The sequence below is a fragment of the uncultured Amaricoccus sp. genome, assembly GCF_937891315.1.
GTDB lineage: Bacteria > Pseudomonadota > Alphaproteobacteria > Rhodobacterales > Rhodobacteraceae > Amaricoccus.
In genome coordinates, this window is record NZ_CALAGI010000142.1 from 1 (window position 1) to 55,323 (window position 55,323).

Sequence of the window (55,323 nt, forward strand, 5' to 3'; positions counted from 1 at the left end):
CTGCGCGATTTCGAGGTTACGCGAAATCGTGACGGGCGTGCCCTGCCGGGGCTCGACCGTTTTCAACGGTCAAGCCGGGCACACCCGCCACGATTCAACCCTCCCGGAGAAATCCCCACCCCTCGCGCCCTCCGCAGGCTTGCTGCGGGCGCGCGGACCGCGGGCGCGCCACTGGCGCCCCCCAAGGGCGGCCCGCGGAAACATCTCGATCCGAAGCGGTCAAGCGGATCTGGTATGACGCCCGACAGGAGGGGCGCGGGAGGCCGCGTCTAGGCCAGTGCCGCGCGGGGAGGTGCGAGACTCGCGCGAACGGGCGTGTCCTCGGAGGCGAGCGCCCCGCTCAGCGCGCGGAGCGCACCGGGGCGATAGGCGGGATCCCGATGCCAGCGGCGCACGGTCGCCTCGGCCAGATCCGCGACGTTCGCCGGGCCACCCCGCTCCGACGGAGCCAGCGCCAGCGCCCGATCGACGAGGCCGGCGTCGCGCCGGGTGGCGCGCAGCGGACCCATGCAGTCGCGGCCGCGCCGCCAGCCCTCCATCGCCGCGGCGTCGAGCCCGAGCCCGACCGCCGCCGCGCCCTCGGCGATCCAGAGCAAGGCGTCGTGCGACAGCGCCGTCACCTCGCCGCCGCCGCCGACCGAGCTATGGTCACCGGGAAACCAGCGTTGCAGATAGCGCGAATCGCCCGTTTCGGCGTTCAGCGCGTCGAGATTGTCCCACAGCGTCGGCGGAAAGCTCCGGCGCCGCTCGTCGATCGCCACGGCGTGCCGCGCCGCGCCCACCCCCTTGGACAGCCGCGTATCGTGAAAGCGCAGCGAGCGGTTGAGGAGCGGCGCGAGCCGGAAGTCCCGCGGCACGCCGAGCGCGCCGACGGTATCCCAGATCCCCAGATAGCGCAGGTCGAGCCGCGCGCCCGGCGTTCCATGCAGCCGCGTGCGCCACATCGCGTCGGCGGGGCTGGTCCAGACCGGCTGGCCGTGGCGCGCGCGAAAGGCGCAGGCCTCGACGCTGTCGGGATGCGCCTTCTCGGTCCGAGTCTGATAGAGCGTCAGCGCCTTCGGGATCAGCGCCGCGTTGCCCCGCGCGAGAATGCCGCAATTGCGGATGAGCCCGGCGAGGCTGCGTGCCATGTAGGCGCCGCGCGAGAAGCCGAAGAGATAGATCTCGTCGCCGGGCGCGTGGTTGAAGACCAGAAACCGGTAGGCTTCCTCGACCGTCGCCATCAGCCCCTGGCCGAACATGCCGCCGAGCGCGCGGTCGATGCCCCGCGCCAGCCGCCCGGTGCCGCGGCCCGAGCCGACGCCGTCGAGGTGATAGACCACCTGCGCCACCCCGTCCCGCCCGACCGGCGTCACCGCCTGGGCGATCCGTACCACATTGGTCGGATACCGCTCGTCGAGCCGTTTCCAGGTTCCGTCACAGCAGATGACGATCCGCTTCATGCGCCTGCCTCCGGACCGCCCCCTCGGGACGCCCTGGCGGGCGATCATCGTTGAATGTCTCGGGGAGTCGCGGCCCATGGGCGCGCGGGGGCCAAGGTAGCGGTGAATCCTTTACAAACAGCGACCGCATTCCACGCGCGGGCGCCTTTGCCTTCGCCGCCGCTTCGGCTAGCGTCGGCCGCGACCCGCCCCCAACAAGGATACCCCCCCCCATGTCCGCGCTTTTCGCCCGTCTCGTCGCCATGATCGGCGCCGCCGCGATCCTGATGCGCCGCTGGGGTCGCGATACCGAAACGCCGGCGGTCGGGACGACGCCGTCGATCCCGGTCGCGCGAGCCCAGCGCATCCCGACGCTCAAGATGCCGACCGCGCGCGGCTGGGCGCCCGGCACCGCGCCCACGCCGGCACCGGGCCTCACGGTCGGCGCCTTCGCCGCCGGGTTGAAGCATCCGCGCTGGCTCCACGTCCTGCCGAACGGCGACGTTCTCGCCGCCGAGGCGCTGCTGGAGCCGGGACCGGTCCGCGGCGCCTTCGACTATGCGATGACCAGCACCATGCGCCGCGCCGCCGCGGTCGGCAAAAGCCCGAACCGGATCACGCTGCTGCGCGACGCCGATGGCGACGGCGTGGCCGAGACGCGCGAGACCTTTCTCGCCGATCAGCGCCAGCCCTTCGGCATGGCCCTGATCGGCGAGACCTTCTATGTCGGCAATACCGACGGCGTCGTCGCCTTCGCCTACCAGCCGGGCGCGACGCGCCTCACCGGCGCGGGGCGCAAGATTTGCGACTTCAAGCCAGGTGGCCACTGGACGCGCAGCCTGCTGCCGAGCCCGGACGGCGCGAAGCTCTATGCCGGCGTCGGCTCGCTCAGCAACATCGCCGAGAAGGGATTCGAGGCCGAGGAAGGCCGCGCCGCGATCTACGAGATCGACCTCGCCGCCGGGGGTGCGCGCATTTTCGCGGCTGGCCTGCGCAATCCGGTCGGCCTTGCCTGGGAGCCGACGACCGGCGCGCTCTGGACCGTGGTCAACGAACGCGACGGTCTCGGCGACGAGACCCCGCCCGACTATCTCACCTCGGTCAGGGACGGTGGGTTCTATGGCTGGCCCTATTGCTACTGGGGCCGCACCGTGGATGACCGCGTAGCCCAGGATCCGGCCCTGGTGGCGACGGCGCTGACCCCGGACTACGCGCTCGGAGGCCATACCGCCTCGCTCGGCCTCTGCTGGTCGCCGGCGGGCACTCTGCCGGGCTATCCCGACGGCATGGTGATCGGCCAGCACGGATCCTGGAACCGCGCCAATCTCTCCGGCTATCGCGTGACTTTCGTGCCCTTCGAAAACGGCCGCCCCGCCGGCCCGCCACGCGACATCCTGACCGGTTTTCTCTCGCCGGACGAAAAGGCGTCCTACGGGCGGCCGGTGGGCGTGACCCTCGCGCCGGGTGGCGGCCTGCTCGTGGCCGACGACGTCGGTGACGTGGTCTGGCGCGTCACGGGCGCCTGAGCGGCGCCGATCGTCAGGCCGTGTCGCGCCGCCACCGCGCCAGGGCGGCTTCGTCGGCGTCGCGGGCATCGACCCAGGCACCGCCGGCCGCGGTCGTCTCCTTCTTCCAGAAGGGCGCGCGCGACTTCAGATAGTCCATCAGGAATTCCGCCGCCGCGAAGGCCTCGGCCCGATGGGCGGCGGCGGTCGCCACCATCATGATCTGCTCGCCCGGCGCCAGCGGTCCGTGCCGGTGCAGGATCAGACTCGCGCGAAGCGGCCAGCGCGCCAGCGCCTCGGCCTCGATCCCGACCAGTGCCTTCTCGGTCATCGCCGGATAATGTTCGAGTTCCATCCCGCGCAGCGCCGCGCCTTCGCCGAGGTCGCGCACGAGGCCGGTGAAGCTGACCAGCGCGCCGATGTCGTGGCGGCCGGCGCGCAAGGCCACCAACTCGGCCCCGAGGTCGAAATCGGCGCGCTGCACCCGGACGGCCATGTCAGCCGCCGGTCATCGGCGGAAAGAACGCCACCTCGCCGACCCCGGCCAGCGGCGCGGCGAGGTCGGCCAGTTCCTGGTCCAAAGCCACCCGCACCGCCGCCATGTCGGAGAAGGCGAGGGCGTAGCGTTCCTCCCGCCCACGCAGTTCCTCCACCAGGTCGGCGACCGTCGCCGCTCCGGTCTCCAGCGTCTCGGACGGTTCGCCGATCCGCTCGCGCAGCCAGGCGAAATAGAGCACGCGCAGGGTCACCGATTGCGGTCCCGCAGGAACGGCAGCGCCTTCATCAGATAGTCGAGCCCGGTCAGCACGGTCAGCAGCCCGGCGACCCAGATCAACACCAGCCCGCCATTCTCGAGGAGCCAGCCGAGCCAGTCGTGAAACCAGGAACTCACCCAGAAGTGACCGTTGCGCCGGTCGTATTCGAAGACACCCGCCAGCAGTAGCGTCGGGATCGCCACCATCTGCGCCGTCGTCTTCCATTTGGCGAGATTGGTCACCTTGAGCTTGCCCGCCTTGGCGCCGAGGAACTCGCGCAGGCCGGAGACGAAAACTTCGCGCAGCAGGATGAAGGCGACCGGAATCAGGATCAGCGATTTGATGCCCGACAGGCCGACGATAACCGACAGCGCGATCACCACCATCGCCTTGTCGGCGATCGGGTCCAGCATGCGGCCGAAGTTCGATTCCTGCCCCCAGGCGCGGGCGAGATTGCCGTCGATATAGTCGGTCAGGGCGGCGAGGATGAAGAGCGAGATGGCGACCCAGTCGGCGACCGGCCGGTCAAAGATGACATAGGCGAGTGCCACGCCCGGCGCTGCGAGCAGGCGGGTCACCGTCAGGATATTCGGTATGTTCCAGCGCATCGCTCGCATCCAAGCCCGGGTCCGGCGGTCTCTCGGACATATGTAGTCCTTTAGCTCTCGCCATGGAAGAAGCCATAGATCTGCTCGGCCAGCGCATCCGAGATGCCGGGCGCCGCGCGCAGGTCCGACAAACCCGCCCGCGCCACCGCCTTGGCCGATCCGAAATGCGCGAGAAGCGCGCGCTTGCGGGCCGCGCCCACGCCCGGCACCTCGTCGAGCGGTGTCGCACGGGTCTGCGCGGCGCGCCTGGCCCGATGGGCGCCGATGGCGAAGCGATGCGCCTCGTCGCGCAGTCTTTGCACGAAATAGAGCACCGGATCGCGATGGCCGAGCGCGCGCGGGGGCTGGCCGGGACGGTGGAACTCCTCCTTGCCGGCGTCGCGGTCGACGCCCTTGGCGACGCCGATGATCTCGACATTCTCGATGCCGAGTTCCTCGAGCGCCACGGCGGCCGCCGACACCTGCCCGGAGCCGCCATCGATCAGCACGAGATCCGGCCAGGCGTCGCTCTCGCGGTCGGGATCCTCCTTGACCAGTCGGGCGAAGCGCCGGGTCAGCACCTCGCGCATCATGCCGAAATCGTCGCCCGGGGTGAGGTCGGTCGCGCGGATGTTGAACTTGCGATACTGCGACTTCAGGAAACCCTCCGGCCCCGCGACGATCATGCCGCCGACCGCGTTGGTGCCCATGATATGACTGTTGTCATAGACCTCGATCCGCGCTGGCGCGCCGTCGAGCCCGAAGGCTTCGGCCAGACCTTCGAGCAGCGCGGTCTGGCTCGCGCTCTCGGCCATCCGTCTCGCCAGCGCCTCGCGCGCGTTGCGCGCGGCCTGCCCGACCAGCCGCGCCTTCTCGCCGCGCGCCGGCAGCGCGAGTTCGACCTTGCGACCGAGCCGCGCGGTCAGCGCCTGCGTCATCAGGTCGGCATTGTCCGGCGGATCGCTGAGCAGGATCAGCCGCGCCGGCGTCTTGTTGTCGTAGAACTGGCCGAGGAAGGCTTCGAGGATCTCGCCCGGCTCGGCGCCCGCGCCGGTGCGCGGGAAATAGGCCCGGTTGCCCCAGTTCTGATGCGCCCGGATGAAGAAGACCTGCACGCAGGCATGGCCCCCTTCCCGATGCAGGGCCACGACGTCCGCCTCCTCCACCCCTTCGGGATTGATGCCCTGGTTCGCCTGCACCGCCGTCAGCGCCCGGATGCGATCGCGCAGGGCGGCGGCGCGCTCGAATTCCATCGCCGCGCTCGCCTCGCCCATCGTGGCGGCCAATTGCTCCTGTACCCGGGTAGACTTGCCCGAGAGGAACAGCACCGCGTCCTCGACCAGCGCGCGATAGCCCGCCGCGTCGATCAGGCCGACGCAGGGCGCGCTGCAGCGCTTGATCTGATAGAGCAGGCAAGGTCGGGTGCGGCTCTCGAACATCGAGTCCGAGCAGTTGCGCAGGAGGAACGCCTTCTGCAGCTGGTTCAGTGTCCGGTTGACGCTGCCGGCCGAGGCGAAGGGCCCGAAATAGCGCCCCGGCTCCTTGCGCAGCCCGCGGTGCTTCTTGATCTGCGGGAAGGGATGGTCGTCGGCGACGAGAATGTTCGGAAAGCTCTTGTCGTCGCGCAGCAGCACGTTATAGCGCGGCTTCAGTTGCTTGATGAGATTCTGCTCGAGCAGCAGCGCCTCGACCTCGGTCTCGGTGGTCAGGAACATCATCGAGCAGGTAAGGGCGATCATTCGCCCTATGCGCGAGTTTGGGCTGATGGGCTTGGTGTAGGCCGCGACGCGCTTCCGCAGGTTTCCCGCCTTGCCGACATACAGCACCTCGCCCTTGGCATCGAGCATGCGATAGACGCCCGGCCGGTCGTCGAGCCGCTGCCAGTAGTCGCGGATTACCGCGTGGCCGGCGCGGAGGGCCGCCGCGGGTTGACCGTCCTCGTCGAAGGCATGCGTCCGGTCCTCGGTCTCGTCGCTCATCACGCCCACTCAATCAGAAGATGATTCCCGGTGCCGCTGCCTGTTCCCGGGCGGATTTTCAAGCGCAAAGCTGCCCACAGATTCTGTGCATAACTCTGTTGGCAAGTTTGATGGCTCACGGATTTCCTCAGTGAATTAAGCCTGTTTTCAGGTTTGCTCATTTTCTACGCAGATTTATAAGTCGCTGTTTTTGCACCACCTTTAAGGGTCTTGGCCATAAATTTCTGGAATCGTTGACAGAATCGACACGGATTTGTGACGCCGCCCGCGGCGTGGAAAAGTCAAGCCAAGCCGGCCCGTTTCCGGCGCGATTGCCGGGCCGGTCTACTCGACGCCCAGCACATCGGGCGTCGCCCAGCCGAGATGCTGGCCGCCATCGACGCAGAGGAGCTGACCGGTCACCCCCGGCGCGTCGAGGAGGAAGCGCAGCGCCGCGCAGATCTCCGCCTCGCTCGCCCCGCGGCCCAGCACCGTCCGCGCCCGCTGGCTGGCGAAATGTCCGGGTGACTGGCGCCCTCCGATCAGAGTTGGCCCGGGCCCGATTCCATTTACGCGAACATGCGGCGCGAGCCCCTGCGCCGCCGTTCGCGTGAACACCCAGAGCGCGGCCTTGGCGATCGTATAGGTTGCAAATTCCGGCGTGAGCTTGCGCACGCGCTGGTCGATCATGTTGACGACGCAGGCGCGGGCGACCGGCTCGCCCGCCGCGTCGCGCGCCGCCCGCGGCGCTTGCGCGGCGAAGGCCTGCGTGAGTTCGAACGGCGCGCGCAGGTTCGAGCCGATGTGCCGGTCCCAGCTTTCCCAGGTCGCGCTGGCGATCGTGTCATGCTCGAAGATCGAGGCGTTGTTGACGAGCACGGTCAGCGGCCGGCCGAGCGCCGCCGTCGTCCCCGGCACCAGGGCCGCCGTCTCCGCCCGGTCGAGCAGATCGGCCTCGACCACCACGGCCCGGACCCCGAACCTCCGCGCTTCCTCGGCGACTGCCTCGGCGTCCGAGCGCCCGGAATGGCAATGGATCGCGACGTCGAGCCCGCGCGCGGCGAGGTCGAGCGCCATGGCCCGGCCGAGCCGCCGCGCCGCGCCGGTGACCAGCGCCGCCCCTCCCTCACTCATGCCGCGGCCATCTCCTCCGAACCAAGCCTAGCCTATAGATGCGCCGGTCGCCGACGCGCAAGCCGTCACCCGCCGCAGCCGGGCGTCGCACAGGGCTGGCCGGCGATCTGATAGGCGCCGCAGCGCGGGCATTTCGCGGCCGTCTCGATCGCCCGGCTCTCCGGCTTGCGCGGTAACGCGCCGCGCAGCCAGCGGCTTGCCATCATCGCCAGCAGCCCGACCAGGATCAGCAGCAACAGCGCCTTGGTCATCTCACGGCGCTCCCAGTCCGAACCGCGCCCAGAGCGCGCGTTCCTCGACCGCGCCGATCACCTCGCGCACCCCGGGCAGGCCCAGCCGGCGGATCAGCGGTCGGCGCGGGCTCACCAGGCGGAACCGGACGTCCTCGCCATGGAGGCCGCGCATCACCGGCACGAGATGGCCAACGCCATCGGCCAGCCCGACATCGACGCCCGCCTGTCCGACCCAGATGTCGCCGGAGAAGAGCTTTTCGCCGGTCAGCCGGGCGCCGCGGCGAGCGGTCACCTGTTCGATGAAATTGCGGTGAATCAGTGCCTGCAATTCCTTCAGCCGGACCACGTCCTCGGGCCGCTCGGGCCGGAAGGGATCGAGCATGCTCTTGTCCTCGCCGGCGGTATGCACCCGCCGCTCGATCCCCTGACGGCTCAGCAGCTCCTGAAAGCCGAAGGAGGCCGAGATCACGCCGATCGAGCCGACGATGCTGTTCGGATCGACATGAATATGGTCGGCGGCGGTGGCGAGCCAGTAGCCGCCCGAGGCCGCCACATCCTCGACGAAGGCATGGACCGGCACTTTCTTCTCGTCGGCCAGCCGCCGGATCCGCGCGGCGATCAGGCTCGACTGCGCCGGGCTGCCGCCGGGCGAATTGATGACGAGCGCGACGGCCTTCGGCTTGCCCTTGCCGAAGGCGCTCTCGATCAGCGGCGCCAGTCCGGCATCCGTCAGGCTCCCGCCGCCGAGGCGTGAGCCGCCGCCGATCACGCCCTCGAGACGGAGCACGGAGACAGTGTCGCGGTGAAGGAAGCGGCGCAGCGGATTTTTCATGCGCAGGCATGTAGGCGCGCGGAAGAAGCGAGGCAAGGGCGCCTCCGGCCGCCGTGATCTACCCCGAGACGGTCCAACCGCGATCACCCGACCGGAACCGCGCCACCGCCGCGCGGGCGAAGCCATTGTTTTCGCCCGCGACATAGCGCTCGACGCGCGACGCGCCGCCGCCTCGATCCGGTGGCCGGCCGTTTCGAGGCAGAAGTCGAACCGCCCCGTTCAACGGTCGAACATGGCCTTGAGTTCCGCCGTGCCGACCGAAGTCGAATGCCCCGCGGCGTATCTGGTTCCCAACGCGGCGCATGTCCGTCAGCGGTCGCTCTCGCGCCAGCGCGGATTGATCCAGGGGCGTTCGTTCATCGGCGCCAGCGGCGCGCGGCCAAGAATATGGTCCGCCGCCTTCTCGCCGACCATGATCGACGGCGCGTTGAGGTTCCCGTTCGTGACCCGCGGGAAGATCGAGCTGTCGGCGAGCCGCAGCCGCTCGACGCCGATCACCCGGCATTCGGGATCGACCACCGCCATCGGATCGTTCGGGCGCCCCATGCGCGCGGTGCCGCAGGGGTGATAGGCGCTCTCCGCGTGCTGGCGGATGAACTCGTCAAGCTCGTCGTCGGTCCGCGCCCCCGCGCCCGGCTGAATCTCGTCGCCGGAATAGGGGGCGAAGGCGGGTTGGGCAAAGAGCTGGCGGGCCAGGCGGACGCAATGTCGAAAGTCGATCCAGTCCTGCTCGTGCGACATGTAGTTGAAGAGGATGCGCGGCGCCTCCATCGGGCGGGCCGAGGCGAGCCGCACCGTCCCGCGCGAAGGCGAGCGCATCGGCCCGACATGCGCCTGGAACCCGTGCCCCCGGACGGCGGACTTGCCGTCGTAGCGCACGGCGAGCGGCAGGAAATGGAACTGGATGTCGGGATAGTCCACTCCCGGCGCCGAGCGCACGAAGGCGGCGGATTCGAACTGGTTCGAGGTGCCGAGGCCCGCCTTGGCGAGCAGCCATTGCAGCCCGATCCGCGCCATCGCCGGATAATTGTAGACGCTGTAGAGGGTGACCGGCTTCAGGCTCTTCATCTGGACATAGAGCTCCAGATGGTCCTGCAGGTTCGAGCCGACCCCCGGCCGGTCCGCCAGCACCGGGATCCCGTGCTCGGCGAGATGCGCCGCCGGACCGATGCCGGACAGCATCAGGATCTTCGGCGAATTGATCGAGGAGGCGGCGATGATCACCTCGCGCCGCGCCCGGACCACGTCGCGCGTCTCGCCCCGCGTGATCTCCACGCCGACCGCGCGGCCATCCTCGATCACCACCCGCTCGGCATGACAGCGCAGGACCCGCACATTGCCCCGCCGCATCGCCGGCCGCAGATAGGCGTTGGAGGCGGACCAGCGGCGCCCGCGCCAGACGGTCTGCTCCATCGGGCCGAAGCCTTCCTGCTTCGCGCCATTATAGTCGTAGGTCAGCTCGAACCCCGCCTGCGCCCCGGCCTCGACGAAGGAATGATAGAGCGGATTGATCCGCGGGCCGCGGGTCACATGCAGCGGGCCGGAGGCGCCGCGCCAGTCGGAATGCCCGCCGTGCCAGTTCTCCATCCGCTTGAAATAGGGCAGCACATCGGCGCCGGACCAGCCGGTCGCGCCCATTTCCGCCCAATGATCGAAATCCCGCGGATGGCCGCGTACATAGACCATGCCGTTGATCGAGGACGAGCCGCCGAGCACCTTGCCGCGCGGCGTGGCCAGCACCCGCCCGCCGAGACCCGGCTCCGGCTCGGTATGAAAGCCCCAGTCGTAGCGGGTCATGTTCATCGGATAGCTGAGCGCCGCCGGCATCTGGATGAAGGGTCCATAGTCGGTGCCGCCATATTCCAGCACCAGCACGGAATGGTTGCCGTCCTCGCCGAGGCGATAGGCCATCGCGGATCCGGCGGAGCCGGAGCCGATGATCACGAAGTCGGCTTCCATCAGAACGGCGCCTCGACCGATCCAAGGCCGACATAGACGGATTTGAGCTGGCTGTAGTGGTCAAGGGCGGCGTGCCCGTTTTCGCGCCCGAGGCCAGACGCCTTGACCCCACCGAACGGCGCCTCGACCGGGGTGAGATTGTAGGCATTGATCCAGGTCGTGCCGGCGCGGAGGCGCGCGACCATCCGATGCGCCCGGGCGAGATCGGCGGTGAAGACCCCGGCGGCCAAGCCGAATTCGGTCGCATTCGCGCGGGCGATGACCTCCTCCTCGTCCCCGAAACCGAGCACGCACATCACCGGTCCGAAGATTTCCTCGCGCGCGATCCGCATCGTGTCGGTGACTTCGGCGAAGACCGTGGGCTGGACGAAGAAGCCGTCGGCGAAGCCTTCCGGCGTCGCGCGCTCGCCGCCGGTCAGCAGCCACGCGCCCTCGGACTTGCCGGCGGCGATATGGTCCATCACCTTCTCGCCCTGCGCCTGCGAGATGAGCGGTCCCATCTGGGTCGCCTCGTCCAGCGGGTCGCCGAGGCGGATGGCTTCCGTCCGCTCCGCGAGCCGGGTCAGGAACCGCGCGAGGATGCCCTGCTGGACGAAGACGCGGGTGCCGTTCGAACAGACCTGACCGGCGGAATAGAAGTTCCCGAGCATCGCACCGCCGACCGCGTCGTCGAGATTGGCGTCGTCGAACACGATCAGCGGCGACTTGCCGCCAAGCTCGAGCGTCACATGCTTCAGCCCCTCGGCCGCGCCGGCATAGACCCGGCGTCCGGTGCCGACCGAGCCGGTGACCGAGACCTTGGCGACGGCGGGATGGGCGACCAGAGCCGCGCCGACCGCGCCGGTGCCCTGGACGACGTTGAACACGCCCTCGGGCAGGCCCGCCTCGGCGAAGATCTCGCCGAGCTTGAGCGCGCCGAGCGGAGTGAGCTCGGACGGCTTGAAGATCATCGCATTGCCGCAGGCAAGCGCCGGCGCCGCTTTCCAGCAGGCGATCTGGCTCGGGTAGTTCCAGGCGCCGATGCCGACGCAGATGCCGAGCGGTTCGCGCCGCGTATAGACGAAATCGCCGCCGAGCTCGATATGCTCGCCGGTGAGGCCGGCGGCGAGCGCGCCGAAATATTCGAGCGCGTCGGCGCCGGAAGGCCAGTCCGCGACCCGGGTCTCGGACACGGGCTTGCCGGTGTCGAGCGTCTCGAGCCGCGCGAGTTCCGGTCCCCGGGCCCGAATCAGCTCCGCCGCGCGGCGGAGTACCCGCCCGCGCGCGGCGGGGGAGGTGCGCGCCCAGACGGCGAAGCCGGCGGCGGCGCTCTCGACCGCCTGCGCGATCACCGCCGGCGTCGCCTCGCGCAGTGTCGCGATCACCGCGCCGGTGGCGGGATAGCGCACCGGCAGCGGCGCGCCGGAGGTGTCCTCGACCGCGCGGCCGGCGATCCAGTGCGAGGCGGGCGGTTGCGAATTCATGCCGGAACCCTCCCGAGATGACAGTCGACATAGTCCTCGACCACCGAGACGGCGGTCGCGGGCATCGTCGGTCGCCCGAGCAGGGCCTCGCGCAGATAGACGCCGTCGATCAGCGCGCCGAGGCCCTCGGCCAGCCGCTCGGCCTCGGCGGCGGGGGCGAGCTTGCGCAGGGCGTTCAGGAGATTGCTGCGTAGCCGGCGCTGATAGATGCGCAGCAGCCGCGCCGCCCCGGGCGCCGACAAGGCCTTGGCATAGAAGGTGAGCCAGGCGCTGATCGTCGCGCGATGGAACTGCTCCGGCCCGAAGCTGCCCGCGATGATCGCCGACAGCCGTGCCCGCGGGCTCTCGGCCCGGCGCAGCAGGACCACCACGCTCTCGCCGAACTCGGCCAGCAGATGACGCATGGTGGCGAGGATCAGATCCTCCTTGCAGCCGAAATAGTGATGCGCCAGCGCCGAGGAGACGCCAGCGCGGCTGGCGATCTGGGCGACGGTCACGTCGAGCGAACCCCGGTCCGAAATCTCGAGCAGCGCGGCGCCGATCAGCGCCCGCCGCCGGACCTCGGCCATGCCAATCCTTTGGCCCATCGATGCCTCGAGAAAAGTTTATTGACTGATCAATCAATAAAGGTTTCCCTTGCGCCGGTCAACGAACTCAAGCGAGCTACGGTGCGAGGCGGCTGCCCCGGCGAGCCGCGCCGGCGGGCCGAGATATGGAGGTTTTTCCGATGAAGCGCCTAATGACCGCCATCCTGCTCGGCGGCCTCGCCGCGGGCCCGGCCTTCGCCGCCGATCCCGAATCCTGCGCGAAGGTGCGCTTTTCGGACGTGGGCTGGACCGACATCACCGCGACCACCGCTGTGACCGGCACGGTGCTGCGGGCGCTCGGCTACGAGCCATCGGTGAATCTTCTGTCGGTACCGGTGACCTATGCCAGCCTGTCACGCGGCGATATCGATGTTTTCCTCGGCAACTGGATGCCGACCATGGCCGCCGATGTCGAACCCTTCCTCAAGGACGGCACGGTGGACTCGCTGCGTGTCAATCTCGAAGGCGCGAAATACACGCTCGCCGTCTCGAGCAGCCTCGCCGAGAAAGGGCTGACCGACTTCTCGAAGATCGCGGAGTTCGGCGACGAGCTTGACCACAAGATCTATGGCATCGAGCCGGGCAACGACGGCAACCGGCTGATTCTGAAGATCATCGAGGACAACGCCTACGGCCTCGGCGGGTTCGAACTGGTCGAGAGCTCCGAGCAGGGGATGCTGGCGCAGGCCGCGCGCGCGGAACGTCAGGGGACGGGCATCGTCTTCCTCGGTTGGGAACCACATCCGATGAACGCCACGGTCAAGATGACCTACCTGACCGGCGGCGACGCTGTGTTCGGGCCGAATTTCGGCGGCGCCGAAGTCTTGACCAATACACGCGCCGGCTATGTCACCGAATGCCCGAACGTCGGCGCGCTGCTGAAGAATTTGGTCTTCACGTTGCCGATGGAAAACGAGATCATGGGCGCGATCCTCAATGATGGCACCGAGCCGAACGAGGCGGCCGAAACCTGGCTGAAGGCGCATCCCGAGGTGGTCGAGCCCTGGCTCGTCGGCGTCACGACGCGGGACGGCGGGGATGGGCTCGCGGCGGTCAGGGCGGCGCTGGGGGCCTGACGGGGCGTCTGATCGGGGGCGAAGGCGGGAGGTGGCATGGACTGGTTGACGGCGACGAAGATACCGATCGGCAAATGGGCGAAGGCGGCCGTCGACTGGCTGACGGACAATGGCGCCTGGTTCTTCGACGGCCTGGCCGATGCCATCAACTGGCTGATCAGCTGGATCCTCTGGGCGCTGCAGGCGCCGCATCCGCTGATCGTGGTGGCGATCCTCGCCGGCATCGCCTGGCTTCTGCAGCGCTCGCTGGCCACCGTCGCGCTGGTGGTGATCGGCTTTCTCTTCATCCTGAACCAGGGCTACTGGCAGGAGACGACCGAGACGCTGACCCTCGTCCTCTGCTCGGTGCTGGTCTGCATGGGCTTCGGCGTGCCGATCGGCATCGCGGCGGCGCATCGGCCCAAGCTCTATTCGGCGCTGCGCCCGGTGCTCGACATGATGCAGACGCTGCCGACCTTCGTCTATCTCATCCCCGCGATCGTGTTTTTCGGCATCGGCATGGTGCCGGGTCTGATCGCGACGACGATCTTCGTCATCCCTTCGCCGATCCGGCTCACCTATCTCGGCGTCATCACCACGCCGCGTGAACTGAAGGAGGCAGGGCTCGCCTTCGGCGCCACGCCATGGCAGCTTCTGCGCAAGATCGAGCTGCCCTATGCCTATCCGCAGATCATGGCAGGCCTGACCCAGACCATCATGCTGTCGCTCTCCATGGTGGTGATCGCGGCGCTGGTCGGGGCGGACGGGCTCGGCGTGCCGGTGGTGCGGGCGCTCAACACGGTGAACACCGCGCTCGGCTTCGAGGCGGGGCTCGTCATCGTCGTGGTCGCGATCGTGCTCGACCGCGTCTTCCGGCGCGACTGAGGGGGGCCCGAGATGGACACGATGATCGAATTCGACAAGGTCTCCATCGTCTTCGGCAACGAACCGGACCGCGCCCTGCCGCTGATGGACAAGGGTCAGACGCGGGCGGAGGTCCAGAACTCGACCGGCCAGGTGCTCGGCGTACACGATTGTTCGCTGACTGTGCGCAAGGGCGAGATCTCGGTGCTGATGGGCCTGTCGGGCTCGGGCAAGTCGACGTTGCTGCGCGCGGTGAACGGCCTCAACAAGGTGGTCCGCGGCAATATCCGGGTGCGCGGCCAGGGCGAAGAACTGATCGACGTCGCCACCTGCGACGAGGACAGCCTGCGCCGCCTGCGCCGCGGCGGCGTCGCCATGGTGTTCCAGCAGTTCGGCCTGCTGCCGTGGCGGACGGTGATCGACAACGTGGCGCTCGGGCTCGAGCTCGCCGGCGTCGCCGAGGCGGAGCGCGAGCGCAAGGCGCGCGAGACGCTCGATATCGTCAATCTCGGGGACTGGGCGAACAAGCGCGTGTCCGAACTCTCCGGCGGCATGCAGCAGCGGGTCGGCCTCGCGCGGGCCTTCGCCACCGATGCCGAGATCCTGCTGATGGACGAGCCCTTCTCGGCGCTCGATCCGCTGATCCGCACCCGACTGCAGGACGAGCTTCTGCAGTTGCAGGAGCGGATGCACTGCACGATCGTCTTCGTCAGCCACGATCTCGAGGAGGCGGTGAAGATCGGCAACACGATCTCGATCATGGAAGGCGGCCGCATCGTGCAGACCGGCAAGCCCGAGGATATCGTGCTGCGCCCGGCGAACGGCTATGTCACGGATTTCGTCGCGCATCTGAACCCCTTGAGCGTGCTGCGCGCCGAGGATGTGATGACGCCGGTGGTCAGCGTCGCCGATCCCGCCCGCGGCGTCGCACCGGATTTGCCGCTGCGCGAGGCGCTGGCGTATTTCGCCACCGACAACACGCCGATCTGGGTGGTCCGCGACGGCGCCGTGCTGGGCGAGATCTCGCCGAACGCGGTCTTCGACCTGCTGGCGAGCCGGAAGGGCTGATCGCGGCCGGGGTGTCTGGCCCGACCGCGCTTGCCAGTCCCTCAAGGGCGCGGACCAGAGCATCCGGACTCGGCGCATAGTCCGCGCGCACGGCTTCCCGCTCTCGCGCGGGGTTGGAGCAGTATCCAGGCCAGACGGAATCGTCTGATGGTCAGGATATTGCGACAAATCAATATGCTGGAGCGGACGGCCGGGTTCCGCCGGGACGGCTTTGGCTCTAGAAGACCATGGCGAGCAACAGGAAGATCAGCGAGGTCAGGGCGCCGTTGAGACCCATGGCAATGCCGGCGAAGGTGCCGGCCTCGTCGCTGACCTGGAAGGCGCGGGCGGTGCCGATGCCATGACTCGCCACGCCGACCGCGAAGCCGCGCGCCGCGTAGTCGCGGATTCCCATCGCATTCATCAGCGGCGTCACCACGACCGAACCGAGGATGCCGGTCAGGACGACGAGCACGGCGGCGAGCGCTGGAATGCCGCCGATCGTCTCGCTGAGCGCCATGGCGATCGGCGCCGTCGTCGATTTCGAGGCGAGCGAGGCCAGCACCGGCGGCGGCGCGCCGAGCAGCCAGCCGATGCCGGCGGCGCTGGTGATCGCGGTCAGCGAGCCCGCGACCAGCGCCGCGCACATCGGGGCGAGATTGCGCAGCACCCGGTGGCGGTTGCGCCAGAGCGGCACGGCGAGGGCGACCGTCGCGGGCCCGAGCAGGAAATGCACGAACTGCGCGCCTTCGAAATAGGCGGGATAGGGCGTTCCGGTCACCGCGAGCAGGATGATGAGCAGCCCCGCCGCGATCACCACCGGATTGGCCAGCGGATGCCGTCGGCAGCGCGCCGAGACCGCGTCCCCGACCACGTAGGCGACCAGCGTCGCGGTCAGCCAGAGCAGCGGCGTCTGCGAGAGATAGACCCAGAGCTGGTAGAGGTCGGGGGTGTCGGCCATCACGCGGCCCGCTTCGCGCCGAGCCGCGCCACCGCGCGGAAGGTGAGCACGGTGACGACCAGCGTCAGCAGCGTCGAGATGATCAGAGCCGCGGTGATGGCGAGCCAGTGCGCCCGGATCAGCCCCGCCTGCTGCACCACCCCGACCGCCGCCGGCACGAAGAGCAGCGAGAGGTTGCGCAGGATGGTCTCGGCCACGCCTTCGAGCGCCGCCCCCGCGCGGCCGACCACCAGCAACCCGAGAAAGAGCAGGCCCATGCCGAGCACCGGCCCGGGAAAGACGATGCCGATCGTTCGCACCACGACCTCGCCGATCAATTGGCAAAGAAAGAGCAGGGTCAGGGCCTGGATCATTGGAATGGCTCGCGACTGAGGAGATCTCGCCGCACTCTGGCCCGGTGCCATTCGGGATGCAACGCCGCCGCCCGGCGTACGTGTCGGGCGGCGTTCGCTTCAGAGCAGGAAGTCGGCCGCGCTGAGTTGGCCGACGCCGGCGACCTCGATCTCGAAGTCCGCGCGGCCGTCGCCATCGGTGTCGCCGGAGAGGATGCCGGATTTGAACCGCAACTCGCCAGAGTGGTCGGAGAAGGCCTTCGAACCGATGAAGCTGAACTTCTGGTCGCCGCGCCGTGATGCGTTGGCATCGATGTCCGAGAGGTCGATCAGGTCATCGCGCCGCGAGAAATCCTGGATCACATCCCGCGCGGATCCCCGGACCGACTCCGTGATGCTCCGGAACACGAATGTGTCCACGCCGGCGTCGCCGCTCATCCGGTCCCGGCCACGGCCGCCGTTCAACTCGTCCTCGCCGGCCCCGCCCTCCATCAGGTCGTTGCCCTTGCCGCCGTTGATCAGGTCATTGCCGGCGTCGCCGTAGAGCTTGTCGTTGCCGGCGTCGCCGTAGAGGCGGTCGTTGCCGCGCCCCCCGCGCAGGACGTCGTTGCCGCCCGCCCCATATATCCGGTCCTCGAAGTCCGTGCCGTTCAGGCGGTCCACGCCGCTTGTCCCGTGAATGGGCGCCTCGTCGTCGGAAATGGTGACACGGGTCGAGAAGGGGAGCCCCGAGGGGCTTGTTCCGCTGGAGGTTTCCTTGAAATCGATCACGAACGTCTCGTTCTTCTCGAACCGCTGATCGTCCTCCAGGAAGACCCGGACGGACTTCACGACCTCGCCGGGCCGGTAGACGAGCGTGCCGGAGGTTCCGTCGAAATCCTTGCCCTCGGAAGCGGTCCCGCCCCGCGTGTCATACTCCAGCCGCAGAAGGCCCGCGCTTGGCGCGTTGAGATAGATTGGAACGTCGATCCAGTCCGCGTTCTCGCGAACGAAGGTCGTCGCCCCCGGAACCAGGGCCGCGAGAGGCGTGGCCTGCGCCGGGGCGTCGTTGTCCACGATGGTCGCCACGCCGCGCGTGCCCGCTTCGATGATCGCGCCGGTGGCGTTTGTCAGATCGACGTAGAATTGCTCGAGTGCCTCGACGCGTGTGTCGTTGTTGATCTCGACGACGACGGTCTTGCTGACTTCGCCCGGTGCGAACGTCAGAGTCGCATTCCTGACGAAACCAAAATCGCCGCTAACGGCCGTCCCGGTGGCTGTGCGCAGATCGACCGAGACCGTGGAGGTGGTCGGCGATGACAGGCTGACGATGAAGCGCGCGAAGCCGTCGCCTTCCCCGACCCAGGCGTTCTTGATCTGGAGCGTGGGGCTGGTCGAGGAGGCGCCGTCGTCGTCCTTCACCACGATGGAGGCCCGGGACTGCGCGATTTCCCCACCCTTTGCGTTCGAGAGGCGCAGGAAGAAATTCTCGGTCGATTCCGCCGAGGTTCCATCGACGAGGTCGATGGCGATCGTCTTGGTCACCTCGCCGGCGAGGAAGGTGAGGCTGCCCTGCCGCGCAACATAGTCCGATTCCGCCGACGCGGTCGCGTTTCCGGTGGCGTATTCGACGCTGACGTTCCCTGTCGAAGCGGCGTCCAGCCGGACCACCACGTAGGCCTTTCCAGCGCCCTCGTCGACCACGACGTCCTCGGCCCAGATGCGCGGCGTCGGCGAGATCGTGTCGTTGTCGACGATGAAGGCGATGGCCCGGTTATCGACGACGGTGGCGCCGACCGGGTTCGAAAAGGCGAGGCTGAAGAACTCCAGACCCTCGGCTGCTACGAAACGATTCGTGATGGGAATCTCGATGACCTTCTCGACTTCGTTCGGCGCGAAATCGAGCGTCCCGTGCGCGGACCCATAGTCGGTCGAGAGCGCGCTCTGCGCAACGGTCTCCCAATCCACTGATACCGCGGAAGCGGAACGTTCGGACAATCTCACAATGAACCGAGCGAAGCCGTCGCCCTCGCCGACCCAGACCTCGTCGGTCTCGATGAACACGGCCATCCCACACCCCCTGTTAATCGCGGCGACCGAACCACAAATACGTCACGTGGCCAGAATAATATCCTGGTTTGGCCAAGAAGCGGTAAGAAAATCCATCACTCTGTAAGGTAGGCCGCCCCGCCTACCCGTAAGTATTAGAGTCAAGGTGGTTTGTGTTTGATATTGTGTCAACCCGATTTGTGTTGTTCGAAGCTCGGATCTCGACAACATCCGACGCTCGCGTTGGCCGCGCGTCAGGCTTTTCTCATGGCGCCGCGATCGAGATGTCGGCCGCGATCGCCCCTCCGGCCCGACCAGCGGCTATCGCGGCGGTCCAGCCCGCCTCGACCAGCCGGCCGGCGATCCCGCGGGGCGCGCGGAACCCCTTCACCGTCCCACGCGACCCGTGTCACCGTCGTCAGGTGCCGGTGATCCGATCGTGACGCAAAGGCGTTCGTCGGTGCGAATGGTGCCGGGCGTCATTTCGCGCAGGCCGGCGTACGGCAATCGTTTGCGCGTTTGCCAAGTCGGTGGCGGCGCGGTATTGGTAGCTGCAAAAGGGCAGGCAAATGACAAGGACCGCGATGGCCGGGGCGAAACCCGTCGTGCTGTGCATTCTGGACGGCTGGGGCCTGCGTGCCGAGACCGAGGGCAACGCGGTCGCGCTCGGCGATACACCGAATTTCGACCGGATCTGGGCCACCTGCCCGCATGCGCAACTCGCGGCGCATGGGCCGGATGTCGGCCTGCCCGAAGGCCAGATGGGCAATTCCGAGGTCGGTCACATGAATATCGGCGCCGGCCGAGTTGTCTGGATGGACCTGCCGCGCATCGACAATGCCATCGCCGACGGCAGCTTCGCCCGGAATTCCGAGCTCGCCGCCTTCATCGCCCGCCTGCGTGATACCGGCGGGACGGCGCATCTCGCCGGGCTGACCTCGCCGGGCGGCGTGCATGCCCATCAGCGCCACATGGTCGCGGTCGCCTCGGCCGTGGTGGCGGCGGGCGTGCCGGTGGCGGTGCATTGCTTTCTCGACGGCCGCGACGTGCCTCCGAGCTCCGCCGCCGCGCAGGTCGCCGAATTCGAGGCGGGCCTGCCGGAGGGCGCGAGCATCGCCACCGTCTCCGGGCGCTTCTATGCCATGGACCGCGACAACCGCTGGGAACGCGTCGGCGCGGCGGTCGAGGCCATCCTGCGCGGCAAGGGCGGCCACGCGGCGAGCGCGGCGGAGGCGATCGCAGCGGCCTATGCCCGGGGCGAGACCGACGAATTCGTGACGCCGACGGTGATCGGCGACTATGCCGGTGCGCGGGACGGCGATGGTCTCGCCTTCGCCAATTTCCGCGCCGACCGCGCGCGCGAGATCCTGAGCGCGCTGATCGCGCCGGATTTCGTCGCCTATGACGTCGGGCCGCGGCCGACCTTCGCCGCGGTGCTCGGGATGGTCGAATATTCCGACGCGCTCAATACGCACATGCGGGTGATGTTCCCGTCGGGCGACATCGCCAACACGCTAGGCTCCTGGGTCGCCGGGCACGGGATCGGCCAGTTCCGGCTGGCGGAGACCGAGAAATATCCGCATGTGACGTTCTTCCTCAACGGCGGCGTCGAGGTGCCGGCGGAGGGCGAGACCCGCTACATGGCGCCGAGCCCGAAGGTCCGAACCTATGACCTCCAGCCGGAAATGTCGGAGCCGGAGGTCGCGGGCCAACTCGCAGGCGCGATCCGCTCCGGCGACTACGGTCTGATCGTGGTGAACTTCGCCAATCCGGACATGGTGGGCCATACCGGCGTGGTCGAGGCCGGGATCAAGGCGGTGGAGGCGGTGGACGACGGCCTGGGCCTCGCGCTGGCCGCGCTGGCCGAAGTGGGTGGCGCGATGATCGTCACCGCCGATCACGGCAATTGCGAGATGATGATCGACCCCGTCACCAAGGGGCCGCACACCGCGCATACGCTGAACCCGGTGCCGGTGATCCTCGTCGGCGGGCCGCCGGGCGCGCGGCTTCGAAACGGGCGGCTCGCCGATCTGGCGCCGACGTTGCTCGCACTCATGGGCCTGCCCCAGCCGGCCGAGATGACTGGCCAGAGCCTGATCGAGGCGGCGTGAGGGTTCGGCCGCTCTGGCTCGCCTTGCTCGTCGGCCTCGCGGCGCCGGCGGCGGCCGCGACCCCGTCCGACGACATGGCCGAGGCGGCGGCGCGGATCGACGCGGCCGGCGCGGCGCTCGCCACGGCGACCGATCCCGAGGCCCGGCTGTCGGCCTTGTCGGTGGCGATCGGCGCCTATCAGTCGGCGCTCGACGTGCTGCGGGCCGGGGTGAATGGCGCGAGCGCGCGCGAACGCGAGCTGAGCCTGGCGCTGGAGGCTCGGCGCGACCAGATCCAGCATCTGATCGCGGCGCTCGAATCCATGTCGCGGACTCCGCCTCCGGCGCAGGCGCTGCATCCGGCGGGACCGATCGGCGCCGCCCGCGCCGCGGCGATGATGACGAGCGTGACGACCGCGCTGCGCTCGGAGTCCGAGAGCCTCGCGGCGGAATATGACGAGGTCGCCGCGATCCGCGCGCTCCGTCTCCGGGGGGAGCGCGATCTCGCCACCGGCATCGCCGCGCTCGGCACCGCGCGGACCGAGCTTGGCGAAACGCTCGCCCTGCGCGCCCCGCCGCCGCCGCGTGGCACCGAGGATCCGGCGATGGCGCTGCTCCTTCGCGACAGCGATACGCTGACCGTGCTCGCCGCGAAGCTGGCCGGAACGCGGGCGGGAGATCCGGATGCTCCGCCGCCGACCCTGATCCGGCCAGTGTCCGGCGACATCGCGCGGGGCTATCAGATGCCCGACGGCGCCGGTGTCCGCCGGCCGGGGATCGTGATGCGCGCGCCGCCGCTGTCGCTGGTCAGCGCCCCCGCTGACGCGATCGTGCGTTACGCGGGACCGTTTCTCGACTATGGCTACGTGGTGGTACTGGAAGCGGACGATGACACGCTGATCGTGCTCGCCGGCCTGGCACAGCTGCAGGTCGCGACCGGCGCGGCGGTTCGGGCGGGCGGGCTGATCGGCCTGCTTGGCGGGCCGGCCTTCGAGGAGGGCGCCCCGGCGGCTTCGGCTGGCGGCGCAGTCGAATCGACCGCTTCAGGCGCCGATGAAACGCTGTATATAGAAGTCAGGCATGGAGGCGGCCCGGTGGATCCCGCGCCGCTGTTCGCAGACGACAACGGATAGGAACGGCGCATGAAGAAACTACTGCTGGCTGGCGCGGCTGGCGCGGCCCTGGGCATCGTGGTCAGCACGCAGTTCGCGGGCCCGATCGTGGCGCAGGAGGCCGAGCAGGAGAAGACGGTCTATGAACAGCTCGACCTGTTCGGCGACGTCTTCGAGCGAATCCGCACCAGCTACGTCGAGCCGGTCGATGAGAAGAAGCTGATCGCGAGCGCGATCAACGGCATGCTCGCTTCGCTCGATCCGCATTCCTCCTACCTGCCGCCTGACGATTTCGACGACATGCAGGTGCAGACCAAAGGCGAGTTCGGCGGCCTCGGCATCGAGGTGACGCAGGAGAACGGCGTCGTGAAGGTGGTCTCGCCGATCGAGGACACCCCCGCCGACAAGGCCGGCATCAAGCCGGGCGACCTCATAACGCAGGTGAACGGCGAGAGCGTGATGGGGCTGAACCTCAACGACGCCGTCGATCTGATGCGCGGGCCGGTGGGGTCCGAGATCACCATCACCATCCAGCGCGAGGGCACGCCCGATCCGTTCGACGTGACGATCAAGCGCGAGACCATCACCGTCTCGCCGGTGCGCTCTCAGATCGAGGACGGCGTCGTCGTGCTTCGCGTCGCCACCTTCAACGAGCAGACCTATCCCAATCTGGAAAAGCAGCTGAAGGAGAAGGTCGAGGAAGTCGGTGGCATGGACAAGGTGACGGGCTTCGTCCTCGACCTGCGCAACGATCCGGGCGGCCTGCTCAATCAGGCGATCTCGGTGGTGGACGCTTTCCTCGAGTCCGGCGAGATCGTCTCGACCCGCGGTCGCGACCCGCGCGACAGCGAACGCTACAACGCGACCCCCGGCGACCTGGCCGAGGGCAAGCCGATGGTGGTGCTGATCAACGGCGGCTCGGCCAGCGCGTCGGAAATCGTCGCCGGCGCCTTGCAGGACCACCGGCGCGGCATCGTGCTCGGCACCCAGAGCTTCGGCAAGGGTTCGGTCCAGACCATCATGCCGGTACAGGACGACGGCGCGCTGCGCCTGACCACCGCGCGCTACTACACGCCGTCGGGTCGCTCGATCCAGGCGCTCGGCGTCTCGCCCGACATCGTGGTCGAGCAGCCGGCGCCGCGCGACCCGAACGCCGCGGCCGAGCCGCAGACGCCGGCGCCGGACGCCCTGCGCAGCGAGGCCGACCTGCGCGGTTCGCTGGCGAACGATTCGCTGACCGAGGACGAGAAGAAGGCGCTCGAGGCGGCGAAGGCGCATCAGGCGGAGACCGCGCGTCTCCGCGCGGAAGACTATCAGCTCAGCTATGCCATCGACATGCTGCGGGGCCTTTCCTATCTCGACGCCAAGAACTGAGGTGGCCAGGAAGGCGCTGACCGAGGCCGAGATCCGCGCACTGCCCTATCGGCCGTGCGTGGGGCTCGTGCTGATGAACCGCGCCGGCCGCGTTTTCGCCGGCCAGCGGCTCGACAACCCGGGCGAGGCCTGGCAGATGCCCCAGGGCGGCATCGACGAAGGCGAGACCCCGCTCGAAGCCGCGCTGCGCGAGCTCGGCGAGGAGACGGGCATCGCGCCCGCCTCGGTCGATGTGCTGGCCGAGACATCGGACTGGCTGACCTACGACCTGCCCGTCGATCTGGTGCCTCGCATCTGGAAAGGGCGCTACCGCGGCCAGAAGCAGCGCTGGTTCCTGCTCCGCTTCCTCGGGGCGGATACCGAGGTGGATATCACCCGGCCGCCGCCGGAATTCAGTGCCTGGGCCTGGATGGAACCGGCCGAGCTCGCCGCCCGCATCGTCCCCTTCAAGCGGGATATCTACGCGCAGGTGTTCGCGACCTTCGGGCCGCGTCTCGCGCCCGCCTGAGGCGAGAGAATCACCCCTCGGACCATGAGGCGACCGAAGGGCGAAGCAGTCGGTCCGGAGCGGATGAAATCGCACCCGCGCGGCGCGAAGTCGACGCCTTCGGAAACAATCTGCGCGGGAAAACGCCTGCGATTCATGCGTTGGTCATAGATGTTGTGAAGAGCGCGCCTGCGAGGTTGCGACTCGGTCAGAATCCCATATTATGGGGTTCAAGAAGTTCGAGGCCCAAGAACGTCCGTCCGGGATGTCGAAGCAGTGAGGCGAGCAGGTGAATTCCATGAATCCGAAGGTCGGAGTCGTCGCCGCTACCGCGCAGCCGCTTCAGGTGCGCGGCCGCTCCTTCACGGCGGTGGTCCTGCGGCTTGACGGCGCCCCGGATCGTGCGTTTTTCGATGCGCTCGACGCGCTGATGCGGCAGGCGCCGCATTTCTTCGTCAACGCGCCGCTGGTGCTCGATCTCGAACAGGCCGAGGGACTGGACGAAAAGGCGGATTTCGTGAAATTCGCCCGCGCACTCCGCGCCCGCCGGCTGACCGCGATCGGCATCCAGAACGCCCGGGCCGAGCAGGGTGTCGCCGCCTTCGGCGCGGGCCTCATAACCCTGCAGGGCGGCCGCGAGGCGGCGCTGGAGCGCGCGGGTATTCAGCCGACCGCCCCGAAGGCCGAACCGAAGGCGGACGCGGCGGAACCGAAGGCGACGGATATCCCCGCCGAAACAGCGGTCGAACCCACCCCCGAGCCGGCGCCGAGCCTGATGATCACCGAGCCGGTGCGCTCGGGCCAGCGCATCTTCGCCGATCGCGGCGATCTCGTGGTCATGGCGCCGGTCAGCTCGGGCGCCGAACTGATCGCGCATGGCAATATCCATGTCTACGGGCCGTTGCGGGGCCGGGCGCTGGCCGGGGTCAACGGCGACCGGACCGCCCGCATCTTCTGCCAGAACCTGGAGGCGGAGCTGGTCGCCATCGCCGGCCTCTACCGCACCAGCGATGACCTGCCTTCGGACGCCCGGCGCCAGCGCGTGCAGGTGTTCCTCCAGGGCGAATCCATTTGCGTCGAACCCCTCAAGTAACCCTCGGATCAGGAAAGGAGACCCGGTTGGCCAAGATCATCGTCGTCACATCCGGCAAGGGAGGCGTCGGCAAGACGACCTCGACCGCCGCCATCGGCGCGGGCCTCGCCATGCGCGGCAAGAAGACCGTCGTCATCGATTTCGACGTGGGCCTGCGCAACCTCGACATGATCATGGGATGCGAGCGTCGCGTGGTCTTCGACTTCATCAATGTCATCCAGGGCGATGCCAAGATCCAGCAGGCGCTGATCAAGGACCGCCGGCTCGACAATCTGTCGATCCTGCCGACCAGCCAGACCCGCGACAAGGACGCGCTGACCAAGGAAGGCGTCGAGAAGGTGCTGAACGAACTGCGCGATCAGTTCGACTACATCATCTGCGACAGCCCGGCCGGAATCGAGCGCGGCGCGCATCTCGCGATGTATTTCGCCGATGAGGCGGTGGTGGTGACCAACCCCGAGGTCTCCTCGGTTCGCGACAGCGACCGCGTGCTCGGGCTGCTCAGCTCCAAGACCCACCGGGTCGAGAAGGGCGAAGGTTCGGTCAAGTCGCACCTGCTGCTCACCCGCTATGATCCGTCGCGGGTGGCGCGGGGCGAGATGATGAAGGTCGAGGACATTCTCGAGATCCTGTCGATCCCGCTGCTCGGTATCATCCCCGAGAGCACGGCGGTGCTGAAGGCTTCCAACGTCGGCACGCCGGTTGTGTTCGATGCGAAGTCCAACGCCGGCAAGGCCTATGAGGACGCGGTCTCCCGGCTGGTCGGCGAGCAGCTCGAAATGAAGATCCAGCCCGAGCGTCAGGGCCTGTTCCAGCGGCTGCTGCGGCGGACGGCATGAGCATGCTGAACTTCCTCCGCTGGCCCCGGCAGGGCAACACCGCCGACACCGCCAAGGAGCGGCTGCAGATCCTGCTGTCGCACGAGCGTGTCGACCGATCCGGACCTGACTATCTGCCGATGCTTCAGCGCGACATCCTCGAAGTGATCAAGCGCTACATGACGGTGGGCGGCGACAGCGTCGACATCAAGCTCGAGCGGGGCGACGATCTGTCGACGCTCGAGATCAATATCGAGCTGCCTGGCGCCGGCGCGCTTCACGCGCGTGGCGCCGCCTGACAGCGGTCCCGCCGGCGCGCCGGCGGGACTGGATCGCTCATGATCAGGCGGGCCAGGCGTTGGTCGGCGCCGTCCGTTCGAGGTTCGCGGCCGTGCGCGGACGCTCGGTCACCACGAGCACGAAGAACAGCGCCATCCCGGTGACCGCGAACAGCGAGCCGGCGATGACGAGCGGCTCGAAGGCCGGATCGTGGCCGTTCGCCAGCATCAGCCCGAGCCCGCCGCTCATCAGTACCGCGCCGGCCGCGCCGCAGCCGGCCTGGGTCCATGCGAGCACGCCCGCCGCGCGGCGTCCGGTCCGGTGCCAGAGGCCATAGAGCGCCATCGTCACCCATCCGAGCAGGTTGAGATGCGCATGGGCCGGGGCGAGGGTGAAATCTTGCGCGATGCCCATATGGATGCCGAGCGACATGCCGCCGAGCGCGCATAGCGCGGCCATGCCAAGACAGAACTTGGAGATAGACATTTGACAATTCCCTGGTGCGTCGGCGCCGGTCGCGGCGCCGGTTGGCGGTGGTCTTTTCGCTTTCGAATGCGAGGAAAGAGGTAGCTCGGGGCCCCTGAGTCGAGCAAGGGGGGGCGAGGGGGCGCCGCTCCCGCCGTCACGCTGGCGTCACGGACATTTCACGAGCCGGCCGCCGAACGCGGCGAACCCTTCGCCAAACCGCCGCGGCGCGCTAGTCTCGGGGTCATGCGCCGCTTCGCCGACCTGCTCGACCGCCTGACGCTGACGCCGTCGCGCAATGGCAAGTTGCGGCTGATCGAGGCCTATCTCGCCGCGACGCCCGACCCTGACCGCGGCTTCGGCCTGGCGGCCATCACGCGTGACCTGCGGTTCGACACGGTAAAACCCGCCATGCTGCGCGCCCTCGTGGCCGAGCGGGTGGACGCGGAGCTTTTCGCGCTCTCCCATGATTTCGTCGGCGATCTTGCCGAGACCGTCGCGCTGATCTGGCCGGCGCCGCCCTGTCCTGGCGCGGATCCGGGACTCGGCGAAGTGGTGGCGCGTCTGCGCGCGACCTCGCGTCGCGAGGCGCCACGTCTCGTCGCGGCGCTGCTCGACCAGTTCGACGCCTCGGGTCGCTTCGCGCTGCTGAAGCTTGTCACCGGCGGGCTGCGCGTCGGTGTCTCGGCCCGGCTCGGCAAGCAGGCGCTCGCCGATTTCGGCGGCCGCGAGGTCGCCGAGATCGAGGAGATCTGGCACGATCAGGCGCCACCCTACGCCGCGCTCTTCGACTGGCTCGCCGGCCGGGCCGCGCGGCCGGGTGGCGGCGGCGCGACACTCGGCTTCCGTCCGGTGATGCTGGCGCATCCGCTCGACCCGGGCGATCTCACCGCGCTCGACCCCGCCGACTTCCTCGCCGAATGGAAGTGGGATGGCATCCGCCTGCAGGCGACCGCTGGCCGCGGAGGCGCGCGGCTCTATTCGCGTACCGGCGACGATGTCGCGTCCGCCTTTCCCGACATCGCCGCCGCGCTCGATTTCGACGGCACGCTCGACGGCGAACTGCTGGTCGCGCTGCCCGGCGGCCTTGGCGAAGGCGTGGCGAGTTTCGCCGATCTGCAGAGGCGGTTGAACCGCAAGACGGTCGCACCGCGCGAGATGGCGCGCTATCCCGCCTTCCTCCGGCTCTACGACCTCTTGCGCGACGGGCCGGAGGATCTGCGCCCCGCGCCGCTCGCCGAGCGGCGGGCGCGGCTGGAAGCCTTCGCCCGCCGCCTCGACCCTGCCCGGTTCGATCTTTCGCCGCTCATCCCCTTCGCCGACTGGGCCGAGCTCGCCGAGCGGCGGGCCGCGCCGCCGGAGACGGTGATCGAGGGGGTGATGCTGAAACGCCGCGACAGTCCCTATCTGGCCGGCAGGCCCAAGGGGCCCTGGTTCAAGTGGAAGCGCGAGCCGCGGTTGATCGACGCGGTGCTGATGTATGCCCAGCGCGGGCACGGCAAACGCTCCGGCTATTACTCGGACTATACCTTCGGCGTCTGGGGGGCGGATGGTGCGCTGCTACCGGTCGGCAAAGCCTATTTCGGCTTCACCGACGAGGAGTTGACCAGGATCGACGCCTTTGTCCGGGCCAACACCATCGACCGTTTCGGTCCGGTGCGGGCGGTGCGCGCCGAGCCGGACCACGGGCTGGTGCTCGAGGTCGCCTTCGAGGGCCTGAACCGCTCCGGCCGCCACAAGTCCGGTCTCGCCATGCGCTTCCCGCGCATCAGCCGCCTGCGCTGGGACAAGCCGCCGGCCGAGGCCGACCGCATCGAGACGCTGGAGGCGCTGCTCGACGACGGGCCGTTGGTATAGGCCGCGCGCGCCGCAGATCGCTCTGTGCAACGGCGGCTGCCCAGCCTATAACGCGCCCAGTCTCAACCCATCGCCAACACCCGGGTCCAAGGGTCATGTCCGAAGAATTCTATCGTATCAAGCGCCTGCCGCCCTATGTCTTCGCCGAGGTCAACCGCCTCAAGGCCAAGTACCGGGCCGATGGGATGGACATCATCGACTTCGGCATGGGCAATCCCGACATGGATACGCCAAGGCACATCGTCGACAAGCTGGTCGAGACGGTGCAGCGGCCGCGCACTCACCGCTATTCCGCCTCCAAGGGCATTCCGGGCCTGCGCCGTGCCCAGGCCGGATACTACGCCCGTCGCTTCGGGGTGAAGCTCGATCCGGAGACCGAGGTGATCGCGACCCTCGGCTCGAAGGAGGGGCTGGCGAATCTCGCGATGGCGATCACCGCGCCGGGCGACGTGATGCTGGTGCCAAACCCGTCCTATCCGATCCATCCCTACGGTTTCATGATCGCCGGCGGCACGCTGCGGCATGTGCCGGCGTTGCACGATGGACGGTTCGACCCGGAGGAATATCTGCGCGCGCTCGGGCGCGCGGTGCTGCATTCGGTGCCGAAGCCGGTGGCGCTCGTCGTCTCCTTCCCGTCGAATCCGACGGCGCAGGTCTGTGATCTCGATTTCTATCGCGAGTTGATCGCCTTCGCGAAGAAGCAGCACCTCTGGGTGCTGTCGGACCTCGCATATGCCGAGATTTATTTCGATGGCAACCCGCCGCCCTCGATCCTTCAGGTCGAGGGGGCCAAGGAGGTGGCGGTCGAGTTCACCTCGCTCTCCAAGACCTATTCGATGCCGGGATGGCGCATGGGCTTCGCGGTCGGCAATCCGCGGCTCATCGACGCGCTGACCCGCATCAAGAGCTATCTCGACTACGGCGCCTTCACCCCGGTGCAGGTCGCGGCCGCCGCCGCGCTGAACGGGCCGCAAGAGGTCGTGACCGAGATCCGCGAGACCTACAAGCATCGCCGAGACGTGCTCGTCGATACGATGGGCCGCGCCGGCTGGCTGATTCCGTCGCCGCCGGCCACCATGTTCGCCTGGGCGCCGGTGCCGAAGCCGTTCGAGGCGATCGGCTCGATGGGCTTCTCGAAGATCCTGCTGCGCGAGGCGGAGGTCGCGGTCGCACCGGGCGTAGGTTTCGGCGAATATGGCGAGGGTTTTGTCCGGCTCGGCCTGGTCGAGAACGAGCACCGCATCCGCCAGGCGGCGCGCGGGGTCCGCAAGGTGATGCAGAACGCCGAGGCGCTGCTTGCCAAGTACAATGCCGAGGAGGAGGCCGCCGCGTGAGCGACGATCACGAAATCGACTGGAACTGGGCCGAGCAGAAGGCCGATACCGAGTTGAGCATCGAGGAGGTGCGCAAGGAATCGGGCCTCGACGAGAGGGCGTTGATCACCCTCGATCTCGAGTTCCTGCCCGAGGACAAGGACGCCGACGCCGCCGCCTTCATGAAGGCGCTGGAAAGTTTCGGCTATCTCGCCAGCGCCGCCGAGAACGACCCGGATGGACGGATCGACGCCACCGTGCTCGACATCCCCTTCACGCTTGAGGCGATCTGGCTGCACGAGGAGCGCACCACGAAGCTCGCGCTCGCCCGCGGCTTCGTGCCCGACGGCTGGGGCTTCTGGGAACCCTGACGCGGTGAAGCGGGGTCAGGCCGCCCACGCCGCGACATAGGCGCGCAGCGCCTCGGCGATGCGCGCGCGGTCATTGCCCGCGGCGGCGATCCATGCGCCGGGGACGGCGCCGACCAACATATCGAAATCGAGCGGCGGAACCGGCGCGCGGCGGGGCTCCGGCCAGCGGGCCCGCAGGAAATGACCGACGGGCAAGGCGATCTCCGCCGGTCGGGCGGGGCCGAGCGCGCGGCTGAGATAGAGGCAGGCGTCGTAGTCGATCGACCAGAGCCGCCCATCGGCCAGGATCAGGTTGGGGTTCGGGGGCATCCGGTCGACATTGGCCAGCAGGCAGTCCGACCGCGCGATGGTTTCCAGCATCGCCGGATCGGCCGCGAGCGCCTCGGCCGCCGTCGCCGGCCGCGCATCCGGCACCAGCGCGATCCCGAGGTTCCAGCCCGGGCTACGCCGCAGCATCGAGTCGAACTCGTCCGTGCCGGCCATCCACGGAAAATCCTCCGCCAGCCACAACGGCCGCGCCTCTGGCACCGGCGTGCCGAACGCCCGCGCGATGGCGAGGGCGACATACTCGATCAGCAAGCCGTAAGGCCCCGGCCCCGCGCCGGAGAATTTCAGCACCCAGCGCCGGCCGTCCCGTGCCTCGACTTCGGCCGGCGTGGTGCTGGCCTCGGTGATCACCCGGATCACACGCGCGACCTCTGTTTCCGGGCGGCGACGCAAAAAGGGCGGATCCATCGGATCCGCCCTCCCTTCGACCACGGCGAAGATCCCCGTGTCAGGCGTGCTTGCCGCCCTTGTAGGGCAACCAGATCTTCTTGTTGGTGAGATAGAGCAGCACGGTCAGACCCGCGAGGAACAGCACCGCGACGAGGCCCGCCTGCTTGCGCGCCATCATCTTCGGCTCGGCCGTCCACATCAGGAAGGCGGCCACGTCCTCCGCCATCTGCTCCGGCGTCGCGACCGTGCCGTCGGCATAGGTGACGAGCCCGTCGCTCAGTACCGGGTTCATTGCCACCCAGGCACCCTTGGCGTGGTTCTCGTATAGCGTCACGCCCGCCTCGACCTTCTCCTCGCCGGTAAAGCCGGTCACGAACGAGGCGATGTATTCCGGGCCGCCCATGCCGTGCAGGATCTGGTTGACCCCGAGACCCGCCGGACCGTGGAAGCCGGCCCGCGCCTTGGCCATCAGGCTGAGATCCGGCGCGTTCGGCAGGTTGGACGGCGCGAAATGATCCGGCGGCGCGGCGACGCGGGTCTCGCCGGTGGCAAGCTCCGTCACCTCGAACTGCGCGGCGAAGGCGTGCATCGCCTCCTCGCTCAGCGCGGGGCCGCCGGGATCGGCGAGGGTGCGATAGGCCACGAACTTCAGCCCGTGGCAGGCCGAACAGACCTCGGTATAGACCTGCAGGCCGCGCTGGAGCTGCGACTGGTCGAAACTGCCGAAGGGGCCTTCGAAGGAAAAGCTGAAGTCGGTGACATGGCCGGCTTCAGCCGCCTCGGCGCCGCCGCCCATGGCAAGGAGTCCGACCGCGGCGAGCCCCGAGAGGAGTGTCTTTCTGAACATGGCTGATCCTCGCTCGGGGCTATTCCGCGGGCGCCGGGACGGCGCGGCCGGCCGCGCCCTCGACGCCGTAGTGCTCGATGAAATCAGCCTCGATGCTGGCCGGCGGCTGGGTCGGCTTCTCCATCACACCGAGCAGCGGCAGGACGACGAGGAAGAAGGCGAACCAGTAGAGCGTCGCCAGCTGGCTGATGATGACATAGGGCTGCTCCGCCGGCATCGACCCGCACCACATCAGCAGCATGAAGTCGAACACCAGGATCCAGAACCAGACCTTGAACCGCGGCCGATAGCGCCCGGACCGCGTCCGGCTGGTGTCGAGCCAAGGCAGCAGCGCGAGCAGGATGATCGAACCGAACATCGCGATCACGCCGCCGAGCTTGGAATTGATGAACCAGATGTCGAAGGTGATGGCGCGCAGCATGGCGTAGAACGGCAGGAAGTACCATTCCGGCACGATATGCGCGGGGGTCTGCAGGCTGTTCGCTTCGATATAGTTGTCGGGATGGCCGAGGAAGTTCGGCATGAAGCCGACGACCGCCGCGAAGATCACCAGCACGAAGACCAGCGCGAACAGGTCCTTGATCACGAAATAGGGCCAGAAGGGCAGGGTATCCGCGTCGGCCTCGCGCTTGGAGGTACGCCGCACCTCGACCCCGGTCGGGTTGTTGTTGCCCGTCGTGTGGAACGCCCAGATATGGACGATCACGAGGCCGGCGATGACGAAGGGCAGCAGATAATGCAGCGAGAAGAAGCGGTTCAGCGTCGGATTGTCGACCGCCGGCCCGCCGAGCAGCAGCGTCTGGATATATTCGCCGACCACCGGGATCGCACCGAAGAGGCCGGTGATGACCGTGGCGCCCCAGAAGGACATCTGCCCCCAGGGCAGGACGTAGCCCATGAAGGCGGTGCCCATCATCAGGAGATAGATGAGCATGCCGACAATCCAGGTGATCTCGCGCGGGGCCTTGTAGGAACCGTAGTAGATGCCGCGGAAGATATGGAAATACACCGCCACGAAGAACAGCGAGGCGCCGTTGGCATGGACATAACGCAGCGCCCAGCCGCCGTTCACGTCGCGCATGATATGCTCGACGCTCGAGAAGGCGAGGGTGACATGCGGGGTGTAATGCATCGCGAGCGCGATGCCGGTCGCGATCTGCAGCGCCAGGCAGAAGGCGAGCACGATGCCCCAGATCCACATCCAGTTGAGATTCTTGGGCGTCGGGATGAAAAGCGTGGAATAGGTCAGCCCGAGGACGGGAAGCCGGCTCTCGAGCCACTTTTCGGCTCCGGTCTTCGGCTCGTAGTGGTCGTGCGGAATGCCGCTCATCTTGCTCTAACTCCCCCTAGCCGAGCTGGACGACGTTCTCGGAGACGAGACTCATCACCGGAATGTGCAGGTTCTGCGGCGCCGGCCCCTTGCGAATTCGGCCGGCTGTGTCGTAGTGCGATCCATGGCAGGGGCAGAACCAGCCGCCGAAGTCGCCAGATTCGCCGAGCGGAACGCAGCCCAGATGGGTGCAGACGCCGGTCATGATGAGCCATTCGCCCGCCTCGTCGAGCGTGCGGTCCGCGTCGGTCGCGGGCGCGTCCGTCGGCAGGTTCTCGTTGCGGGCGAGCGGGTCGACCAGTTCGGACATCTCGACCGCGCGGCCCATCTCGATCTCCTCCGGCGTGCGGCGGCGGATGAAGACGGGTTTGCCGAGGAACTTGATGGTCAGCTGACTGCCGACCTCCACGCCCGATATATCGACGCGGATCGAAGACAGCGCCTGCACATCGGCGCTCGGGTTCATCTGGTTGACCAGCGGCCAGACGGCGGCGCCGACGGCGACCGCCCCGGCCGCGCCGGTGGCTACATATAGGAAATCGCGACGGGATCCGGGATGGTCTTCAGCATGGGACAAGCGGTTTTCTCCTTGCCAGAGCCCATGACGGGCGCAATTCGATCCCTCGGTGAATGCCTCCATCAGCCGGGTATTAGCCCGTTTAGAACGAAGACAAGCGCGGGTCCAGCGGACTTTCCGCCGCGGGGGGGGCGGGTCGCGCGCACCCCCGGCCAGTCTCGTATCAGGCCCGGTGAGCGTGGAAGAGGTTGATCTCGCCGGGGATCCGCAGGCCGCTGGCGGTGACGAAGGGTGCGAATCGCGCGCGGACCTCCGCGACGATGGCTTCGATCTCGGCGGCGCCCGCGGCTTTTTCACGCACGAGCCGCGCCGCCGGCCCGACCCGCGCGGCGAGCCCGGCGGCGGCGGCGATGTCCATCGTGGCGAGTTGAAAGGTCCGGCGCTCGCCCGCGGCGCCGGCGAGGCCGGCCGCGCCGAGAATGCCGAGCACGCGGTCGATGTCGCCGAACGCCATCGGCCCCGGCGCGTTCGGGTCCGCCGGCGGGCCGGAGCCGAGCACGGCCTCCGCGGCGGCCTTCGGCACAGCGAACCACGGGTTTTGGTTGGGGCCCGTCCAAGAGACGAAGCAGGTCCGCCCGCCGGGCCGGATGGCCCGGGCGATATTGCGGAACGCCGCGACCGGGTCTTCGAAGAACATCACCCCGAAACGCGACACCATGAGATCGAACGGGCCTTCCATGGGTTCGATCTGGGCGTCGGCGAGGAGAAAGGCGAGGTTCGCCAGTCCCGCCTCGCGGCGCCGCTCCTCGGCGCGGGCGAGGAGTGGCGCCGAGATATCGACGCCGAGCACCCGCCCGCCCGGCCCCGTCCTCCGCGCATAGGCGATCGACCCGCCGCCGGTGCCGCAGCCGATGTCGAGCACCGCCTCGCCCGAAGCGGCGCGCGCCGCTTCGGCCAGTATCACGTCGGTCTCGCCCATCATCGGCTCGAGCATGGCCTCGTTGGCAAGCCAGCTCTCGCCCTGCGCGCCGTTCCACTGCGCCCCCTGCTCGCTGTTCGCAATCTCCGTCATCGCGGCCTCCCGCTTCTGGTTTCCCCGAGCACCGGTTGCCCGAGACTCGGGGCTCCCGGCGAGGATCCTCCCGAGGAGACCTTGGCACAAGCCTCCCGAAGGGCTAAGTCGCGGGTCGGTCGCCGGAGCGTGGCCGAAAGCCGCCCCGGGAGGCTCGACCGCATGCGCTGGCTGCGCGATCCATCGCACCTGCTGCACCGGATCACGCATGCCCGGTCCTCGCTCGTCGCGCTCTATCTGTTCGCCATCGTCGAGGGGATCATGATCCCGATCCCGATCGAGACGATCCTCATGCCCTTCATGCAGCTGCGCCGGGATATCCTCTGGCGCATCGCCGGCATCGCCCTCGCCGGCTATTTCACCGCGGCGATCGCGGGCTTCGGCGTGGGCGCGCTGTTCTACGACCAGGTGGGCGCGCCACTGATCGAGATGATGGGCTGGCAGGACCGCTTCGCCGAGCTCGAGGGCTTCTTCGCCAGGAACGGATTTCTCGCGGTGATCGCGCTCGGCCTGACGCCGCTGCCGGCGCAGATCCTGATGATCGGCGCGGGCGCCTTCGGCGTGCCGGTGCTCGCCTTCTGCGCGGCCATCATCATCGGACGCGGCGCCCGGGTGTTCGGCGCGGCGATTCTGGTCTATTTCTTCGGTGACCGCGTGGTGCGCTATTTCGTCCGCCGCCGGCATCCGGAAGGTCACGCCGCGCCCGTTTCAGCGCCGGTCGCGGCGCCCGACAGCGCGCCGCCGGGGGGAGCCTTCGACGGATAGGGCTCAATCGCCGCGGTGGTAGGGGCCGCCGGCCAGGATGGTCGCGGCGCGGTAGAGCTGCTCGGCGAGCATGACGCGGACCAGCATGTGGGGCCAGACCATGCGGCCGAGCGAAACGAGGTAGTCGGCGCGGTCGCGAAACTCGGAGCCAAATCCATCCGCGCCGCCGATGGCGAGGGCGAGGTCGCGCGTGCCGGCGTCCGCCAGTCGCCGCAGCATGGCCGCGAAATCGGGTGAGCCCATCGCCTGTCCCCGCTCGTCGAGCGCGGCGAGCACCGCGCCCTTCGGCAGCGCCGCGGCGAGCAGGGCGGCCTCGGCGGCGGAGCCGGCGCCCTTGCGGTCCTCGACCTCGACCACCCTCGACGGGCCGAGGCCGAACGGCCGACCGGCCCGGTCGAAGCGGGCGAGATAGTCCGCGACGAGCTCGGCCTCCGGGCCGCCGCGCAGGCGGCCGACGGCGACAATGGTCAGGCGCAAGGCGCGAGCCCTCCCGCGATGGTCTCCGACGCCCTCGGGCGCGCGACCGTGCCCCGGTCGCCCGGTCGTGACGGCGACGGGTCAGGCCGCGCCGGTATCCGTGCGCCTGACCCCGATCACCCGCGCCGGCCGAAGCCGGCGGCGGGATCAGGCGATGTCGGCCGGCCGGGGTTCCGCTTCGCGCTTCGCAACCGCTTCGCGCGGCATCCACATCTTTTCCAGCTGGTAGAAGTCGCGCACCTCGGGCCGGAAGACATGGACGATCACGTCGCCGGCGTCGATCAGCACCCAGTCGCCCAGGTCCTTGCCTTCCATCCGCGCGATCAGCCCAAGCTCGGCCTTGAGCCGGTCCGCCAGCTTCTCGGCGATCGCCGCCACCTGACGCGACGAACGACCCGTGGCGATCACCATGTGATCGGCCATCTCGGACTTGCCGGCGAGGGGGATGGTGACGATATCCTCGGCTTTGTCGTCTTCGAGCGACGCGAGGATCAGCGACAGCGGCGCATCGCCGCCGATATTCCCCAGTCCGGGCACGAAATGGCCCACCGGGGACGCGGCCGAAGCCGCCGTGGAGTTTCGGGACAGGTCTTCTTCCTCCTCCGGATGCGCGCCGTTCTTGCCCGGCGCCCGCGCCTACAATGTAGCGCGTACAAGCCTCTGTCTCAAGGAGCGAGATATGAGGGGTTAATGACGCGCCGATGACATGATCGAACCAGCCCCGCCCGCTGGCACGAAACCTTCCACTCTGGGCGCCGTTTCGCCGCGCCGCGGATGGATTTGTCGCATGGCGGAAAGATCTACCCTTGCCCGATCGCCGCGTGGGCGCGAGGCTCCTTCCTGGACAGTCATGGGGGACAGCGCGAGATGGCCAAGGGCAGCAAGGCGAAGAAGGCGAAGGCGGAAGGGGATCTGGCGGCCAATGCCATCGAACATGGCGACCGGGAAGTGGTCTGGAAGCGGGGCCCGAAGCCGAAGAAGAAACCCAAGGTCGGCCATCCCTACAAGTACATCGAAGAGCTGGTCCGCCTGCAGTTCGAGCTCATCAAGCTGCAGGACTGGGTGCAGCAGGAGGGGCTGAAGGTCGTCGTCCTGTTCGAGGGCCGCGACGCCGCCGGCAAGGGCGGGGTGATCAAGCGGATCAGCGAAAGCCTCAATCCGCGGATCTGCAAGGTCGTGGCGCTCGGCACGCCGAGCGACCGCGAGCGTGGTCAGTGGTATTTCCAGCGCTACGTCCCGCATCTGCCCGGCAAGGGAGAGATCGTGCTCTTCGACCGCTCCTGGTACAACCGCGCCGGCGTCGAGCGGGTGATGGGCTTCTGCAGCGACGAGGAATACCGGGAATTCCTGCGCGCCTGCCCGCTGTTCGAGGAGATGCTGATCAAGTCGGGCATCATCCTGATCAAATACTGGTTCTCCGTCTCGGACGAGGAGCAGGAGCGACGCTTCCGGGAGCGGATCCAAAATCCGATCAAGCGTTGGAAGCTGTCGCCGATGGACCTGAAGTCGCGCGAGAAATGGGTCGACTATTCCCGCGCCAAGGACGTGATGCAGAGCTATACCGATACCGACCTCTCGCCCTGGAACGTAGTCAACGCCGACAACAAGAAGCGCGCGCGGCTGAACTGCGTCAGCCATCTGCTGGCACACGTGCCCTACAAGGAGATTCCCCGCAAGGAGGTGAAGTTGTCGCCGCGCCCGGACAACGGCGACTATGTGCGGCCGCCAAAGGACAGCCAGCGCTGGATCCCGACGGTCTACTGACCGGGGGCGCAACGGACACACCCCGCGCCGCCGTCCGCGCGGTTGCGGGGGGCGCAGCCTTCGCATAAGCAACCGCCGGAAGCACAACCGGAGACTTGTCCCATGCCCGCGCCCCTTCGCATCGGCCTCGCCGGCCTCGGCACAGTCGGCTCGGGCGTGATCCGGATGCTCCAGACCCATGGCGAGACCATCGCCACCCGAGCTGGCCGGCCGATCGAGATCTCCGCCGTCTCCGCCCGCTCGCGCCACCGCGACCGCGGCGTCGATCTTTCGGCCTACGACTGGGAGGACGATCCCGTGGCGCTGGCACGGCGCGCCGACGTCGATCTCGTGGTCGAGGTGATCGGTGGCGAGGACGGACCGGCCAGGGCGACCGCGACCGCCGCGATCGCCGGCGGCAAGCATGTCGTCACCGCCAACAAGGCGCTGCTCGCCCGTCACGGCCAGGCGCTCGCCGAGGCGGCCGAGGCCGCCGGCGTCGCGTTGCGCTTCGAGGCGGCGGTGGCGGGCGGCATCCCGGTGGTGAAGGCGCTGACCGAGGGACTGGCCGGCAACGCCGTCACCCGCGTCATGGGGGTGATGAACGGGACCTGCAACTATATCCTGACCCAGATGGAGGCGACCGGCGCGCCCTATGCCGAGGTGCTGGCCGAAGCACAGCGACTCGGCTACGCCGAGGCCGATCCGGCCTTCGACGTGGGCGGTATCGACGCGGCGCAGAAACTCGCGCTGCTCTCGGCCATCGCCTTCGGCGCGCGGGTGGATTTCGCCGGCATCGCCGTCGAGGGCATCGAGCGGGTCAATCTCGCCGATATCGAGCACGCCGCCGAGATGGGCTATCGCATCAAGCTGCTCTGTGTCGCGCGCCACACGCCCGAGGGGCTGGAGGCGCGGACCCAGCCCTGCCTCGTGCCCGCGGGGTCGCCGCTCGGCATGCTCGAAGGCGTCACGAACATGGTGCTGCTGGAGGGCGATTTCGTCGGCCGGATCGTGCTGAGCGGCCCCGGCGCGGGCGCGGGACCGACCGCCTCGGCGATCCTCGGCGATCTCGTCGATGTCGCGCGCGGCTTCGTCATGCCGGCTTTCGGCCAGCCGGCCGCGAGCCTCGCCCGGACGAACCGGCCCGCCGCCACCAGCGCGGCGGCCTACTATCTGCGCTTCGCGCTCACCGACGCGCCCGGGGTGCTCGGACGCGTCGCCCGGGCACTGGGCGCCGCGGGGATCTCGATCGACCGGATGCGCCAGATCGCCCACGCGGGCGCCGAGGCGCCGGTGTTGATCGTCACCCACCGTACTGAGCGCGCGGCGCTCGACATGGCGCTGGCCGAGATCACCGGTTTCGACGTCTGCCGGGCCGAGCCGGTGGCGATCCGCGTGGAAGAGGTCTGATGTCGATGATCCGTCCCGCCGAAGCGGCGGACATGGCGGCGATCGCCGAAATCTACCGACATCACGTGCTGACCGGCGTCGCCACCTTCGAGGAGGAGCCGCCCGCGCCGGAGGAGATGGCGCGGCGCCACGCGGCGGTGACCGGGCGCGGCCTGCCCTGGCTGGTCGCCGAGGCCGGAGGCCGACTGCTCGGCTACGCCTACGCCGGCCCGTTTCACGCGCGGAGCGCCTATCGCTTCACGCTCGAGGATTCGGTCTATCTCGATCCGGCGGCGACCGGGCGCGGACTTGGAACGCGGCTCCTCGACCGGCTGATCGTCGAGACGACGGCGCTCGGTGCGCGGCAGATGGTGGCGGTGATCGGCGACAGCGGCAACGCCGCATCGATCGCGCTGCATGCCCGCGCCGACTTCGCCCATATCGGCACATCGCGATCGGTCGGGCTGAAGTTCGGCCGCTGGATCGACACGGTGATCATGCAGCGCCCGCTCGGCGCCGGCGACGCGACGCTGCCCTGACCGGTCCGCGGCGCCGCGGGCCGGTGCCTCGGGCCGTTCCCGCTTGCTCCGAGCGACCCCGATCGCCTAGAAAAGTCGGCGAGCAACCCGGAAAAGGCAGTCCCGATGTCCGACGATACCCTCTTCGCAGACCGCATGCTTTCGCTTGGCCTCGCCCGTGTATCCGAGGCGGCCGCGATCGCCGCCGCGAAGCTGGTCGGCAGTGGCGACGAGAAACAGGCCGACCAGGCGGCGGTCGATGCCATGCGGACGCAGCTCAACCTGCTCGACATCAAGGGCGTCGTGGTGATCGGCGAGGGTGAGCGCGACGAGGCGCCGATGCTCTACATCGGCGAGGAGGTCGGCACCGGCAGGGGCCCGGGCGTCGATATCGCGCTGGACCCGCTGGAGGGCACCACCCTCTGCGCCAAGGACATGCCGAATTCGCTCGCCGTGATCTCGGTCGGCCCGCGCGGCTCGATGCTGCATGCGCCGGACGTCTATATGGACAAGCTCGCGATCGGGCCGGGCTATCCCACCGACATCATCGGCCTCGACATGACCCCGACCCAGCGGATCCAGGCGATCGCCAAGGCCAAGGGCACCGACAACCGCGGCGTGATGTGCTGCGTGCTGGAGCGGCCGCGGCACGAGGCGCTGATCGCCGAGATCCGTGAGAGCGGCGCGCGCATCCGGCTGATCACCGATGGCGACGTGGCGGGCGTCATCCATTGCGCGGAGAGCGCCAAGACCGGCATCGACATCTACATGGGCTCCGGCGGCGCGCCGGAGGGCGTGCTGGCCGCCTCGGCGCTCAAATGCATGGGCGGGCAGATGTGGGGCCGGCTCCTGTTCCGCAACGAGGACGAGAAGGGTCGGGCCAAGAAGGCCGGCATCACCGACTTCGACAAGATCTATTCACGCGACGACATGGTGACCCAGGACGTCGTCTTCGCCGCGACCGGCGTCACCGACGGCTCGATCGTTTCCGGCGCGCGGCGCGATGGCGAGTATCTCGAGACCGAGACCATCCTGATGCGGTCGAAGACGGGCTCGGTGCGGCGGCTCCTCTATCGCCAGCGCAACCAGTAGCATGGCCAGCGGGCGCCAGCGGAAGGTCGCGATCGGCTTCATGATCGCTTGGCTGGTGTTCTGGGCAGCCGGCATGATCGTCGTGCTCTTCACCTTCGGTGGCGCGGTGCTGTCGGGCGACCTTGGCGCGATGCTGTTCCTGCTCGTCTGGCTGGCGGCGGCCAGCGTCGGTCTCGTCGCCGGGGCCCGCAATCTGCGGGGCCTGCTCTTCGGCGAGGAGAAGGCGGGACGGCCGCGCCCGCCGCCCGAATGGCAGGACGGCATCTCCGACCGGCCGGAATCCTGAGGCGGCGATGCTGGACGTGGAAAGCCGCCCCGCCTTCCTGAACGTCGAGCGCTCGCTGACCGGCCGGCGCTGGCTTGGGCCGACGGCGGAGGAGGATCGGCTCGCCCGGGCGATCGCCCAGACCGCGGACCTCCCGGACATCGTCGGCCGCGTTCTGGCGCGGCGCGGCGTCGCGCCGGCCGAGGCGCGCGCCTATCTCGCACCCTCCTTGCGCGACCTGATGCCCGATCCCTCGCGGTTGCGCGACATGGACGCGGCCGCGGCGCGGCTGGCGTTCGCCGTTCACCGGCGCGAGCGGATCGCGATCTTCGCGGACTACGACGTCGACGGCGGCGCCTCGGCGGCGCTGCTGCTGCGCTGGCTCGGCGGGCTCGGTCATTCGGCGACGCTCTATGTGCCCGACCGGATCGAGGAGGGCTATGGCCCGAACGTTCCGGCGATGGCGGCGCTCGGCGCGGCGCACGACCTCATTCTCTGCGTCGATTGCGGCACGCTGAGCTTCGAGCCGATCGCGGCGGCGGGCTGCGATGTGCTGGTGGTCGATCATCACCTCGGCGCCGAGACCCTGCCGCCGGCCCTCGCCGTGGTCAATCCGAACCGCCAGGACGAGAGCGGCGAGCTTTCCTATCTCTGCGCCGCCGCCGTCGTGTTCCTGCTGCTGGTCGCGACCAACCGGCTGCTGCGGGCGGAGGGTGGCGCGGCGCCGGACATGCTGCCGCTGCTCGATCTCGTCGCGCTGGCGACGGTGGCGGACGTGGCGCCGCTGGTCGGGCTGAACCGCGCGCTGGTGCGCCAGGGGCTCAGGGTGATGGCCGAGGGGCGGCGGCCCGGGCTCGCCGCGCTGACCAGCGCCGCGGGGTCCAGGGGCGCGCCCAGCGTCTATTCGCTCGGCTTCGTGATCGGCCCGCGGGTGAATGCCGGCGGGCGCATCGGCGCCGCCGATCTCGGCGCCCGGCTGCTCGCCACCGAGGATCCGGCCGAGGCGGCGGCGCTGGCCGAGCGGCTGCATCTGCTCAATGCCGAGCGGCGCGAGATCGAGGCCGGCGTACTCGCCGCCGCCGAGGCCCAGGCGCTGGCTCGGGGCGCCGAGGGTCCGCTGGTCTGGGCGGCGGGCGAGGGCTGGCATCCCGGCGTCGTCGGCATCGTCGCGGCGCGGCTGAAGGAACGGTTCCATCGGCCGGCCGTGGTGATCGGCTTCGAGGGCGCGGCGGGCAAGGGTTCCGGCCGCTCGGTGGTCGGGGTCGATCTCGGCGCCGCCATCGCCCGGCTGACGCGCGAGGGCGTGATCGAGCGCGGCGGCGGGCATCGCATGGCGGCCGGCCTCAGCCTGTCGCGCGGGCAGCTGGAGCCGGCGATGGCGCGGCTCGGCCAGCTGCTGTCCGCCGAAACTCCCGCCGACGGCGGCGGTCCCCGAACGCTCGGAATCGACGGCCTCGTTGGCGCGGCCGGCGCGACGCCCGACCTCGCCGATCTCCTCGCCGCCGCCGGCCCCTATGGCGCCGGCAGCCCGGCGCCGCGGCTCGCCCTCGCTGGCGCGCGGATCGAGCGGCCGCGCCGGATCGGTGAGGCGCATCTGGCGCTCGGCCTCTCGGACGGCTCTGGTGGCCGGCTGGACGCGGTCGCCTTCCGCGCCTTCGCCGGCCCGCTCGGCGCCGCCCTCGCCGAGAGCGGCGGCGCGCGCTTTCACCTCGTCGGGCGCCTCGAACGCGACGACTGGGCAGGCCGCGCCAAGGCGAAGCTCCATATCGAGGACGTCGCCCCGGCGCGATGAGCGCGCAAAAGCCGCTTGATCCGGCCGGATCGCGTCGCTAAGTAGCGCCTCGCGGGGTCCCTTCGTCTATCGGTTAGGACGTCAGATTTTCAATCTGAAAAGACGGGTTCGACTCCCGTAGGGACTGCCAGAGCCTGAGGAAACAAAGGCTTGGGGCGGGAACTGCGACTAACACGGCCGCCCTCGGGCGGAGACTGCCAACGGTCCCTTCGTCTATCGGTTAGGACATCAGATTCTCAATCTGGAAAGACGGGTTCGATTCCCGTAGGGACTACCAAAAAACTTAACAAAATAAATTATTTACCTGACGCGCCGCCTTGGCGGGCGCGTGGTCCGCGCAATGTCATGCCGCGAGGGCGGCGGCGGTCTTGAAGAGGAGCGCGTGGCGGGTGGCGAGGCGGTCGGGGTCGTCGTCATAGCCGCCGCCGAGGACGCCGACCGCGGGCAGGCCGCGCGCGCGGGCCCAGCCGAGGACGAGCGCGTCGCGGGCGCGGACGCCTTCGTCGCTGAGCGCGAGCCGGCCGAGGCGGTCGTCGCGATGCACGTCCACGCCGGCGTTGTAGAAGACGATGTCGGCGGCGAATTCCTCGGCGCGGCTCAGCGCGTGACGCAGTATTTCGAGATAGGCCGCGTCGCCCAGCCCGTCGGGCAGGGCGAAATCGAGGTCGGAGACCGCCTTGCGTGCCGGATAGTTGCGCTCCGCATGCAGCGACAGCGTCATCGTTTCGGGCCGCGCGGCGAAGACGCGGGCGGTGCCGTCGCCCTGATGCACGTCGCAATCGACGATGAGAACCCGCGCCACCTGTCCCTCGGCGAGGAGGGCGAGCGCCGCCACGGCGACGTCGTTGAAGACGCAGAAGCCGGCGCCGCCCTCCGGGCCTGCGTGATGCGAGCCGCCGGCCATGTTGCAGGCGATCCCGTGTTCCAGCGCCAGCCGCGCGGCGAGCAGCGTGCCGGCGGCGGCGAGAAAGGCGCGCCGCGCCACCGCCACCGTGCCGGGCAGGCCGATCAGCCGTTCCTCGGCCGGGGCGAGCGTCTGGGTCGCCACCCGCTCGACATAGCCGAGGTCATGCGCCGCCGCGACCTGCCGGACCGAGGCCGGCGCCGGCGAGAGAAAGCCGCCCGCCGCCGGCAGCAACCCGCGCGCGATCAGCGCCCGCCGCAGATAGCCGTATTTCGACATGGGAAACCGGTGCCCCGGCCGGAGGGGCGCCATGTAGTCCGGGTGATAGACGATGGGCAGGCTCATGGCGCGGTCAAGCGCCGGGCGATGATCGCCGCGCTCGCCGCCGCCTCCGCCGCCAGCGTCGCGCGCAATTCGTCGAGATCCACCGACCCGGCCGCCGCCAGCAGGAGCTGCGTGAGGCCCTGTCCGGCCGCCGTCGGGTCCACCGTTCTGTCGCTCGCCAGCCGCAGGATCTGCTGGACAGCCGCGAAGCGGCTCAGCGCCTGTTCCAGCGTCGCGGCCTCGTCAGGCGCCAGCCAGCCCTGTTTCAGCAGCCGTCCGAGCATGCGCCGCGGCTTTTGCGTGCGGGTGAAGCCGTGGATCAGAGCTCCCGTCTGGGCGAGGAGTTCGATATCCATCATCCGCCCCGGCCCGAGCTTCACCTCCCACGGGTCGGCGGCCGCCGCCTCGTTCGCCTCGGCGAGGCGGCGGCGCATGTCGCGCATGTCCGCCAGCACCGCCTCGGCCGCGCGCGGCCGGGACAGCACCGCGTCGATCGTACCCGCGATCTTCTCGGTGAGCATGCCGGGTCCGGCGACCACGCGCGCGCGGGTGAGGGCGAGATGCTCCCAGGTCCAGGCCTCCTCCGCCTGATAGCGCACGAAACTGTCGAGCGCCGCCGCCACCGGACCCTGACGGCCGGAGGGGCGCAGCCGCATGTCGACCTTGTAGAGGATGCCCTCGGCCATTGGCGCGGTCAGCGCGGCGATCAGTGCCTGGGTGAGGCGCGCGTAGTAGGCGGGCGCCGGCAGCGGTCGCTTGCCCGTCGAGGCCTCCACCCCCTCGGCGTCGTAGATGACGATGATGTCGAGGTCGGAACTCACCGTCATCTCGCGGCTGCCGAGCTTGCCCATCGCCATTACCACCGCGCCCGCGCCGGGGGGCTGGCCGTGGCGGCGGGCGAATTCATGCCTGACGATCGGCAGCACGGCGGCGAGCACGGCCTCGGCCACGGCGGAATAGGCGGCCGCCGCCTCGTCGGGGCTCGCAAGGCCGCGCAGCAGATGCACGCCGATGCGGAAATGCCGTTCCTTCTTCCAGATCCGCGCCGCGTTCAGCGCCGTCTCGTATTCCTCGATCTCGCGCAGCCGCGGCGCCAGTTCGGCGCGCAGCGCGGCGGCGCCGCGCAGGGGGCGATAGAAATCCTGGCTCAGCACCGCGTCGAGCACGCCGGCGTCCTGCCCGAGATAGCGCGCGAGTTCGGGCGTCGAGCCGCAGATGTCGATGAGCAGGTCCATCACCCGCGGATTGGCCTCGAGCATCGAGAACAGCTGCACCCCCGCCGGCAGCCGCGCGAGGAAGGCGTCGAGCAGGATCAGCGCCTCGTCCGGGCTCGCCGCTTCGGCCAGCCTCCGGATCAGCCGCGGTTCCAGCCGGGCGAAGATGGTTCGCGCCCGCTCGGTGCGCAGCGCCGGAAAGCGCGCCCAGCCGGCGATGAGCGCCGCCGCCGCCTCGGGATCGGCGAAGGGACTCTCCGGCATGGGCTCGGGCGCCGTCTGGTCCGGGGCGAAGAACGGCTCGGTCAGCGACTGCACCGTTTCGAGCCGCGCCTTCAACTCGTCGGCGAAGGTCGCGGGATCGGCGCCGCAGAAATCGATGAGCCGCGCGAGGCCCGCCTCGCTGTTCGGCATGCGGTGGGTCTGCGCGTCCTCCAGCATCTGCAGCCGGTGCTCCAGCGTTCGATGGGCGACATAGGCCTCGGTCAGGGTCGCCGCCGTGCCGTGCTCGACCCAGCCCCGGTTGGCGAGCTCGGCGAGGGCGACCAGCGTCTCGCGCGCGCGCAGGCCGGGATCGCGGCCGCCGGTGATAAGCTGGCGGGTCTGGGTGAAGAACTCGATCTCGCGGATGCCGCCCTGGCCGAGCTTCAGGTCGTGGCCGAGCACGCGCATCGGCCCCGCCAGGCCCTTGTGACTGCGGATCCGCAGTCGCATGTCGTGCGCGTCCTGGATCGCCGGGAAGTCGAGATGCCGCCGCCAGATGAAGGGGCGCAACCTGTCGAGAAAGCCCCAGCCGGCGTCGATCGCACCGGCGCAGGGTCGCGCCTTGATGAAGGCCGCCCGCTCCCAGGTGCGGCCAAGGCTCTCGTAGTAGTGCTCGGCGGGCTCGGTCGCGATGCAGACCGGGGTGGCGGAGGGATCGGGCCGCAGCCGCAGGTCGGTGCGGAAGACGTAGCCCTCGCCGGTGACTTCGGACAGCAGCTTCACCAGCCGCTGCGTGATCCGGATGAAGCCGCGGCGCAGTTCGGCATAGTCGTCGGGGTCGTGGCGGGTCTCGTCGAACATCACGACGAGGTCGATGTCGGAGGAGTAGTTGAGCTCGCCCGCGCCCATCTTGCCCATGGCGAGCACAAACATGCCCGCCGCCTCGGGGATGGCGCTCTCGTCGCAGCCGGGCAGCTTGCCGCGCGCGATCTCCTCGGCGACGAGCCCGGTCAGGCCGAGCTGCGTCGCGTGGTCGGCAAGCGTGGTCAACGCGCCGGTGACGGCGCCGAGATCCCAGGCGCCGCCGAGGTCGGCGAGCGCGACGAGCAGCGCTGTCCGGCGCTTGGCGACGCGCAGCCGGACGCCGAGCGCCGGTCCCGCCGCGTCGGCCATCGCCGCCATCAGGGCGGCGAAGGTCTCCTCCGGCGGCTGGGCCATCGCCTCGCGCAGCCAGTCGGCTTCGCGCTCGATCAACCCGCCAAGATAGCCCGAGCAGCCACCGGTGCCGAGGATCAGCGCTCGCGCCGGTCCGGGCAGGTCGGCGAAGGGCGCGGCGATATCGGCGCCCCGTGCCGGATCGTGTGGCCGCGGCGCGCGCGTGATGAGATCGACGAGCCCCGCCATCACCGGCCTTCGTAGCGCGCGGGGCGCTTTTCGAGGAAGGCGGCGACCCCTTCGCGAAAGTCGCGGCTCTCGCCCGCCTCGCCCTGCGACCGTGCCTCGAGCGCGAGCTGGCGGTCGAGGTCGTTGGCAAAGCTCGCGCGGAGCGCCTGCTTGGTCAGGCGATAGGCGACCGTCGGACCCTCTGCCAGCTGCGCCGCGCGGGCGGCGACGGTGGCGGCGAAATCGGCGTCCGGAACCGATTGCCAGATCATGCCCCAGGCGGCGGCCTCGTCGGCCGTGATCTTCTCGGCGAAGAGCGCCGCGCCCATCGCCCGGGCAAAGCCGACCTGCCGGGGCAGCCAGTAGGTGCCGCCGGCGTCCGGCACCAACCCGATCCGCGCGAAGGCCTGGATGAAGACGGCCGATTGCGCCGCGATCACCACGTCCGCCGCCAGCGCGAGATTGGCGCCGGCGCCCGCCGCCGCGCCGTTCACCGCCGCGATGGTCGGGATCGGGCAGTCGTAGATCGCGCGCAGCATCGGCTCGTATTCCTCGCGGAGCAGGCGCTCGAAGGGGATCGGCTCGTCCTCCGGCACGTCGCGGAGGTCCTGGCCCGAGCAGAAGGCTCTCCCGGCGCCGGTCAGCACCAGGACGCGCGCGGTGCCGGCCGCCGCGGCCACCGCCGCCATGATCTCGCGGCGCATATCGCCGGTGAGACCGTTCATCACCGCCGGCCGGTTCAGCGTCAGGGTGGCGATCGCCCCGTCGAAGGCGAGATCTATGGTCCGATGGCACATGGTCCCCTCCAGCGAACAGGATCGCCGCGAGGTTACAGGGCGCGATGAGGCGCGGGAAGCCGGAGACTTTGCCATGCCCCAACGTGCCCGCTCGGGGTGCCCCCGCGAAGCGCCGCCCCGATCGCAGAAGGCGGCGCGCCAGTCGGGCGCCGCGCCATCCGGTCGACCGGAGCCGAGGCGGAGGGTGGGAGGCATCCAGATTTCTCCGTGACTCTCAATCAGGCCGCGCCTGCCGGGGTCAGTCAGGCCCGGGCTGGTTTGCGTACCCCAAACCAGTCAAGGCAAAGGGCCATGTTCAATCGTCCAGCAGTTCTTCCAGCCGCGCCTGCTCCGCGGGGCTCAGCGGCGCGCGTTCCGGCGCGGGCGCCCGGGCGCGCCGGCGGATGAAGGCCAGAGCGAGCCCGCCGCCGAGGAGGAGGAACACCGGCCCCGACAGCCAGAGCGCCGCGTTGCCGAGGCTGAACCGCGGGCGGAACAGGACATACTCGCCGTAGCGGTCGACGACATAATCCAGCACCTCGGCGTCGTCGTCGCCAGCGACGATGCGCTCGCGCACCATCAGGCGAAGGTCGCGGGCGATTTCGGCGTTCGATTCGTCGAGCGACTCGCTCTGGCAGACGACGCAGCGCAACTCCCTGGTGATCGCCCGCGCCCGCGCCTCCTGGCCCGGATCCGGCAGGATTTCGTCCGGCTGCACCGCGGCGGCGATCAGCGGCGCGACGGTGATCGCCGCCGCGAGCAGGAGGGCGCGGACCGCGGCGGACAGCGGCGTCACTCGGCGGGGACCGCGCCCGGCGGGGCGGCGCGGCGGGCCGGGGCGCCGACGCGGTAGCGCCGGTCGGTCAGGCTGATCACCCCGCCGAGCGCCATCACCAGCGCGCCGATCCAGATCCAGTTGGCAAAGGGCTTCACATAAGTTCGCACCGCCCAGCCACCGGTCGCCTGGGGGTCGCCGAGCGCGACATAGAGGTCGCGCGACAGGCCGCGGTCGATCGCCGCCTCGGTCGTTGCCATCGCCTGCACGGCGTAGAACCGCTTCTCGGGCCGCAGCACCGCGATCTCGCGCCCGTCGCGCAGGGCGGTGATCGTCGCGGTTTCCGCCGTGTAGTTCGGTCCTCGCGTCGCCTCGATCCCGTCGAGCCGCAGAGTGTACCGCCCGACCGGGAAACTCTCGCCGACCTTTGCGACGCGGATGTCCTCGATCGACCAGGCAGTGACGCAGGCGATGCCGAGGATGGTGAGGCCGAGCCCGGCATGCGCCAGCGCCTTGCCCCAGTCGGCGCGGGGCAGGTTGCGCAGCCGCCGGAAGCTCTCCCCCACCGCGCCCCGGCCGAGCCGCGCCCGCGCCGCCAGTTCCACCAGCGCGCCGAGCACCAGCCAGGCGGCCAGCGCGACGCCGACCGGTGCCAGCATCGAGCGCCCGGTCTGCAGGCTCCAGGCCAGCGCCCCGAGCGCCACGGACAGCGCCAGCGCGCCCCAGAGCGGTTCCATCGCGCGTGCGAGGCTGCCCCGCTTCCAGGGGAGCGCCGCGAAGATCGGCAGGATCATGGCGAGCGCCACCATGAAGGGGGTGAAGGCGAGGTTGAAGAACGGCGGCCCGACCGAAATCTTGCGCCCGGTCAGCACCTCGGCCAGCAGCGGCCAGATCGTGCCGAGAAATACCACCAGCGTCGCGACCACCAGCAGCACGTTGTTGAGCACCAGCCCGCTCTCGCGGCTGATGGTGCCGAAGACCGCCGTCGAGCGCAGTTCGGGCGCCCGCCAGGCATAGAGTGTCAGCGACCCGCCAATGAAGGCGCCAAGCAGCAGCAGCAGATACATTCCCCGATCGGGATCGTTGGCGAAGGCATGGACGCTGGTCAGGATGCCGGAGCGCACGATGAAGGCGCCGATCATCGAGAAGGAGAAGGCGAGGATGGCGAGCAGGATGGTCCAGCTCTTCAGCGCGTCGCGCTTCTCGACCACGATCGCGGAATGCAGCAGCGCCGCCGAGATCAGCCAGGGCATGAAGCTGACGTTCTCGACCGGATCCCAGAACCACCAGCCGCCCCAGCCGAGCTCGTAGTAGGACCAGATCGAGCCGAAGGCGATGCCGATGGTGAGAAACACCCAGGCGAGCAGTGTCCAGGGCCGCACCCAGCGCGCCCAGGCGGCGTCCACCCGCCCCTCGATCAACGCGGCGATGGCGAAGGCATAGGCCATCGAGAGCCCGACATAGCCGAGATAGAGGAACGGCGGATGGAAGGCGAGGCCCGGATCCTGCAGCAGCGGATTGAGGTCGTTGCCGTCGAGCGGCGGGTTCGGCAGCCGGACGAACGGGTTCGAGGTGAGCAGGATGAAGGAGAAGAAGGCGACCGCCACCGTCGCCTGAACCGAGAGCACCCGCGCGCGCAGCGCCGGGGGCAGGCCCGCGCCGCCCCAGGCCACCATGGCGCCGAACAGCGTCAGGATCAGCATCCAGAGCATCATCGAGCCTTCGTGATTGCCCCAGGTTCCGGCGACCTTGTAGAGCATCGGCTTCGCGGAATGCGAGTTCAGCGCGACCAGCCGCACCGAGAAATCCGAGACGACGAAGGCATGCATCAGCACGGCGAAGGCCGCGAGGGTCAGCAGGAACTGCGCCAGCGCGGCCGGCACCGCGACGCGCATCCAGTCCGTCCAGCCGCGCTGGGCGCCGACCATCGGCACGATCATCTGAACGACGGCCACCAGAAAGGCCAGGATCAGGGCGACATGCCCCAGTTCGACGATCATGCGCGGCTCCACCCCCGATTTCGGGTGGCGCACTATGCTCTGAATGGCGGGGGGGTTCAATTTGCATTGCCGTGACCCGCTGGCGGACCGGCTCGCGCGGGACCGGTGGCCCCGCGCGGATGGGTGGAAGGATCAGGCGCGGAGGGCGCGCCACTCCTCGATCGCCGCGTTGAAGCGGGGGTTGGCCGCGTCGATCGCCATGGTCGCCGGCTTGGCCGCGAGCCGCGCCGCGGGGCTTGCGAGGGCTTCCGCGGCGGCGACGGTCTCGGCCGTCCCCGTCGCACCCGTCTCCAGCGTCGCGAGCGCGGCGACCCGCGGTGCGACCGTCCCGACTCGCGCGCGCTGATAGTGCAGTTCGCGCGCGCCGAAATAGAAGGAGACGATCGCACCGAGCAGCCACCAGAGCGGATCGGGCACCAGCGCCAGCCCCTCCATGCGCAGCGCGAAGCCCGAGGGCGCCACCATCGCATAGACGAAGAGGCCGAGCGTGCCGCCGACGAGCAGCGGCCGGGGCAGGCGGTTCAGCGCGTTCATGAAGCGGTCGAACGCGCCCTGCGCCGGCTGCTGGAACTCGAGCCCGTACTGCTGGAGCGCGGCGAGCATCTGCTGCGCCTCCGCCGCCTCGCGCTCGGCCCGGTTGCCTACGAAGACTTCGGCGACGCCGCCGACCGCCTCGCCCACTTGCGAGGCCGCGGCCCCGGCGCCCAGAATGCTTCCCATCAGCCCCATGCCCGCGTCCTTTCCTGGTGATGGGCGCGGGTGAAATGGAAGCGTTCGGAGATGAACTCCTCGGCGCGGGTGATCCACCCGCCCTTGCCGCCATCCTTGGCCCGCGCGTATTTGCGGCTCGCCGGGCGCTGATCGGCCAGCCGGTAGTAGTAGTTGCGCCGCTCGATGCCATAGGCGTCGACCAGATGATCGGGCGCCATCGCCCACGCCTTGTTCACCGCGCGGACCGTCGCCGGCCCGATCGCGCCGTCGTCCTTCAGCGAAACACCGAAGGTCGCCATCAGCCGCTGCAGGATGCGGATCGCGTTGTTGCCCGCGTTGACCTGCATGTCGAAGACCGACGCGCGCAGCGGTTCCGGCAGCAGGCTGATCTTCGGCACTTCGTAGTAGTGGCGGATGTAGATCGCCGCGGCCTGCGCCGCGTCGAGCTTGCGGACGTCGGTGGTATCGACGACGCCGTCCTTGTTCAGATCCAGTCCGAGCTGACGCATGGTGTGAATGGTCACGCCATGGTTGGTCGCGCCGCCCGGATCGTCGGGGTCGTTGACGAACCCCCCTTCGCGACGGACAATTTCCGCCGCGATGCTCTCGACCGAGTGCATAAGCCAGCTCCTATCGATTGGTTAAGAAACCGAAGGATTGCCACAAACTGGCTAAAATTGGATTGAGCGCGGGGGGGGGGTGGAGCGCGCGGTCGCGCCCGCCCGAAACCGTCAGCCGCCCGGCTCTCCGGTGTGGAGCATGCCATGGTCGCGCAGCCCGTCGGCGACCTCCTTCGGCATGTATTTCTCGTCGTGCTTGGCGAGGATCTCGCTCGCGACGAAGACGCCGTCCTCCAGGCTGCCCGTGGCGATCACGCCCTGACCCTCGCGGAAGAGGTCGGGCGGAATGCCGGCGAAGACCACCGGCTGGCTGGCGCCGCCGTCGCTGACCCGAAAGCGGATCTCCTCGCCCACCCCGCGTTCGAGCGAACCGGTCTCGACGAGGCCGCCGAGTCGGAACCGCTCGCCCACCCTCGGCGGATGCTCGGCGAGCTGGGTGGGCGTGCGAAAGAACTCGATCCCGTCGCGCATCGCATAACCGACAAGCCCGGTGGCCGCGACGAGCATCACCGCGGCGATCAGCACCAGCTGGATCCGGCGCCTCTTCTTCAAGCCGACGGCCATCGTTTCCCCTCGCTCAGCGCCCGAGCGCCGGCAACTTTCCCAACTCGGCGTTGAGTTCCGCGCCGAATATAATGGTCGCCCCGGTCAGATAGAAGAACATGAGCGTGATGATAACCCCGGCCAAGGTGCCATAGGTCACGGTATAGGTCGGGGTGAAGCTGAGATAGAGCGTGAAGCTGCCCGCCGCCAGGAGCCAGATCACCGTCGTCACCAGCACGCCCGGCCAGAGCCGGGTGCCAGGCAGATGCTGGCCGGGCAGCCAGAGATGCATCAGCAGCACAAACCCGATGAAGACAAGAATGCCGAACCCGTAGGTGACATAGCCGGCGATCGCCGGCACCGGAACCTGGGCGACGCGTTCGATCAGATGCAAGAGGATCGGGCTCAGCAGAATGGAGACGCCAAGCAGAGCGGCGACGATCGCGCCGAGAAAGACGATGCTGATTGCCATCGCCCGGTTCTCGAAGATGTTGCGCGGATCGGACACGCCATACGCCCGGTCAAAGGCGATGCGGAACGCCTCGACCGCGTTCGAGGCGACCCAGATCGCAAACAGCGCCGAGAGCGTCAGCACCTCGCGGCTCTGCTTGTTCAGCACCTCCTCGACCACCGGCTCCACCGTCATCGCCACGTGCTGCGGGGCGATCTGGAACAGCGCGTCGATGATTTGGTCGGACCGGTTCGGCCCGACCAGGATACCGATCAGCGTCGCCGCGAAGATCAGGAACGGAAACAGCGACAGCAGGCCCGAGAAGGCGATATAGCCCGCCATCGCCGAACCATCGTTGCGATTGAAACGATCAATCGAGTTCCAGAGGATCCAGAAGACGCGGATGGCTCCCGACATGGCCCCGGTCACGGAAACAGCGGAGCAGCCATCAGGCCCGTCGTCTCGGGCAGGCCGAGCAGCAGGTTGGCATTCTGCAGCGCCTGGCCCGAGGAGCCCTTGGTCAGGTTGTCGAGCGTCGAGAACACCATCACCCAGCCCGGCCGCCGGTCGGGGATCACGCCGACGTGGACGAAGTTCGAACCCCGCACGTGCCGCGTCGCCGGTGCCTCGCCAAAGGGCAGCACGGTCAGGAACGGCTCCTCCGCGTAGGCCGCCGCCAGCGCCGCGTGGATCGCCTCCGCCTCGCCCCGGACATAGACCGTCGCGAGGATCCCGCGGTTCTGTGGCAGCAGATGCGGCACGAAGGTTACCTCGACCGGGCGGCCGGCGGCCTTGCTGAACTCCTGGTCGAACTCCGCCAGATGCCGGTGCTTCGCCACGTTGTAGGAATGGAAGCCCTCCGACACTTCGGAATGCAGCATCCCCTCCTTGGGCGAGCGGCCAGCGCCCGAGACGCCGGTGGCGAGATTGATGATGATGTTGTCGGGGTCGATCACCCCCGCCCGGAGCAGCGGCAGCAGCGCGTACATGCCGGTCGCGGCGTTGCAGCCGGTGCCCGCCACCAGCCGCGCGCGCCTGATCTCGTCGCGGTAGAATTCGGTCAGCCCGTAGACCGCCTCGGCCTGCAGGTCGAGCGCCAGATGCTCGTGCCCGTACCATCTGGCATAGACCGCCGGATCGCGCAGCCGGAAGTCGGCCGACAGGTCAACGACCTTCAGGTCGCGCGGCAGGCCGGCGATCACCTCCTGGCTCGTCGCGTGTGGCAGCGCGCAGAAGGCGAGGTCGATGCCGGCGAAATCCACCTCCGGGATCGTCGTCAGCCGCGGCAGCGGCAGGTGCCGCAGGTGCGGGAAGACCTCGCCCATGCTCTGGCCGGCCTTGCGATCGGCGGTCAGCGCCGCGATCTCGATCCCGGGATGCGTCGCGATCAGGCGCACCAACTCGGCGCCGGTGTAACCGCTGGCCCCCAGGACCGCGATCCTGGCCTTGCTGCCCATGATCTTTCCCTCGCTCGAACCTGTCGGGGCATAGAGCAATAGTTCGCCGCGATCAATCAGGCGGTCTCGAAGGGCGGCGGATGGCCGGTGAAAACCCTCGCCCGCGAGCCCACCGCCCGCGGGTCGCCCGTGGTGAGATATCTGACCGCGCCGGAGCCCCCCCGGAACCGCGGATGGCGCCCGAGATAGTCGGCGAGGCTCGCCGCGATCAGCGCCGGCTGCGACACCAGCGTGGTTTCGGGTGGCAGCGCCGCGCGGAACGCCGCCTCGACCAGCGGATAGTGCGTGCAGCCGAGCACCGCCGATTGCGGCGCCGGAACCCGTGCGAGCAGCGCGGCGACATGGCCACGCGCCACCTCGCCGGCGCGGTCGAGGTCCCCCGCCTCGATCGCCTCGACGAGGCCGAGGCAGGCCAGGGACTCCACGGTCACGTCACGGGCGCGGAACCGCAGCTCGCGCGGGAAGGCGCCGCTCGCCACCGTCGCCGCCGTGGCGAAGAGTGCGACGTCGCGCAGACCCGTATGGGTCGGCGGCGTGTTGTCGCCCCAGTTACGGCGCGTCAGATGCTCGATCACCGGCACGAAGACCCCGAGCACCCGATGGGTCGCGGGATCGAGCCAGTCCATCTGCAGATCATGCAGCGCGACGGCCGAGGCGGTGTTGCAGGCGAGAATCACCAGGCCGCAATCCTCGGCGAAGAGCCGTGCGACGCCCGCCCGGGTCAGCTCGTGGATCTCCGCCGCCGGCCGGGCACCATAGGGCGCGTTGGCATTGTCGCCGAGATAGACGAAATCCTGCGCGGGCAGCGCGCGGGTCAGCGCGTCGAGAATGGTGAGCCCCCCGAGCCCGCTGTCGAAAACACCGATCGGCATGGTCAGCGCGTATCCTCGAATTCGAACCCGTAGCTCAGGTCCGGGATGGGCGTCGGCGACAGCCGATAGGTCTCGGCGCGCAGAAAGTCCATCATCACCCGCGCGTCCCCCGCGTGCTCGGCCAGCCGCGCGGGGCAGAGCGGCGCGCCGATCGCCACCCGCACCGGCGCCCCGACCCGTGTCCGGAACTCGTTGACGAGCAGTGCGAGGCGCAGCGTCTGGTGCAGGTGGCTCGCAAGCTGGAACATCCGGCTGTTGTGGCCTTCGAAGAACATCGGCACCACCGTCGCGCCGGATTTCGCGATCAGCCGCGCGGTAAAGCGGCGCCAGCCCGGATCCATCGGCCGGCCGAACGCGCGCGCCGCCGTCGAGACGGTGCCGCCGGGAAAGACGCCGACGCACCCCCCGCCAGCGAGATAGGCGATCGCCGTCTTGCGGGTCGCGAGATTGGTCGCGATCGCCTCGGGGGTTTCGTCGAAGCTGATCGGCAGGATCACCCGGTCGAGTGCCTCGGCCTTGCGAAACACGTTGTTGGCAAGGATGCGGAAGTCACCGCGGGCCTGGGCGAGGATATTGCCGAGCATC

Annotated in this window: 55 protein-coding genes and 2 tRNA genes (1 of these 57 only partly in view); 23 read left to right on the forward strand and 34 right to left on the reverse strand. The window is 69.1% G+C overall.

Annotated features, from left to right (window positions below; genetic code table 11):
* Positions 1–269: 269 nt before the first annotated feature.
* On the reverse strand, positions 270–1,442 hold the full coding sequence (locus tag Q0480_RS13890) for a DUF2235 domain-containing protein (protein ID WP_299133801.1): 1,173 nt from the start codon (positions 1,440–1,442) through the stop codon (positions 270–272).
* 212 nt (positions 1,443–1,654) lie between these two features.
* Between Q0480_RS13890 and Q0480_RS13895 the strand changes: the two genes are divergently transcribed.
* A complete protein-coding gene (locus tag Q0480_RS13895) occupies positions 1,655–2,947 on the forward strand; it encodes a sorbosone dehydrogenase family protein (RefSeq protein ID WP_299133803.1) in 1,293 nt (430 codons plus the stop codon).
* Positions 2,948–2,960: 13 nt separating this feature from the next.
* Here Q0480_RS13895 and Q0480_RS13900 read toward each other — a convergent pair whose 3' ends face one another.
* The 10 genes from Q0480_RS13900 to betI form a co-directional block, all read right to left on the reverse strand.
* Positions 2,961–3,422 carry a molybdenum cofactor biosynthesis protein MoaE gene (locus tag Q0480_RS13900; protein ID WP_299133805.1) on the reverse strand — a complete coding sequence of 154 codons (462 nt, stop codon included), beginning with the start codon at positions 3,420–3,422 and terminating at the stop codon, positions 2,961–2,963.
* A 1-nt stretch (position 3,423) separates the two neighbouring features.
* The gene (gene moaD / locus Q0480_RS13905) at positions 3,424–3,669 is read right to left on the reverse strand and encodes a molybdopterin converting factor subunit 1 (RefSeq protein WP_299133915.1); all 246 of its coding nucleotides are present in this window, start codon (positions 3,667–3,669) and stop codon (positions 3,424–3,426) included.
* Between the two features lie 2 nt (positions 3,670–3,671).
* Positions 3,672–4,289, reverse strand: a complete 618-nt coding sequence (gene pgsA, locus Q0480_RS13910) for a CDP-diacylglycerol--glycerol-3-phosphate 3-phosphatidyltransferase (protein ID WP_299133807.1) — start codon at positions 4,287–4,289, stop codon at positions 3,672–3,674.
* 50 nt (positions 4,290–4,339) lie between these two features.
* Positions 4,340–6,247 (reverse strand): excinuclease ABC subunit UvrC, encoded by a 1,908-nt coding sequence (gene uvrC, locus Q0480_RS13915; protein ID WP_299133809.1) that lies wholly within the window; start codon positions 6,245–6,247, stop codon positions 4,340–4,342.
* Positions 6,248–6,571: 324 nt separating this feature from the next.
* Positions 6,572–7,360, reverse strand: a complete 789-nt coding sequence (locus Q0480_RS13920) for an SDR family oxidoreductase (protein ID WP_299133811.1) — start codon at positions 7,358–7,360, stop codon at positions 6,572–6,574.
* A 65-nt stretch (positions 7,361–7,425) separates the two neighbouring features.
* Positions 7,426–7,611: a hypothetical protein gene (locus Q0480_RS13925; RefSeq protein WP_299133813.1), complete on the reverse strand. Its 186-nt coding sequence runs from the start codon at positions 7,609–7,611 to the stop codon at positions 7,426–7,428.
* A gap of 1 nt (position 7,612) precedes the next feature.
* Positions 7,613–8,380 (reverse strand): S49 family peptidase, encoded by a 768-nt coding sequence (locus Q0480_RS13930; protein ID WP_366940864.1) that lies wholly within the window; start codon positions 8,378–8,380, stop codon positions 7,613–7,615.
* Between the two features lie 354 nt (positions 8,381–8,734).
* Positions 8,735–10,384 carry a choline dehydrogenase gene (gene betA, locus Q0480_RS13935; protein ID WP_299133814.1) on the reverse strand — a complete coding sequence of 550 codons (1,650 nt, stop codon included), beginning with the start codon at positions 10,382–10,384 and terminating at the stop codon, positions 8,735–8,737.
* Positions 10,384–11,847 carry a betaine-aldehyde dehydrogenase gene (gene betB / locus Q0480_RS13940; RefSeq protein WP_299133816.1) on the reverse strand — a complete coding sequence of 488 codons (1,464 nt, stop codon included), beginning with the start codon at positions 11,845–11,847 and terminating at the stop codon, positions 10,384–10,386. Before betB ends, betA begins: the two co-directional genes overlap by 1 nt.
* Complete coding sequence (gene betI / locus Q0480_RS13945; RefSeq protein ID WP_299133818.1) at positions 11,844–12,434, reverse strand: transcriptional regulator BetI; 591 nt, start codon at positions 12,432–12,434, stop codon at positions 11,844–11,846. Before betI ends, betB begins: the two co-directional genes overlap by 4 nt.
* 140 nt (positions 12,435–12,574) lie before the next feature.
* On the opposite strand from betI, the gene Q0480_RS13950 reads away from it, so the two are divergent.
* The 3 genes from Q0480_RS13950 to choV are packed head-to-tail and all read left to right on the forward strand — an operon-like array spanning position 12,575 to position 15,421.
* Complete coding sequence (locus tag Q0480_RS13950; RefSeq protein ID WP_299133820.1) at positions 12,575–13,510, forward strand: choline ABC transporter substrate-binding protein; 936 nt, start codon at positions 12,575–12,577, stop codon at positions 13,508–13,510.
* A gap of 36 nt (positions 13,511–13,546) precedes the next feature.
* Positions 13,547–14,374 (forward strand): choline ABC transporter permease subunit, encoded by an 828-nt coding sequence (gene choW / locus Q0480_RS13955; RefSeq protein ID WP_299133822.1) that lies wholly within the window; start codon positions 13,547–13,549, stop codon positions 14,372–14,374.
* A gap of 12 nt (positions 14,375–14,386) precedes the next feature.
* Complete coding sequence (choV, locus tag Q0480_RS13960; RefSeq protein ID WP_299133823.1) at positions 14,387–15,421, forward strand: choline ABC transporter ATP-binding protein; 1,035 nt, start codon at positions 14,387–14,389, stop codon at positions 15,419–15,421.
* A gap of 217 nt (positions 15,422–15,638) precedes the next feature.
* Here the strand turns inward: choV and Q0480_RS13965 are convergent, their stop codons facing one another.
* From Q0480_RS13965 to Q0480_RS13975, 3 genes are all read right to left on the reverse strand, one after another.
* Entirely contained in the window at positions 15,639–16,361 is a 723-nt protein-coding gene (locus Q0480_RS13965; RefSeq protein WP_299133824.1) for an LrgB family protein, read from the reverse strand.
* Positions 16,361–16,714, reverse strand: coding sequence for a CidA/LrgA family protein (locus Q0480_RS13970; RefSeq protein WP_299133825.1), 354 nt, complete (start codon positions 16,712–16,714; stop codon positions 16,361–16,363). Before Q0480_RS13970 ends, Q0480_RS13965 begins: the two co-directional genes overlap by 1 nt.
* Before the next feature lie 99 nt (positions 16,715–16,813).
* Positions 16,814–18,742 (reverse strand): Calx-beta domain-containing protein, encoded by a 1,929-nt coding sequence (locus Q0480_RS13975; protein ID WP_299133827.1) that lies wholly within the window; start codon positions 18,740–18,742, stop codon positions 16,814–16,816.
* A 563-nt stretch (positions 18,743–19,305) separates the two neighbouring features.
* Between Q0480_RS13975 and gpmI the strand changes: the two genes are divergently transcribed.
* The 7 genes from gpmI to minE all read left to right on the forward strand — a co-directional run bounded on the left by gpmI (position 19,306) and on the right by minE (position 25,994).
* The gene (gene gpmI, locus Q0480_RS13980; protein ID WP_299133918.1) at positions 19,306–20,832 is read left to right on the forward strand and encodes a 2,3-bisphosphoglycerate-independent phosphoglycerate mutase; all 1,527 of its coding nucleotides are present in this window, start codon (positions 19,306–19,308) and stop codon (positions 20,830–20,832) included.
* On the forward strand, positions 20,829–21,944 hold the full coding sequence (locus Q0480_RS13985) for a peptidoglycan DD-metalloendopeptidase family protein (protein WP_299133830.1): 1,116 nt from the start codon (positions 20,829–20,831) through the stop codon (positions 21,942–21,944). Before gpmI ends, Q0480_RS13985 begins: the two co-directional genes overlap by 4 nt.
* A gap of 9 nt (positions 21,945–21,953) precedes the next feature.
* Positions 21,954–23,297: a S41 family peptidase gene (locus tag Q0480_RS13990; RefSeq protein WP_299133832.1), complete on the forward strand. Its 1,344-nt coding sequence runs from the start codon at positions 21,954–21,956 to the stop codon at positions 23,295–23,297.
* Positions 23,298–23,313: 16 nt separating this feature from the next.
* The gene (locus Q0480_RS13995; protein WP_299133920.1) at positions 23,314–23,805 is read left to right on the forward strand and encodes an RNA pyrophosphohydrolase; all 492 of its coding nucleotides are present in this window, start codon (positions 23,314–23,316) and stop codon (positions 23,803–23,805) included.
* A gap of 277 nt (positions 23,806–24,082) precedes the next feature.
* Positions 24,083–24,877 (forward strand): septum site-determining protein MinC, encoded by a 795-nt coding sequence (minC, locus tag Q0480_RS14000; protein WP_299133834.1) that lies wholly within the window; start codon positions 24,083–24,085, stop codon positions 24,875–24,877.
* A 26-nt stretch (positions 24,878–24,903) separates the two neighbouring features.
* A complete protein-coding gene (gene minD, locus Q0480_RS14005; RefSeq protein ID WP_299133835.1) occupies positions 24,904–25,716 on the forward strand; it encodes a septum site-determining protein MinD in 813 nt (270 codons plus the stop codon).
* Positions 25,713–25,994 carry a cell division topological specificity factor MinE gene (gene minE, locus Q0480_RS14010; RefSeq protein WP_299133836.1) on the forward strand — a complete coding sequence of 94 codons (282 nt, stop codon included), beginning with the start codon at positions 25,713–25,715 and terminating at the stop codon, positions 25,992–25,994. The genes minD and minE overlap by 4 nt, the downstream gene beginning before the upstream one ends.
* 43 nt (positions 25,995–26,037) lie before the next feature.
* Here minE and Q0480_RS14015 read toward each other — a convergent pair whose 3' ends face one another.
* Positions 26,038–26,460 carry a hypothetical protein gene (locus tag Q0480_RS14015; protein ID WP_299133838.1) on the reverse strand — a complete coding sequence of 141 codons (423 nt, stop codon included), beginning with the start codon at positions 26,458–26,460 and terminating at the stop codon, positions 26,038–26,040.
* A 225-nt stretch (positions 26,461–26,685) separates the two neighbouring features.
* On the opposite strand from Q0480_RS14015, the gene Q0480_RS14020 reads away from it, so the two are divergent.
* From Q0480_RS14020 to Q0480_RS14030, 3 genes are all read left to right on the forward strand, one after another.
* On the forward strand, positions 26,686–28,296 hold the full coding sequence (locus tag Q0480_RS14020; protein ID WP_299133840.1) for a cisplatin damage response ATP-dependent DNA ligase: 1,611 nt from the start codon (positions 26,686–26,688) through the stop codon (positions 28,294–28,296).
* A 95-nt stretch (positions 28,297–28,391) separates the two neighbouring features.
* A complete protein-coding gene (locus Q0480_RS14025; protein WP_299133842.1) occupies positions 28,392–29,630 on the forward strand; it encodes an LL-diaminopimelate aminotransferase in 1,239 nt (412 codons plus the stop codon).
* Positions 29,627–29,980 carry a hypothetical protein gene (locus tag Q0480_RS14030; protein ID WP_299133844.1) on the forward strand — a complete coding sequence of 118 codons (354 nt, stop codon included), beginning with the start codon at positions 29,627–29,629 and terminating at the stop codon, positions 29,978–29,980. Before Q0480_RS14025 ends, Q0480_RS14030 begins: the two co-directional genes overlap by 4 nt.
* 15 nt (positions 29,981–29,995) lie before the next feature.
* Here Q0480_RS14030 and Q0480_RS14035 read toward each other — a convergent pair whose 3' ends face one another.
* The 5 genes from Q0480_RS14035 to Q0480_RS14055 all read right to left on the reverse strand — a co-directional run bounded on the left by Q0480_RS14035 (position 29,996) and on the right by Q0480_RS14055 (position 34,463).
* The gene (locus tag Q0480_RS14035) at positions 29,996–30,715 is read right to left on the reverse strand and encodes a HipA family kinase (protein WP_299133845.1); all 720 of its coding nucleotides are present in this window, start codon (positions 30,713–30,715) and stop codon (positions 29,996–29,998) included.
* A 40-nt stretch (positions 30,716–30,755) separates the two neighbouring features.
* Positions 30,756–31,544, reverse strand: a complete 789-nt coding sequence (locus Q0480_RS14040; protein ID WP_299133846.1) for a cytochrome c1 — start codon at positions 31,542–31,544, stop codon at positions 30,756–30,758.
* Between the two features lie 19 nt (positions 31,545–31,563).
* Entirely contained in the window at positions 31,564–32,874 is a 1,311-nt protein-coding gene (locus Q0480_RS14045; RefSeq protein ID WP_299133847.1) for a cytochrome b/b6, read from the reverse strand.
* A gap of 16 nt (positions 32,875–32,890) precedes the next feature.
* Complete coding sequence (gene petA / locus Q0480_RS14050; RefSeq protein WP_299133848.1) at positions 32,891–33,451, reverse strand: ubiquinol-cytochrome c reductase iron-sulfur subunit; 561 nt, start codon at positions 33,449–33,451, stop codon at positions 32,891–32,893.
* A gap of 163 nt (positions 33,452–33,614) precedes the next feature.
* Positions 33,615–34,463 (reverse strand): class I SAM-dependent methyltransferase, encoded by an 849-nt coding sequence (locus Q0480_RS14055; RefSeq protein WP_299133849.1) that lies wholly within the window; start codon positions 34,461–34,463, stop codon positions 33,615–33,617.
* A gap of 162 nt (positions 34,464–34,625) precedes the next feature.
* Between Q0480_RS14055 and Q0480_RS14060 the strand changes: the two genes are divergently transcribed.
* The gene (locus Q0480_RS14060) at positions 34,626–35,228 is read left to right on the forward strand and encodes a VTT domain-containing protein (protein ID WP_299133850.1); all 603 of its coding nucleotides are present in this window, start codon (positions 34,626–34,628) and stop codon (positions 35,226–35,228) included.
* 3 nt (positions 35,229–35,231) lie between these two features.
* On the opposite strand, the gene rlmH is transcribed toward Q0480_RS14060, so the two are convergent.
* Entirely contained in the window at positions 35,232–35,705 is a 474-nt protein-coding gene (gene rlmH, locus Q0480_RS14065) for a 23S rRNA (pseudouridine(1915)-N(3))-methyltransferase RlmH (protein ID WP_299133852.1), read from the reverse strand.
* Between the two features lie 147 nt (positions 35,706–35,852).
* On the reverse strand, positions 35,853–36,242 hold the full coding sequence (gene rsfS / locus Q0480_RS14070; RefSeq protein WP_299133853.1) for a ribosome silencing factor: 390 nt from the start codon (positions 36,240–36,242) through the stop codon (positions 35,853–35,855).
* A gap of 330 nt (positions 36,243–36,572) precedes the next feature.
* Here rsfS and ppk2 point away from each other — a divergent pair, with 330 nt between their 5' ends.
* The 8 genes from ppk2 to Q0480_RS14110 all read left to right on the forward strand — a co-directional run bounded on the left by ppk2 (position 36,573) and on the right by Q0480_RS14110 (position 42,781).
* Positions 36,573–37,469, forward strand: coding sequence for a polyphosphate kinase 2 (ppk2, locus tag Q0480_RS14075; protein WP_299133854.1), 897 nt, complete (start codon positions 36,573–36,575; stop codon positions 37,467–37,469).
* 102 nt (positions 37,470–37,571) lie between these two features.
* Positions 37,572–38,858: a homoserine dehydrogenase gene (locus Q0480_RS14080; protein WP_299133856.1), complete on the forward strand. Its 1,287-nt coding sequence runs from the start codon at positions 37,572–37,574 to the stop codon at positions 38,856–38,858.
* On the forward strand, positions 38,858–39,376 hold the full coding sequence (locus Q0480_RS14085) for a GNAT family N-acetyltransferase (RefSeq protein ID WP_299133858.1): 519 nt from the start codon (positions 38,858–38,860) through the stop codon (positions 39,374–39,376). The genes Q0480_RS14080 and Q0480_RS14085 overlap by 1 nt, the downstream gene beginning before the upstream one ends.
* Positions 39,377–39,481: 105 nt before the next feature.
* Positions 39,482–40,447, forward strand: a complete 966-nt coding sequence (gene glpX / locus Q0480_RS14090; RefSeq protein WP_299133860.1) for a class II fructose-bisphosphatase — start codon at positions 39,482–39,484, stop codon at positions 40,445–40,447.
* Position 40,448: 1 nt separating this feature from the next.
* A complete protein-coding gene (locus Q0480_RS14095; RefSeq protein ID WP_299133862.1) occupies positions 40,449–40,733 on the forward strand; it encodes a hypothetical protein in 285 nt (94 codons plus the stop codon).
* A 7-nt stretch (positions 40,734–40,740) separates the two neighbouring features.
* On the forward strand, positions 40,741–42,504 hold the full coding sequence (gene recJ, locus Q0480_RS14100) for a single-stranded-DNA-specific exonuclease RecJ (RefSeq protein WP_299133863.1): 1,764 nt from the start codon (positions 40,741–40,743) through the stop codon (positions 42,502–42,504).
* A gap of 55 nt (positions 42,505–42,559) precedes the next feature.
* A tRNA-Glu gene (locus tag Q0480_RS14105) sits at positions 42,560–42,634 on the forward strand.
* A gap of 72 nt (positions 42,635–42,706) precedes the next feature.
* A tRNA-Glu gene (locus Q0480_RS14110) sits at positions 42,707–42,781 on the forward strand.
* Positions 42,782–42,847: 66 nt separating this feature from the next.
* Here the strand turns inward: Q0480_RS14110 and Q0480_RS14115 are convergent.
* The 12 genes from Q0480_RS14115 to Q0480_RS14170 form a co-directional block, all read right to left on the reverse strand.
* Entirely contained in the window at positions 42,848–43,753 is a 906-nt protein-coding gene (locus Q0480_RS14115; protein WP_299133865.1) for a histone deacetylase, read from the reverse strand.
* Positions 43,750–46,554 carry a bifunctional [glutamine synthetase] adenylyltransferase/[glutamine synthetase]-adenylyl-L-tyrosine phosphorylase gene (locus tag Q0480_RS14120; RefSeq protein WP_299133867.1) on the reverse strand — a complete coding sequence of 935 codons (2,805 nt, stop codon included), beginning with the start codon at positions 46,552–46,554 and terminating at the stop codon, positions 43,750–43,752. The genes Q0480_RS14115 and Q0480_RS14120 overlap by 4 nt, the downstream gene beginning before the upstream one ends.
* On the reverse strand, positions 46,554–47,330 hold the full coding sequence (locus Q0480_RS14125; protein WP_299133868.1) for an enoyl-CoA hydratase-related protein: 777 nt from the start codon (positions 47,328–47,330) through the stop codon (positions 46,554–46,556). The genes Q0480_RS14120 and Q0480_RS14125 overlap by 1 nt, the downstream gene beginning before the upstream one ends.
* Positions 47,331–47,625: 295 nt before the next feature.
* Positions 47,626–48,096, reverse strand: a complete 471-nt coding sequence (locus Q0480_RS14130; RefSeq protein ID WP_299133921.1) for a cytochrome c-type biogenesis protein — start codon at positions 48,094–48,096, stop codon at positions 47,626–47,628.
* Positions 48,097–48,101: 5 nt separating this feature from the next.
* Entirely contained in the window at positions 48,102–50,084 is a 1,983-nt protein-coding gene (locus tag Q0480_RS14135; RefSeq protein WP_299133870.1) for a heme lyase CcmF/NrfE family subunit, read from the reverse strand.
* 132 nt (positions 50,085–50,216) lie between these two features.
* Positions 50,217–50,804, reverse strand: a complete 588-nt coding sequence (locus Q0480_RS14140) for a holin family protein (protein WP_299133871.1) — start codon at positions 50,802–50,804, stop codon at positions 50,217–50,219.
* A complete protein-coding gene (locus Q0480_RS14145; protein WP_299133872.1) occupies positions 50,804–51,415 on the reverse strand; it encodes a holin-associated N-acetylmuramidase in 612 nt (203 codons plus the stop codon). Before Q0480_RS14145 ends, Q0480_RS14140 begins: the two co-directional genes overlap by 1 nt.
* Before the next feature lie 111 nt (positions 51,416–51,526).
* Positions 51,527–51,979, reverse strand: a complete 453-nt coding sequence (gene ccmE / locus Q0480_RS14150) for a cytochrome c maturation protein CcmE (RefSeq protein ID WP_299133874.1) — start codon at positions 51,977–51,979, stop codon at positions 51,527–51,529.
* 13 nt (positions 51,980–51,992) lie between these two features.
* A complete protein-coding gene (locus tag Q0480_RS14155) occupies positions 51,993–52,826 on the reverse strand; it encodes a YihY/virulence factor BrkB family protein (protein ID WP_299133876.1) in 834 nt (277 codons plus the stop codon).
* An 8-nt stretch (positions 52,827–52,834) separates the two neighbouring features.
* Positions 52,835–53,866 (reverse strand): N-acetyl-gamma-glutamyl-phosphate reductase, encoded by a 1,032-nt coding sequence (gene argC, locus Q0480_RS14160; protein ID WP_299133878.1) that lies wholly within the window; start codon positions 53,864–53,866, stop codon positions 52,835–52,837.
* Positions 53,867–53,922: 56 nt separating this feature from the next.
* On the reverse strand, positions 53,923–54,738 hold the full coding sequence (locus Q0480_RS14165; RefSeq protein WP_299133880.1) for an aspartate/glutamate racemase family protein: 816 nt from the start codon (positions 54,736–54,738) through the stop codon (positions 53,923–53,925).
* Positions 54,739–54,740: 2 nt separating this feature from the next.
* Positions 54,741–55,323 carry the 3' portion of a lysophospholipid acyltransferase family protein gene (locus tag Q0480_RS14170; RefSeq protein ID WP_299133881.1) on the reverse strand. 290 nt of this gene lie beyond the right edge of the window, so 583 of the gene's 873 nt are visible here — the last part of the coding sequence; its start codon lies off the right edge, out of view — the gene reads right to left on this strand; it ends in the stop codon at positions 54,741–54,743.

Bases quoted from the DNA above. Each gene is read 5' to 3' on its own strand.
- Q0480_RS13890 (WP_299133801.1), bottom strand. From the start codon at position 1,442: ATGAAGCGGATCGTCATCTGCTGTGACGGAACCTGGAAACGGCTCGAC.
- Q0480_RS13895 (WP_299133803.1), top strand. From the start codon at position 1,655: ATGTCCGCGCTTTTCGCCCGTCTCGTCGCCATGATCGGCGCCGCCGCG.
- Q0480_RS13900 (WP_299133805.1), bottom strand. From the start codon at position 3,422: ATGGCCGTCCGGGTGCAGCGCGCCGATTTCGACCTCGGGGCCGAGTTG.
- pgsA (WP_299133807.1), bottom strand. From the start codon at position 4,289: ATGCGCTGGAACATACCGAATATCCTGACGGTGACCCGCCTGCTCGCA.
- uvrC (WP_299133809.1), bottom strand. From the start codon at position 6,247: ATGAGCGACGAGACCGAGGACCGGACGCATGCCTTCGACGAGGACGGT.
- Q0480_RS13920 (WP_299133811.1), bottom strand. From the start codon at position 7,360: ATGAGTGAGGGAGGGGCGGCGCTGGTCACCGGCGCGGCGCGGCGGCTC.
- Q0480_RS13925 (WP_299133813.1), bottom strand. From the start codon at position 7,611: ATGACCAAGGCGCTGTTGCTGCTGATCCTGGTCGGGCTGCTGGCGATG.
- betA (WP_299133814.1), bottom strand. From the start codon at position 10,384: ATGGAAGCCGACTTCGTGATCATCGGCTCCGGCTCCGCCGGATCCGCG.
- betB (WP_299133816.1), bottom strand. From the start codon at position 11,847: ATGAATTCGCAACCGCCCGCCTCGCACTGGATCGCCGGCCGCGCGGTC.
- betI (WP_299133818.1), bottom strand. From the start codon at position 12,434: ATGGGCCAAAGGATTGGCATGGCCGAGGTCCGGCGGCGGGCGCTGATC.
- Q0480_RS13950 (WP_299133820.1), top strand. From the start codon at position 12,575: ATGAAGCGCCTAATGACCGCCATCCTGCTCGGCGGCCTCGCCGCGGGC.
- choW (WP_299133822.1), top strand. From the start codon at position 13,547: ATGGACTGGTTGACGGCGACGAAGATACCGATCGGCAAATGGGCGAAG.
- choV (WP_299133823.1), top strand. From the start codon at position 14,387: ATGGACACGATGATCGAATTCGACAAGGTCTCCATCGTCTTCGGCAAC.
- Q0480_RS13965 (WP_299133824.1), bottom strand. From the start codon at position 16,361: ATGGCCGACACCCCCGACCTCTACCAGCTCTGGGTCTATCTCTCGCAG.
- Q0480_RS13970 (WP_299133825.1), bottom strand. From the start codon at position 16,714: ATGATCCAGGCCCTGACCCTGCTCTTTCTTTGCCAATTGATCGGCGAG.
- Q0480_RS13975 (WP_299133827.1), bottom strand. From the start codon at position 18,742: ATGGCCGTGTTCATCGAGACCGACGAGGTCTGGGTCGGCGAGGGCGAC.
- gpmI (WP_299133918.1), top strand. From the start codon at position 19,306: ATGGCCGGGGCGAAACCCGTCGTGCTGTGCATTCTGGACGGCTGGGGC.
- Q0480_RS13990 (WP_299133832.1), top strand. From the start codon at position 21,954: ATGAAGAAACTACTGCTGGCTGGCGCGGCTGGCGCGGCCCTGGGCATC.
- minC (WP_299133834.1), top strand. From the start codon at position 24,083: ATGAATCCGAAGGTCGGAGTCGTCGCCGCTACCGCGCAGCCGCTTCAG.
- minE (WP_299133836.1), top strand. From the start codon at position 25,713: ATGAGCATGCTGAACTTCCTCCGCTGGCCCCGGCAGGGCAACACCGCC.
- Q0480_RS14015 (WP_299133838.1), bottom strand. From the start codon at position 26,460: ATGTCTATCTCCAAGTTCTGTCTTGGCATGGCCGCGCTATGCGCGCTC.
- Q0480_RS14020 (WP_299133840.1), top strand. From the start codon at position 26,686: ATGCGCCGCTTCGCCGACCTGCTCGACCGCCTGACGCTGACGCCGTCG.
- Q0480_RS14025 (WP_299133842.1), top strand. From the start codon at position 28,392: ATGTCCGAAGAATTCTATCGTATCAAGCGCCTGCCGCCCTATGTCTTC.
- Q0480_RS14035 (WP_299133845.1), bottom strand. From the start codon at position 30,715: ATGGATCCGCCCTTTTTGCGTCGCCGCCCGGAAACAGAGGTCGCGCGT.
- Q0480_RS14040 (WP_299133846.1), bottom strand. From the start codon at position 31,544: ATGTTCAGAAAGACACTCCTCTCGGGGCTCGCCGCGGTCGGACTCCTT.
- Q0480_RS14045 (WP_299133847.1), bottom strand. From the start codon at position 32,874: ATGAGCGGCATTCCGCACGACCACTACGAGCCGAAGACCGGAGCCGAA.
- Q0480_RS14055 (WP_299133849.1), bottom strand. From the start codon at position 34,463: ATGACGGAGATTGCGAACAGCGAGCAGGGGGCGCAGTGGAACGGCGCG.
- Q0480_RS14060 (WP_299133850.1), top strand. From the start codon at position 34,626: ATGCGCTGGCTGCGCGATCCATCGCACCTGCTGCACCGGATCACGCAT.
- ppk2 (WP_299133854.1), top strand. From the start codon at position 36,573: ATGGCCAAGGGCAGCAAGGCGAAGAAGGCGAAGGCGGAAGGGGATCTG.
- Q0480_RS14080 (WP_299133856.1), top strand. From the start codon at position 37,572: ATGCCCGCGCCCCTTCGCATCGGCCTCGCCGGCCTCGGCACAGTCGGC.
- Q0480_RS14085 (WP_299133858.1), top strand. From the start codon at position 38,858: ATGTCGATGATCCGTCCCGCCGAAGCGGCGGACATGGCGGCGATCGCC.
- glpX (WP_299133860.1), top strand. From the start codon at position 39,482: ATGTCCGACGATACCCTCTTCGCAGACCGCATGCTTTCGCTTGGCCTC.
- Q0480_RS14095 (WP_299133862.1), top strand. From the start codon at position 40,449: ATGGCCAGCGGGCGCCAGCGGAAGGTCGCGATCGGCTTCATGATCGCT.
- recJ (WP_299133863.1), top strand. From the start codon at position 40,741: ATGCTGGACGTGGAAAGCCGCCCCGCCTTCCTGAACGTCGAGCGCTCG.
- Q0480_RS14115 (WP_299133865.1), bottom strand. From the start codon at position 43,753: ATGAGCCTGCCCATCGTCTATCACCCGGACTACATGGCGCCCCTCCGG.
- Q0480_RS14120 (WP_299133867.1), bottom strand. From the start codon at position 46,554: ATGGCGGGGCTCGTCGATCTCATCACGCGCGCGCCGCGGCCACACGAT.
- Q0480_RS14125 (WP_299133868.1), bottom strand. From the start codon at position 47,330: ATGTGCCATCGGACCATAGATCTCGCCTTCGACGGGGCGATCGCCACC.
- Q0480_RS14135 (WP_299133870.1), bottom strand. From the start codon at position 50,084: ATGATCGTCGAACTGGGGCATGTCGCCCTGATCCTGGCCTTTCTGGTG.
- Q0480_RS14140 (WP_299133871.1), bottom strand. From the start codon at position 50,804: ATGGGAAGCATTCTGGGCGCCGGGGCCGCGGCCTCGCAAGTGGGCGAG.
- Q0480_RS14145 (WP_299133872.1), bottom strand. From the start codon at position 51,415: ATGCACTCGGTCGAGAGCATCGCGGCGGAAATTGTCCGTCGCGAAGGG.
- ccmE (WP_299133874.1), bottom strand. From the start codon at position 51,979: ATGGCCGTCGGCTTGAAGAAGAGGCGCCGGATCCAGCTGGTGCTGATC.
- Q0480_RS14155 (WP_299133876.1), bottom strand. From the start codon at position 52,826: ATGTCGGGAGCCATCCGCGTCTTCTGGATCCTCTGGAACTCGATTGAT.
- argC (WP_299133878.1), bottom strand. From the start codon at position 53,866: ATGGGCAGCAAGGCCAGGATCGCGGTCCTGGGGGCCAGCGGTTACACC.
- Q0480_RS14165 (WP_299133880.1), bottom strand. From the start codon at position 54,738: ATGCCGATCGGTGTTTTCGACAGCGGGCTCGGGGGGCTCACCATTCTC.